The following is a 55902-nucleotide window of genomic DNA, read 5'->3' as shown; positions in this document are numbered from 1 at the left end:
CTGTACGACCCCGGCGGGGGCGGTGAGATACGGCCGCCAGGCTCATCGGGTGAACATCTTCAGCGGCGCGGGGATCGACCTGGATCTGACCAACGGCGGCACCGAGGTGTTCGCCGAGACCCTCATGCTCGCCGTGTCCGATCTCGCCGAGGCGCCATGGGACTTCCGGTTCGCCGCACTGCTCAACCGCCAGGACCAGAACGTCATGGGCCGCGGTGCGGTCGCCTTCTGCCTGGAGGACATCGACTGGGGCTCCACCGCCGAGTACCGGGCACGGGCCAAGGACTTCGTACTGCGCGCCATCCTGCTTGCCCTGCAGCGCCACCGGTGGGATGAACTCGGCTATGAACCGCCGTATGCCGAGCAGTACTTGCGGCAGTTCCACACCATGGTCGACGCGCATGAACCTGCTCCCGCGCCGCCGCTGAACAGCGAGTTCCCCGGCCCCGACGAGGCGGCGATCGCATGCTGCGCGCAGCATCGGCTCTTGAGCGCCCTGCCGATGTGGGACTGCTGCCTCTTCTGCCACCGCACCCTGTATGAGACGGGAGTCAGTTGAGGTTGCCGCCTCGGCGCGGTGCCGGGTGGGAGTGCGCCCGGGCAGAGCCGGTAGCCGGGCGCTCCCTGGTGGATCACTGCTGGGCGAGCGAGTCCAGGAGTTCACGGCCGTGCTGCCACGAGCCCAGTCCGCTGGCGGAGTTGAGGTGTCCGTACTCCCCCACCGGGTGCCATCGCGCCTCCCATCGCGCCGCGAAGTCGGCGGTTGCGTCGAGGGTGCTGTACGGGTCGTTGGCGCTGCCCACCACCAGGGCCGGGCATGGCAGCGGTTGTGCGGACACGTCGGTGAACGTCGCGGCCGCCTCCCGGGGGAACGCCCGCCCGCGCGGGTCGGGCGGCGCGACCAGAAATGCGCCGGCTATCGGGACGGAGGGGTTGTTGTCGAGCCAACTCGACGCGGCCCAGCAGCCCAGGCTGTGGGCCACCAGCACAACCCTCCTGTCCTGCCGGGAAGCTTCGTCGTAAGCCTCCTGGACGGCGCCGAGCCAGTCATCCAGATCGGGGGCGGACCACGAGGCCGGGGAGATCCGCACCGCCGAAGCGCCCCACTGCCGCTCCCACAGGGTCTGCCAGTGCTGCCCGTCCGAGCCGTCGATGCCCGGGATGATGACATACGCCGCCACTTGACCATCACCGTTTCTCTCGTTGCCCCCTGTGATCATGGGAGCATCTGGCGCAGATTCTGCCGGATGCATCGGGGCCGCGGCAGTGGCAGTGGCAGTGGCAGTGGCACAAATGATCTCGGTGAAGGCGGTGCGGACACCAAGCGCCAACCGCCAACCGCCTTTGCTGTCACGGCGTTGGCGGTTGGCGCGCTGACTCTCAGGCGGTGGTGGGCTGGGCGTCGGTCCCGGTGGGGGTCGTGGGCGCGTCGCCCATGGTGTCGTTGCGGCTGCCTCCGCGTACGAAGAGGACGCTCAATGCGGCCAGCAGGCCGACGACGGTCAGGCCGACCAGGCCGCCCTTGGTGGAGCCCGTCGTGGTCTCCAGGATGCCGAAGGCGGTCGGGGCGACGAACCCGCCCAGGTTTCCGATGGAGTTGATCAGCGCGATGCCCGGGGCGGCGGCGCGGGCGTCGAGGTAGTTCTGCGGGATGGTCCAGAAGATGGGGGACGCCGGTTTGAAGCCGACCGCGGCGATACAGAGGGCGCCGAGGCCGAGCCACGGCGATACGTACACGGCGAGCAGTGTGCCGATTCCGCCGATGAGGAGCAGGGTGACCAGCAGGGGGCGGCGCTTGCCCATGCGGTCGGAGATCCGGCCGGAGATCCAGACGGCGGCGATCGCGAACATCCAGGGCACGGAGGTGAGGAGCCCGACCTGGAACTCGGAGAGGCCACCGATGTCGGCGACGATCGAGGGGAGCCAGAACGTCACCGCGTACAGGGCGACGTTGATCGCGAAGTAGATCCAGAGGAAGAGCAGCATCTGGGGGTCGGCGAGGAGTTTCCAGCGGGAGACCTTCGCGCTGCCGCGTTTGCTCTCGCGTGCGGCCTGCTCGGCGTCGATGGTGGCGGCGAGCCCGCTCTTCTCCTCGTCGGTGAGCCAGTCGGCGCTCTCGATGCTGTTGTCCAGGAAGCGGTAGACGACGAAGCCGAGGACGACCGAGGCGATGCCCTCGATGAAGAACATCCACTGCCAGCCGGCGTGACCGAGCAGACCGTGCATCTCCATCAGGGCGCCGGAGACCGGGCCCACGATGACGGTCGCCGTTCCTGAGCCCATCAGGAAGATGGAAGTGGCGCGGCCGCGGTGGGAGTCGGGCAGCCAGCGGGAGAAGTAGTAGATGACCGCAGGGAAGAAGCCCGCCTCGGCGACTCCGAGGAGGAAGCGCAGGACGTAGAACATCTCGGCGCTGTTCACGAAGGCCATGGCGGTGGCCACGACACCCCAGCTGATCATGATCCGGGTGAGCCAGATCCTTGGGCCGAACCGTTCCATCAGGATGTTGGAGGGCACTTCGAAGAGTGCGTACGCGATGAAGAAGACGCCCGCGCCGATGCCGAACGCGGCGGCGGACAGGCCGGTGTCCGCGCTCAGTTCGTCCTTGGCGAAGCCGATGTTGACGCGGTCCATGTAGTTGGCGACGAACATGACGAAGAACAGCGGGATGACCCGTTTGAAGATCTTCTTGATGGCTGACTCGACCGCCGGCGGGTGGTGCACGGCTTCGTTGGCGGCGCTGGGTGGTACTGCGGACACGAGCGGCTCCGATCGTGAGAGCAGGGCAGGGCACGGGGGCGGAGTGGGCTGGAGTGGGCGGGAGTTGAGGGCCGGGTGGTGCGGGCACCCGGCCCTGGCGGCGCGGCAGGTGTCACCAGCGGGGGAAGGCCGGGGTCTCCCAGTCCGGGTCGGCGACGCGCATCGCCGCCGCGTCGTCGCGCTCACGCATCTGGCCGTCGTCGTCCAGCCAGCGCTGGTGCAGGGCGTCGAGCTTGTCGCGGTCGAGGGTGACGCCGAGGCCCGGAGCGTCGGAGACGGTGACCGCGCCGTCCCTGAAGGCGACCCGTTCGCTCAGCACGTCCTCGGACTGCCAGGGGTAGTGGGAGTCGCAGGCGTGGTGGAGGTTCGGGACCGTGGCGGCCACGTGGGTCATCGCTGCGAGCGAGATTCCCAGGTGGGTGTTGGAGTGCATGGACACTCCGACGCCGAAGGCGCGGCAGATGGCGGCCAGGTCACGGGTGTTGCGCAGGCCGCCCCAGTAGTGGTGGTCGGACAGGACGACCTGGACCGCGTCGCGCGTGAACGCCTCCTTGATCTCGTCGAAGGTCGTCACGCACATGTTGGTGGCGAGTGGTGTGTCGGTGCGGGCGGAGACGGCGGCCATGGCGGCGGTGCCGAGGGTGGGGTCCTCCATGTACTCAAGGACGTCCTTCAGCGCCTCGATGACCTGGAGCGATGTGTCGACGGACCAGGCTCCGTTGGGGTCGAGCCGCAGGGGGCTGCCGGGGAACGCCTCGGCGAGCGCGCGTATCGCGGCGATCTCCTGTCCGGGCTCGAAGACACCGCCCTTGAGCTTGAAGGAGCGGAAGCCGTAGCGTCGGCGGAACGTGCGGGCCTGCTCGACGATGCCGGACGGGTCGAGTGCCTCGCCCCAGTCGTCCTGCTCGGAGTCGATGCCCTTGGGGTGCTCGCCCCACTTGTAGAAGAGGTAGCCGCTGTACTCGACGGTGTCGCGCACCTTGCCGCCGAGCAGCGCGTGCACCGGCAGGCCCTGCGCCTTGCCGAGAGCGTCCAGACAGGCCACTTCGAAGCCGGAGACGACGGACAGCCGCAGTTTGTCGGCGGTCTGGACGCCGCGCAGGCCGCCCACGTCCACCTGGTCGTCCACCCGCTCCTTCGCCACCGCGACCTCGTCCGCGACCGTGAACAGCCCGTTGAGGTCGGCGACGGACCGGCCGATCAGCTTCTGGGCGTAAGGACGGGCCAGCTCAAGGTACTTGGTGTCGCCGTAGGTCTCCCCGAGGCCGGTGATCCCGTCCGTGGTGGTGATCTCGATGATCAGGCGCGGGGTGTACGGCTGGTGCACACCCTGGGCGTTCAGCAGGGGCGGGTCGGCGACGAGAATGGGCGTCAGGCGGACGTCGGTGATCGTCAGGTCGGCGCCGGTCGCCGGGGCAGTCACGGGGACGGACATGAAGTCGGACTTGGAGTCAGTCATGGAGTCGGTCATCGGGTGGCTCCTACGAGGTTCAGTCCGGCGGTGAGCAGCGCTTCGAGGTCCGCGAGGTCGACGGGGGCCGGGTCGGTCAGGGGCGCGCGGACCGGTCCGACCGGGCGGCCGCGCAGCCGGGCTGCCGCCTTGACCAGGGACACGGCATATCCGGGCTGTCGGTCGCGCAGCTCCACGAAGGGGATGTAGAACTCGGCGAGCAGCTGGTCGACGCGCTGGGCGTCGCCTGCCGTCACGGCCTGGAAGACGGCGGTGGCGATCTCCGGGGCGAAGGCGTGCACGGCTGAGGAGTAGGCCGGGACGCCGACCGTCGCATACGCGCGGGCCTGCAGCTCGGCGGTGGGTGCGCCGTTGAAGAACAGGAATCCCTCGGGGGCGGCGAGGGTGGCGCGCTGAAGCCGGTCCAGGTCGCTGTGGCCGTCCTTGAGGCCGATGACACCGGGAATGCCGGCGATCCGGCGGACGGTCGCCGCGTCGTAGCTCACCTGATCGCGCTGGTAGGCGATGAGGGGCAGCCGGGTGCCGTCGGCGATCCGGCGGAGCTGCTCGAACAGGCCCGCTTGGGATGCCTTGTTGAGGTAGTGCGGCAGGACGAGGAGTGCGTCGGCTCCGGCTTCTTCGGCGATACGGGCGAAGCGCAGCGCCTGGGCGTAGCCGTAGCCGGTGCCGGCGACGACCGGGACGCGGCCCGCTGTCACCTCCACGGCGGCGGTGACGACACGGCCGTACTCCTCCTCGTCGAGAGCCCCGAACTCCCCTGTTCCGCAGGCCGGGAAGACGGCCCCGGGGCAGGTCGCCAGTTGCCCCGCCAGATAGTCACGGAAGCCGTCGAGGTCGAGCGAGCCGTCGGTGCGGAAGCTGGTGAGGGGGAAGGACAGCACGCCGCGGGCCATGCCGTCGCGCAGCCGCTGTGCGGTGTCGACGGTGGAGGTCTGCATCACGAGGCTGTCTCCGTATGTAGATGATGTTCGCGCATGAGAATGGAGAGTAGGTTCGGGCACGGGCCTCGTCAATGGCTCGCGGCCGCCGGTTCCCGGGAGTTGGGGAGGTACGGACGCGCAGGTCGGGAGGGTACGTACGATCGACCCATGTCCGAATCGGTTGTGCCCACCCGGCCCCATGAGTCCGGCGTGCGCGAGGTGAAGTCGGCTGCCCGCACGGTCGAACTGCTCGAACTGCTCGCCGCCCGCGGCGACCGGCCCGCCCGCTTGCAGGAGCTCGCCGACGAGTTGGGCGTGCCGCGCAGCTCCATGTACGCGCTGCTGCAGACGTTGATCGCCCGCGGCTGGGTGCGCACCGACGCCACCGGCTCGCTGTACGGGATCGGCCTGCGCACCCTGCTCACCGGCACCAGCTATCTGGACACCGACCCGGTGGTCCGTGTCGTACGCCCCTATCTGGACGACGCCTCGGAACAGCTCGGCGAGACCATCCACCTGGGCCGTCTCGACGGCATGGACATCGCTTACCTCGCGACCCGCGAGTCCCACGAATATCTGCGCACGATCAGCCGCGTGGGCCGCAGGCTGCCCGCCCATGTGGGTGCGCTCGGCAAGGCCCTGCTGGCCGAGCGGCCGGACGCCGAACTGCCGGACGGGCCGTACGAGGCGCTGACCCCGCGCACCCTCACCACGCGCACCGCGCTCACCGCCGACCTGGAGCGGGCGCGGGCGCGTGGCTACTCGATCGACCGCGAGGAGGGCGTCACCGGGATCGTCGGCTTCGGCTTCGCGCTGCGGGCCGTGGGCGGGACACCGGCGCGGGATGCCATCAGCTGCTCGGTTCCGGTGGCCCGGCTCACCGCGGAGCGCGAGGAGCAGATCGTGGCCGTGATGGGAAAGGCGCGCGCCCGGGTCGAGGCGGAACTGGCGCACAGCGGTGGTGTCGGGGGCGTCGACTGGCGGTAGCGGCCGGGCGGGACGTGGCGTGTGACGTCGACTGGCACTGAGCAGGCACGTCGCGGCCGGGCGTGGCACGGTCCGGTCCGGTCCGGTGGACGGTCTTGCGTGACGCGGGTGCAACTGACCGATCCGGATGGGGAGTTCATCGAGCCGTACCTGCCGATCGGCAGGAGTTGAGTCAACGGTCAACCAGCCGTGGACGCGGGGCCTCACCCGTGGATTCCGCGTCGGTGTCGTCGGTGCCGGCCGGCCCGCGGGGAAGCATCGAGTCAAGCCACTTCGGCAGCCACCAGTTGGTCCGGCCGAGGAGTGCCATGGTCGCCGGTACCAGCACCATGCGTACGACCGTGGCGTCGATGAAGATCGCGGCGGCCAGGCCGAGCCCGAACATTTTGGTGGAGGGGTCATCGGCGACGGCGAAGGACAGGAAGACCGCCACCATGATGAGGGCGGCCGAGGTGATGATCCGGGCGGTGCGCGAGACGCCCTCGACGATCGCCGTGCCGTTGTCGCCGGTGCGCAGGTACTCCTCGCGTACGCGGGAGAGGAGGAACACCTCGTAGTCCATCGACAGGCCGAACAGGATGGCGAAGAGGAACATCGGGATGAACGACACGATCGGAACCGTCGCTTCCAGCCCGATGAGTGCGCCTCCCCAGCCCCACTGGAAGACCGCGACCATGATGCCGTAGGCCGCGCCGATGCTCAGCAGATTCAGCAGTACCGCCTTGAGCGGTACGAGTATCGAGCGGAAGACCAGCATCAGCAGCAGGAACGACATCGCCAGCACGGCGGCGACGAACACCGGCAGGCGTTGGCTGGTGCGTTGGCCCACATCGGACAGGCTTGCGACGGCGCCGCCGACGTGGGCCTTGGCCGGGCCGTGCCCGATCGCGGTGGGCAGCACGTCGGTGCGCAGCCGGGCGATGGTGTCGGCCGTGGCCTTGTCCTGAGGGCTGGTGGTCGGGAACACCACGAGGGTCGCGATGCCGGTGGCCCGATCGATGTGCGTCGGCGCGACGGACGCGATGCCCGGATCCGCCGCGACCGCCCCGACGAGTCGGTCAAGGACTCCCGGATCGCCGGTGGGGTCCGCGGCGATGACGAGGGGACCGTTGGTCCCCGGGCCGAACCCCTCGGCGACGAGGTCGTAGGCCCGGCGCTCGGTACGGCTGTGGGGCAGTGAGCCGTCGTCGGGCAGGCCGACGCGCAGGCCGAGCACGGGCAGCGTCGCGGTCAGCAGCAGCCCTGCCGCGCCGACCGCGTACGGCATCGGGTGCCGGCTGACGTGCCCGATCCAGCGACGCCACCCGGCGGCGTGGGCGGCGCCTGCCGCCGGGTCCCGCCGCCGTGCGAGTCGGACCGGCTTCCTGGTCTGCAGAGCCCGGCCGATCCGGCCGGCCCGGGCCAGGCGTGGGCCGGCGGCGCCGAGGAAGGCCGGCAGCAGCGTCACCGACGCGACCACCATGATCAGGACGACGATCGAGACGGCGAGCCCGCCCACCGTCATGAACGGTACGTCCGCGACGGCCAGACCGAGGATCGATACGACGACGGTGCCGCCGGCGAAGACCACGGGCCGCCCCGCCGTGGCCACCGCTCGTCCGGCCGCCGCCTGCGGATCGAGCCCGCGCGCGAGGTACTCCCGGTGCCTGGCGAGCACGAACAGCGCGTAGTCGATGCCCACTCCGAGCCCGACCATGCTGCCCAGGACAGGGGCGAAGGTCGGGACGTCCGTCACCCCCGCCAGTACCGTCATCGTGGCGACCCCGACGGTCAGCCCGAAGACTGCCATGCCGATCGGCAGCGCGGCGGCGACGAGCGAACCGAACGCCAGGAACAGGATCGTGGCCGCGGCGAGGAGGCCGATCAGCTCGCTTGCGCCGCCGTCGGGGTCGGAGAAGGCGTAGAAGAGGTTCCCGCCCATCTCGATGCGCAGGGGCAGTTCGGCGCGCAGCCGGTCGCCGAGACCGACGAGGGCGTCGAGGTCTTCGGCCGACAGCCGGCTCTGGTCGGGGTACTGCACCCGGACGACCGCGATCCGCCCGTCGGCCGAGACAAGGCCGCCGCGCACGGTGGTATCCCCGCCCGCGTCGAGTGCCCCCGCCGGGTCGCTCGTGCCGAGCACGTGCGGCAGCCGCTTCACCTCGGTCTGCAGCCGCGTGAGAGCGGTGCGCGCACCGTCGTCGAAGAACGTCGCACCGTCGTCGAGGGGGGTGACGACCACTTGGGCGGTCATCCCCTCCTGGCCGGTGCCTGCCCGCTCGATCAGTTCCGCGGCCCGTTGGGAGTCCAGTCCCGGAGCGGTCATCGAGTCCGCGGTCCGCCCGCCGATGGCGATCGCGGCGAGGACGGCGAGCGTGGCGGCGATCAGCCATGCCGCGATCACCCGCCAGGGATGGCGGGCGGCGCTTGTGCCCAGGCGTAACAGGGCTTTCGAGAGCATCGGGTCCTCCAACCACCTCGTCGGCCGCCCTTGTACGGCCGCCGATGCGTAAGGCTCGTCGCCGCGGCGCTCCGCGGCATCGGCCCGCGGGCCGCGGGTCCGTCGGCCCCAAGGTGGAGTGACGGCCCGTCCTTTCGGACGATGCGCGGCACGGCGCGGTCCCTAGGCTGAGAACCGTGCTGCGAGACGACCTGCGCACCCTGTGGACCGAACCCCGGCCGCCCGACGCGCCCTCCCGGGTGTGGCGGGACTGGGCGCTGCTCGCCGCGGGCCTTGCCGGTGTGGTGCTGGAGGCCGCCCTGCGCGAGAACGTCGTGTGGCGGCCGGTGGCGGTGGTGTTCGGCGTATGGCTGTGCCTGCTGCCCCTGTGGCGCCGGACCCGCCCGCTGGCGATGGTGACGCTGGCGTTCGGCTCGGTGATCCTGCTTCAGGTGCCCGCGCTCGTCGCCGCTCCGCGCGAGCCCGTCGGCCTGTACACCGGCGCGGTCGTGCTCGTGCTGGTGTACGCGCTGCCCCGGTGGGGATCGGGACGCGAGATCGTGCTGGGCGGCTCGGTGATCCTCGCGGCCGGCGTGCTGTGTGTCGTCATGGACGACACGCCGGTCGTCGAAAAGGCCGTGGGCCTCGTCTTCCTGCTGCTGCCCGGCGTGGTCGGGGCTGCCGTGCGGTTCCGGGTGACCGCTCGCGAGCGGCAGTTGGAGCAGGTGCGCTCCCGCGAACGCGAGCAGCTCGCCCGGGAACTGCACGACACGGTGGCCCACCATGTGTCGGCCATGGTGATCATCGCCCAGGCGGGCCGGGTGCTCGCGGGCGCCGACCCGTCCGCCGCCGTCGAGGCGCTGGAGGGGGTCGAGGAGGAAGGGGCGCGCACGCTGGAGGAGATGCGCGCCATGGTCGCCGCGCTGCGCGACCGCGGGGTCGGCGCCGAGCTGGCGCCCCCTGCCGGAGTCGCGGATCTGGAGCGCCTGGTGCGCACCCCGCGTGGTCGCCTCAGGGTCGACCTGGGGCTCGACGGCGAACTGGACGCGCTGCCCCCGGCCGTGGACGCGGCCGTCTACCGGATCGTGCAGGAGTCGGTGACCAACGCGCTGCGCCATGCGGTCGACGCGACCGAACTCGTCGTGCGGGTCACCGCGCAACGGCACTCGGTCCGGGTGAGCGTGCGCGACAACGGCCGGCGCACCGGCCGGGGTCGCGACGGATACGGACTTACCGGACTGCGCGAGCGCGCGACTCTGCTCGGCGGCACACTGCGAGCCGGCCCGGGTATCGACCGGGGCTGGCACGTCGAAGCCGAACTGCCGGGACCGAGGAGCGAGAGCGGTGTCCATTCGCGTCCTCGTCGCTGACGACCAGACAATCATCCGCACCGGGTTGCGCATCATGCTGAACGCCCAACCCGGCATCGAGGTGGTCGGCGAGGCCGCCGACGGGCAGGAAGCGGTACGTCTGGCCCGCGAACTACGCCCTGACGTCTGCCTGTTCGACATCCGCATGCCCGTGATCGACGGGCTCGAGGCCACCCGGCTGGTCGCAGGACCGGGCGTCGCCGACCCGCTGGCCGTGGTCGTCATCACCACATTCGACCTCGACGAGTACGTCTACGGCTCACTGCGTGCCGGCGCCCGCGGATTCCTCCTCAAGGACACAGGACCAGACCTTCTGGCCCAGGCCGTACGGTCGGCGTCCGATGGTGAGGCGCTCATCGCGCCCAGCGTCACCGTCCGTCTGCTCCAGGCATTCGCGGACCTGCCCGCCGGCCGGCCCGTGGCCCAGCCGGTCTCCCCCGTCACCGCCCGCGAGGAGCAGGTGCTCCTCGCCGTCGCTCGCGGGCTGACCAACACCGAGATCGCCGATGCACTGCACATCAGCCTCAGCACGGTGAAGACGCATCTGGCCAGTCTGATGGCCAAACTCGGCGCCCGAAACCGGGTCGAGATCGCGATGTGGGCCTACGAAACGCGCCGTATCCTCCCCGGAACCTGAGCCGAGTGCCGGGCCATGTCCCATGAGTCCCCGCCGGACATCAGTGCACCGGTCGGCTCACGTCGGCTCCACGTGCCTCACCCGTCCCAGAGCGTGACGTAGCAGAAGGCCCTCACCCATGCGAGACCACCCCGCTGTCACCAACGCCCCGGGACAACACACCTAGTGCGACGTCAAGTCGCAGAGCCGGACGGGCGATTCACCGTCTTCAGCGGTGGCGGATGCCAGAAGCGGCTGCCCTCTCCGGGTAGGGGCAAGGGGCGCTGCCCGAGAAAGTAACGCCCCATACGCCGCGGCGTGTATTGACTTCACAAGACCCTCGCGCAAACCTCACCGGACACTTGCTCATGTCCCGTGTGTCCCGGGCCGGTTGGCCGGCACGCGCACCGCTCGTTTCCCGAACTGCCGTGTCCCGCAGGAGCGATAAGCCATGCCCGAAAACACCTCAGCCGAGCCTGCCAGACCTTCCCGCCGCAGCGTCCTGGGCGCTTCGGCGGCCGTCTCCGTGGCCGTCGCCGCCGGACTGCCCGGAGTCGCGCATGCCGTGGCCCCGCCGGTGGCCGGGGAGTTCGACGTCGTCGTGGTCGGTGCCGGCGCGGCCGGCATGACGGCCGCGATGACCGCGGCCGCGCGCGGTCTGAGCAGTGTGGTCATCGAGAAGGCCGGTACGTATGGCGGGTCCGCGGCCCGTTCGGGTGCCGGGATCTGGATCCCGAACAACTCGGTGATCCGTGCCGCGGGCGTACCGGACACGCCGCAGAAAGCCGCCGACTATCTCGCGGCGGTCGTCGGCGGCGAGGTGCCGCTCGCGAGGCAGCGGGCGTTCCTCGACAACGGGCCCGCGATGCTCGACTTCGTGATCGCTCACAGCCCGCTCCGCTTCCGGTACATGGACGGCTACAGCGACTACTACCCGCACCTGCCGGGCGGGCTTCCGGGCGGCCGGTCGATCGAGCCCGATCTGCTCGACGGCCGGATCCTCGGCGCCGAACTGGACCGGCTGAACGCCGCGTACATGCCGGTCCCCGACGGCATGGTCGTCTTCAGCGCCGACTACAAGTGGCTCACCCTGTCCCTGGTGAACGCCAAGGGTTTCGCCGTGGCCAACGAGTGCCTGGTCCGCGCGGCCGACGCCGCTGTGCGCGGTGTGAAGCCGCTGACGATGGGCCAGGCGCTGGCGGGCGGGCTGCGAGCGGGGCTGCTGCGGGCGGACGTGCCGGTGTGGCACCACTGCCCGCTGGCCGACCTGCACATCGAAAACGGTGCCGTGCGAGGGGTACTGGTGACCAAGGACGGCGCTGCGGCCCTGGTCCGGGCCCGACGTGGCGTGATCATCGGCTCCGGCGGCTTCGAGCACAACGCGGCCATGCGCGCCCAGTACCAACAGCAGCCCATCGGCACCGCCTGGACGGTCGGCGCCAAGGAGAACACCGGCGACGGCATCCGCGCCGGAGCACGGGCGGGCGCCGCTCTCGGGCTGATGGACGACGCGTGGTGGGGGCCTGCGATCCCGCTGCCCGGAGAGCCGTACTTCTGTCTGGCCGAACGCACCCTGCCCGGCGGCCTGATGATCAATCAGGCCGGTGCGCGTTTCGTCAACGAGGCCGCGCCCTACAGCGACGTCGTCCACGTCATGTACGAGAGGAACGCGACCGCACCCGACATCCCGGCCTGGCTGATCGTCGACCAGAACTACCGCAACCGCTACCTGTTCAAGGACATCTCCCCCACCTTCGTCTTCCCCAACTCCTGGTACGAGTCGGGCGCGGTGCACAAGGCCTGGAGCCTGGACCAGCTGGCGCGTGCCATCGGCGTGCCGGGAGCGGCGCTCAAGTCCACGGTGAACCGCTTCAACTCCCTTGCCCGGGACGGCAAAGACCCCGACTTCCACCGCGGTGACAGCGCCTACGACCACTACTACACCGACCCCGGAGTCACCCCGAACTCCTGCCTCGCCCCGCTCCGGCTGGCCCCCTACTACGCCTTCAAGATCGTGCCCGGCGACCTGGGAACCAAGGGCGGTCTGCTCACCGATGCCCGTGCCCGCGTACTGCACCGGTACGGCTCGGTCATCCCGGGCCTGTATGCGGCGGGCAACTCTAGCTCCGCCGTCATGGGCCGCAGCTACGCAGGAGCCGGCTCGACGATCGGCCCGGCCATGACTTTCGGCTACATAGCCGCCAACGACCTCGCGGGGTGACATGCACGGGCCGGCTGGCATGCCGACGCACGGCCGGTGATCCGGAAGAAGCGCCCGAGCGAAGGCTGCGGCGGCTTGCGCTCACGCGAACAGCAGGAGAGGCAACAGGCCGTCATCCGCGTACAGTTCGGGTGCGGTGCGCAGGGCCAGGGCGTATTCGCCGGGCCGGTAGCCGTACAGCGCTGTCAGTTCCCAGGGCCAGTGCGGCAGATCGTCGTACGTGAGGCGATCGAGGGCGGCGTCGAGGTTCTCGTCGACGTAGACATGCCTGATCTGGTCGATCAAGCGCGGCTGCGCGGGACCGGGGAGCGGGCCCGCTGCGGTGTAGAGGTGGTCCGGGCAGCGGCGGGCCAGGGCACAGAGGTCTCCGAGTCCCGGGGGCCCGCCCTGTCGCTCGGCGAGCAGCCGCAGGCAGGAGGGGCGGTCGTGTGCGGTGTGCAGGGCGGTCGGGGCGCGGCGCCTCACCGGGCCGCACCTCCCGCTACGGGCTGCTTGTTCCTTCGCAGGCTGGTGAACGTATCCGTGAGATAGGCCGGGTCGAGGGGAGAGGGGCGCAGGAGTTCCGCGCCGACGGCCTCGTCGAAGGAGCTGCGGTCGTAGCGGCGGTGCAGGTCGAAGTAGGCCGAGTAGCCCTCGAGTCCGGCGTGCACCTGGGTCTCGAGGGCGGTCTTCGCGGGCAGCGTGGAGACGGGGTGCAGGCGCAGCCGTGGCGTGGCAGCGGAGAGGGCGTCGAGGATGTCGGTGACGAGGGTGTCGGCGGGGTGCACGACGTGGTGCACTTGGAGCCTCTCGCCGGGTTCGCGCAGGGCGAGGCGCACCATGGCGTCCACCGCGAACTCCACCGGCACCAGGTTCAGTACCGCGCCGGGCCGGCACGCCACTCGTACATGCCGCACGCTGGCGGTGCGGCGCAGATCGGGCAGCCGGTCGAGGAGCGCGGCCTTGGCTTCGATGACGGCGTGCGGATGGCGGGGGGCGGCGGCCGGTGTGGGCCGGTCGCCGACGACGATGCTGGGGCGCAGCACGGTCACCGGCACGTCGTGGGTCAACGCCCAGGCGCGTACGAGGCGTTCGGCGTCGAATTTGGTGCGCTCGTAGGCGTTGAGGAAGCCCCAGCTGCTGTCGAGGTCGCGTTCGTGGACGGTGCCGTGCAGCCGTCCCCCGGCGACGAAGGCGGTGCCGGTGTGTACGACATGGCGGCAGTGCCGGGAGGCTCCGGCGAGGTCGAGGAGGCTGCGGGTTCCCTCCACGTTGGTGCGCTGCAGCATGTCGGGGGCGCCGGTGAGGGTGGTGCAGCCGGCCAGGTGCCAAAGGGTGTCCATACGGTCGGCGAGACGCTTGAACTGCTTGCCGTCGAGGCCGAGGCGGGGTTGGTCGAGGTCGGCGCGGATCGTGGTGCAGTGGGCGAGCGGCTGGGCGGGCAGGGGCTCTCCGGTGGCCCGCAGGGCCTGCAGCAGCCGTGTGTGGGCGCGGTGTTCGGGGCCGCGGACGAGGGCGATGACCTCGTGTCCGGCGGCGAGCAGACGGGCGAGCGCATGGGAGCCGAGGTATCCGGTCGCTCCGGTGAGCACTACGGTCATGAGTAATCACGCTCCTGTTGGCGGGGGTTGGGCTCGGGAGGGCGGGGCTGCGGCGGCATCGACGGGTCCGAGTCCGAGTCCGGACCCAAGTCCGAGTCCGAGTCCGGACCCGGATCCTGGGTCCCTGCGGGGGTTTCGCGCAGGCCGAAGCGGCGGTGGAGGCGGCGCAGCGGGCCGGGTGCCCACCAGTTGGCGCGGCCCGCGAGCACCATCACGGCGGGTACGAGCAGTCCGCGGACGATGGTGGCGTCCAGGGCGATCGCCAGGGCCAGGCCGATGCCGAACAGCTTGACCAGGGAGACCTGGGAGGTGGCGAAGGCGACGAAGACGACGATGAGGATGGCGGCGGCGGAGGTGATGAGGCGTCCGCATACTTGCAGTCCGTCGGCGACGGCGGCCGTGTTGTCGCGGTGGCGCAGGTACTGTTCGCGCACTCGTGACAGCAGGAACACCTCGTAGTCCATGGACAGGCCGAACCCGATGCAGAACACGAGCACCGGGATGGCGGTGTCGAGGTATCCGGTGACGGTGAAGTCGCCGACGAGCCCGCGCAGATGGCCGTCCTGGAAGATGTGCACCATGGCGCCGAAGCTGGCGGTCAGGCTGAGCAGGTTGACGGCGAGGCCCTTCAGGGGCAGCAGGAGCGAGCCGGTGAACAGGAAGAGCACGACCAGCGTGGCCGCGGCGATCACGGCGAGCGCCCATGGGGCGCGGGCGGCGAGGTCGTCGCGGGTGTCGACCAGTTGGGCCGCCGGGCCGCCGACGAGGCGTTCGCCGGGCGCGGGCACCGCGCGCACCTGCCGTACGAGGTCGGAGCCCGCCCCTGAGTAGGGTTCGACGGCTGACCGCACGGCCAGCCAGGCACCGCCGTCGGCTCTGTGCACGTCGACGGCTCGTACGTGAGGCAGGGCCTCGATCCGGTCGGCGTAGGTGCTCAACGACCCCGAGGTGGCGTCCGGTTGCAGCCGGGGCAGGACGGCGACCACCGGAGCCTGAGGGGCGAACTGCGTACGCAGCTGGTCGGCGGCCCGGTGCGCGGCGGCACTGGGGGGCAGCACCCGGTCGTCGAGCAGGCCGAACTGTGCGCGGGCGAACGGTGCGGCGAGCAGCAGGAGGAGCGCGGTGACCGCGACGGCGATGCCGGCGGGCCTGCGGGCGACGGCCCGTGCGAGCCGCGGCCAGAACGCCGTCTGTTTCGCGGACGACGGGGCTCGCTTCCCGGACGAGGGGGCTCGCTTGCGCCGCTGCGGTATCCGGACCGGCCATGCCTCCACTCGCTCGCCGAGTACGGCGAGCATCGCGGGCAGGACGAGGGTCGCGCCTGCCGCCGAGACGACGGTGACGCAGATCCCGGCGTAGGCGAAGGAGCGCAGGAAGTACTGCGGGAACAGCAGCAGCGCGGACAGTGACACGGACAGCGCGACGGCCGAGTACAGGACGGTGCGGCCCGCCGTTGCGGTGGCGGTCCGGAGGGCGGCGGCCCGGTCCAGGCCCGTGCGCACCTCTTCGCGGTAGCGGCTGAGGACAAAGAGGCTGTAGTCGACGGAGAGGGCGAGGGTCAGGGCGGTCGCCATGTTCACGGCGTAGACCGAGACGGGGGTGAGCAGGGACAGCACGCGCAGGCCGGCGAAGGTCGCGAGGACCGAGAGCGCCGCGAGTGCGAGCGGCAGCAGCCCGGCGACGACCGTGCGCAGGACGGCGAGCAGGACGAGCAGCATCGGCAGGGCGGCGAGCAGTTCGGCACGCAGCAGGTCGTCCTCACTGTGCCGGTCGATCTCGACGCCGATCTGGGCAGGTCCGGTGGCGGTGACGGTCAACGCGCCCTGTGGGCCGTCGAGTCGGGGCACGATACGGGCGGCCGCGTGCCGCCAGTCGCTCTCTTCGCCGGTGAGTTTGGCGACGACGAGGGCGGCGCGGCCGTCGCGCGAGCGCAGGGTCGGTTCGCCGGGTGTGGGAGCGCGGCCCCAGTAGGAGCGGACGGAGACCACTTCGGGGGCGGCGGCGAGCCGGGCGGTGAGGCGCTGCCCGGCGGCGCGGACCGCCGGGGTGTCGACCGCGTGGCCCGGGGCTCCGCCGGGGGTGTTCCGCGCCCGGGCGAGCAGGACGAGGTTGGGGACACCGGCGCCGAAGCGCGCCGTCAGTTCCGCGTCGGCGTGGGCCGCCTCGACGCCCGGCGCGCTCGTGCCGCCGTGGCGCATGTCCCGCTCCACCTGATGGGCGAGGGGAAAGCAGATTGCGGCGCACAGTGCCGCGAGGGAGAGAACCAGTCGCGGTGTGCGCGAAATTCCGCGCACGGGGGGTCGAGCACCTTTGCCGGGGCGCCGGCACCGAACCATCCCCGAAACCATTCCCGAAGAGAACATTCACACGTCACCCATCATTTGGAAATGTCAGCGCGCAGCAGCGCGGCAGGATTCGACCCGACTAATCGGAGAGTGACTTCAACGACACACTGCGCAACCACATGCAGTCAATACCCTTTTGACCAGCCAACTCTTACGAGTGATAGCGCATCCGTTATTCCATGTTTTGCCGGACATAAACATCTCTGAGGGTCGCATGCACGCACCGTATTCCTCTTGCCCGGCAGCCCTTTTCACCCCGGCGCCACCGGCGCAAGCGGTGGCGCACTCAGCGCACGCAACCCAGTACACCGAAAGGACGGCACTCCGAGGAATCTTTTCCGGGTTCCGGGACATTCAGTAAGGTCAGACGTTGAACGCGGAATGACCCGTGACGCCGTTTCGAAAGGAAGAGAGGCCATGACCGAAATTCAGCCGCCCGGGATCTCACTCAAAGAGAGCCCGGCCACGGAAATCCTCAAAGAAGCCGCTGAAATCCTTGAAGGACTCGAATCCGCCCTGGAGAGACTTTTCGCATGCCACCCGGGCATCCCACGCGACTGGCTCCCGGCGCCGTGCGAGCCGTGGCGCTCGGCGTCCGGCCGCGCAAGCTCCTACCCGCACATCCCCTGGCGCCCCGAACAGTCCCGCTCGCCACACGCCCTCGACCGTGCGGAGGTGACCTCGTGCTGAACCCCGCCGAGGACAGCCCGCTGCCCGCCCGGCTCGTCTCGGTCGGCGCCTACCGTCCGCGTACCTGCCTCGACAACGACGAACTCGCCCGCGCACACGCCCTGGACACCTCCGACGCCTGGATCCGGCAACGCACCGGTATCGCCACACGGCATATCGCAAGCCCCGGCGAGTCCCTCGAATTCATGGGCGCCAGGGCAGCCGAACGCGCCCTCGCCAGAGCCGGGTTCACCGACCAGGGAGCACAGGCCGCCGACTGTATCCTCGCCGCGTCCATGAGCCATCTGGACAGCAGCCAGTCCCTGGCCCGCGGCATCAGCAAGGAACTGGGCGGCCGGCACGCCACGTTCGACGTGTCCGCCGCCTGCGCCGGATTCTGCGTGGGACTGGAGCTGGCCCGCTGCCTGATCGCCACCCGCACCTTCCGCCGCATCCTCGTCGTCGGCGCGGAGCGCATGTCGGACATCGTCGACCCACACGACCGCACAACCAGCGTCATCTTCGCCGACGGCGCGGGAGCGGGCCTGGTCTGCGCAGCGCCGGAACCCGAGATCGGCCCCGCCGCCTGGGGCACCGAAGGCGCCGCCGGCCGCCTACTGCACCGCTCCCCGCTGGCCCCGATCGCCGCCGCCCCCGAAGGGCCGCCCGCCTACCTGACGATGCGCGGGCCAGAGCTGTACCGCTGGGTCATGGGGACAGTGCCGCGCGCGGCGCGCGAAGCCCTGGACAAGGCGGGCGTGCACACGGACGACCTCTCGGCAGTCGTCCTGCACCAGGCCAACGACCGCATGACCACCGCCCTGGTGGCAGCCCTCGGCCTGCCGCCGCACGTGGTCGTCTCCCATGACGTGGTCTCGTCCGGCAACACCTCCGCGGCCTCCGTCCCCCTGGCCGTCGACGCGCTGCTCGCCGACCACCCTGATCTTTCAGGGAAGTTGGCGCTCCTGACCGGGTTCGGCGCGGGTCTCACCTTCGCGGCCCAGGTCGTACGACTGCCCTGAGGCCTGAACCCTGGCCGCCTGCCACCGACACCTTCGACGCGTGCGCTCCCCACCCCCGGCCCGGCCACCGCGCCGCCCTGGGCACCCAGCAACCAGCGGCCGCCCCCATCACCCCTCACTACTCCCCACAAGGTGAAACGTCATGAGCCCCATCGACGCACTCCCCCACGCCCTGCTGGCCGACCACTCCAAAGCCGAACTCCTGCTCAGCATCAGCGAACACCTCGCCACCCGGCTGCGCACCGTCTCCCCCACACGGGCCGACCACGCGCCGCCCGCGCCCGCCGGTCGCGCCCACTCCCCCGCCCCCGACAGCCCCACGGAGCCGGCCCGATGAACAGCCCCCGTATCGCCGTCACCGGACTCGGCCTGCTCACCAGCGCCGGATACGGCACGAAGGCCTCCTGGGTGGGCATCTGTTCCGGTCGGCCCACCGCCGCCCCGGATCCCGAACTCACGGGCCTGCCCGTGGACTTCAGCTGCCGGGTACCGGACCTGGACGCCGACCGCAGGCTCGGACGGCGGCTCAGCAGGCGGCTCGACCGGTTCGGGGCCATGGCGGTACTCGCCGCCCGCGAGGCCGTCGAGGACGCCGGCTTCGCGGCGCGCGAGGACCGGCCGCGCGACTGGGACCCCGCTCGGGTCGCGGTCGTCCTCGGGGTCGGCAGCAACAGCCTGGCCACCTACCCGACCGAATTCGGCCGTCTCAACGACCAGCGCGCCGACCGGGTCTCGGCCCACGCCCTGCCCCGCAGCATCCCCAATCTGGTGGCGGGCGAGGTCAGCCTGGACCTGGGCGCGACCGGCCCCGGCTTCACCGTGAACACCGCCTGCGCGTCCGGCTCCACGGCCATCGGCCTGGCCCGGCAACTGCTCCTGGCGGGCCTCGCCGACATCGCGGTCTGCGGCGGCAGCGACAGCGTGTGCACCGGCATGCCCGCCGCGTGCTTCGCACAGATGCGGGCGCTGTCCCGGCGCACCGGCCAACCGGCCCGCGCGTCCCGGCCGTTCGACGTCGACCGCGACGGCTTCGTGCTCGGCGAGGGAGCAGGCGTACTGGTCCTGGAACGCGGCGAGCACGCCGCGGCCCGCCGCGCCCGTATCCACGCCCACTTGGACGGCTTCGGCGGCTCCTGCGACGCATACGACGCGGTGGCGCCCCATCCCAAGGGCGAGGGCCTGGCCGCCGCGATCAAAGCGGCACTCGCCGAAGCGGATCTGGCACCCACCGACATCGACCTGATCAGCGCGCACGCGACCGGCACACAGCCCGGCGACCTGGCCGAGGCCCGCGCGCTGCGGAGCCTGTTCCTCGATCCGCCACCGGTCACCGCGCTCAAGGGAACGCTCGGGCACGCCATCGGGGCAGCCGGCGCCATCGCGGCGGTATCCGCGGTGCTCTCCCTGGAGCAGGGCCTCGTACCTCCGACCGCGAACCTCGACCGGCAGGACCCGGCGATCGGTCTCAACGTCGTATCCGGCGTGCCACGGCTGCTGCCGCTGCGCACCACCCTCGTCAATGCGTCCGGCTTCGGCGGCCAGAACGCCGCCCTCGCCTTCAGTGCGGCTTGAGGAGTGTCACTGCGCCGAGGAGATGCGAGCCGCGTCCTCGTTCACGACGGCCGCCCGCCGAACTGCCAGTTGTGCACCTCGATGTCGGCGTAGCGGTCCGGTGTCAGGACGGCACGCGCCGTGGCCGCGTCCTTCGCCAGGACCAGCGCCGCCGTGCCCAGCCAGGTGGCGCTGTCGTCGGAGAGCAGCGGCCCATAGGCGATCAGCCCGTCCCGGTCGGATGGCAACGCGAGATCCGCGGCCTGCCCTGTACCGAGACCGAGCACCAGATACCGGTCGCCTCCGGTCCGGCCACCGGGGAAGTCCCACATGGTGCGCCCCAGCGTGTTCCGCCACCGTCGCAGCAGCACGTCCCGGTAGGCGCCGGCCTGGTAGTTCGGCTCATCGAAGACGAACGCGCGGGCAGCAGCGGGATCGGGCAGGTCGACGATATGGACGCTGCCGGTGAGTGTGTCGCCGTCGTCGGCGAAGGTCGGCCCCCGGGCGATCATCCTGTCCGCATACCGGTCCATATAGGCCCAGTGCCCTTCGCTCAGTTCCTCGCGCAGCGGCAGGGAACCGACCCGGTCACGGTGGTAGCACAGGAACTCCATGGCCACAGTGTCTGTTCGAGGAGGACACCGGGTCGAGCGGCTTTCACAGCGATCAGCGCACGACCGCCTCATCCGAGGCCGACCGGGCCCGAGGCGAACTCCATGGCAACGCGGGGAAGCTCAGGGGCGGTCAGCCGGGCAGGCGCGCGAAGTCCCCGTGCCCGCCCGGCCGCACTCACCCCAGGCGCTGCGCGTTCACGCCTCCTTCAGGGACAGCGGGTTCACGCCTCCTTCAGGTACACCTGAACCTGCGCGGGCACGTAGCCGGGGTAACTCCAGTGGAAGTAGGTCTCCGTGCCCTTGGGACAGGCCTTCGCCTGGTTCCTGATGGGGCCGGATCCGTTGAGAGTCGTGTAGGCGTACGCGCACTGGCCGTCGGCGTCCATGTCACGCACGAAGCCGTCCACGGTGGTGCCCGAACCCGTGTTGCACTCGTTGTAACGGACGTACCCACCGCTCGTGCTGATGTTGTACGCCTGGCAACTCGCCTGTGGCGCCGCGCTCGCCGGCGCCACGGTTGCCAGCCCCAGTCCACCGAGCGTCAGTCCGACCGACGCTACGGCTGTCACCATTCGTGCAGGCATGTTTCCCCCTGTCTGTTCCGTGCCCTGTGCACAGAACTGATGCCACCGAACCTACGAATGGCACGGGCCGTCTGGCGTCAAACTCGGGATGGAGATCTTCGTAAACCACTGCGGTAGTCAGTGGTCGAGATACCGGCGGCGCCCGGTCCGATCTCCAGCGCGTCCGCCCCCTCCGCTTCCCGTTTGCCCCCTTTTTTACCCCCTGCGCCCCAGTGCGCCCCCGCGAACCCCTTGGGCCTGCGCTGTCATGAGCCGGACACTGAGGGGTGAGCGTCGTAGGAACGTCTTGCCGGACTGACCGTCGTAGGAACGCTCTGTCGGGAATGGCCTCTCGGCGATGCGCAGGACCCGTCCCTGTCTTTGCGCAGCTCCCCCCTTCCCCCCCGACTGTGACACGCGATCCCTGTGCATCAGCCGGCTTTCCCGCCCTCGGGGCCGGCAGATACGGGCGCTGTGCGAACCCAGTCCTCCTGATCTGCTGGCCCCCTCTCCTTCTTCTCGTCCTTCCTCTCACGTCATTCCTTCGACCTCACGCACCTCCCTGACCTCACGCATTCCCGAACACAGGAGCAGGACTCGGCCCCCTTGGAGGCGTCGTGCAGGAACAGACGGCGTGGGGGCGGCGGCTGGCCTCCGCGACCACCGAACAGGCCGTCGTGTACCGGGATGTGCTCGTCCCGGCGGTGTTCGGCCCGTGCGCGACCCAGTTGGTCAGCACGGCGGTACAGGGAGACGAACTGCGCGTCCTGGATGCGGGCAGCGGCACGGGCGCCGTGGCACGCGCGGCGGCGATGAGGCTTCGTCCCGGCGCGCACGTGACCGCGGTGGACCTCAACGGCGCCTTCCTGGGGGCAGCCCGCGGCTTACAGGCGAGAGCCGGCGCATCGAACGCCGAAGTGACCTACCAGCAAGGTGATGTGCTGGAACTGCCCTTTGCCGACGGCACCTTCGACCTCCTACTGACCCAGCATGTGTTGCAGTACCTGCCCGAATTGCCGCGCGCCGTGGAAGAGCTGGCCCGGGTGACGAATGCCGACGGCAGGCTCTGGGCCGTGGTGTGGCAGGGGCTGGCGGCGAATCCGATGTTCCGCGCGCTGACGGAACTGGTCCGCCGCCAGTGGAACGAGGAGCTGGCCGAACGGTTCTCGGCGCCGTGGTCCCTCGCCCCCGAGCGTCTGCGGCAGGTGATGGAGGGCGCCGGGCTTGTGGACGTCGAGAGTGTCGGTCTCGACGTCATGGCTCACTTCCGGTCCGTCGAGGAGGTGTTGTGGGTGGTCGCGTTCTCGCCGGTGGGGGCCGCGCTACGGCAATTGGAGCCGAGCGAGGCGGCCGCGTTCACCGCAAGAATGCGGCAGGCGGTCACACCGTGGCATGAGGGGACCGGAGTGCGGGCCCCGATGGCCGCAGGGTGTGTGGGCGGACGCCGTGCGCCCGCCCTCTGAGGCACATGACGGGTCCGGGCATGAACTCTTCGGACACGATGGGCTCGGACATGACGGGCTCGGACATGACGGGTTCGCACACGTCGACCGGTCGCCCTCGCCGACCATGCTGGTCGACTGCCTCGACGCCTTCGCCGCCATGCCGGGCGTCACAGCCGCCAAACGCGCCTCGTTCGCGATGGCGGGAACAGGGCCGGGCTCCTCGACGCTCCAGGACTCCTGCGTGCTCGACGTGGGCTGCGGCACCGGCACGGACCTGGCCCCTTGGGGCCGTGTATCGGGAGCGGAAGTTGTCGGCGCGGACCTCAGCGCCCGCATGCTGTCACAGGCCCGCAGCCGGGCGCCGGGCCACCCTCTGGTCCAAGCTCATTCCCATCAGCTGCCGTTCAAGGACGCGGCGTTCGCGGCGGTGCGCAGCGAACGGCTGCTCCTGCGCGATCCGGACCACGGCAGGTCCGTGGCGGAGATGGCCCGCGTCCTGCGGCCCGGTGGTCAACTGGTGCTGGTCGAGCCGGACTTGGAGGAGGCCGTCGGCACCCTCCGGTCCGCAGCACGAGCGGATACGCGGGCGCTGTTGCCCTGGCTGCGTCTCTGCTTCGCGCAACCCCCCATCGGCGGCGTACTCGACCGGCTCCTGGCCGCCCAGGGCCTCGGACCCTGCCGTATCGAGATCCATCGGGAAGCCTGCGACTTCCCCACCGCCGATGCCGTGCTCCAACTGCACGCCTGCGCCCTGTGGGCACGGTCGTCCGGAGTGGACCCACCGGGCCGCCTACGGCGCCTGCTGCGTGAACTCGACGACCAGGGTGGCGCGTCGGGGCCGGTGCGCACGGTGCCGATCCACGTCGTCGCCGGTACGAAACCCGTCGCCTGAAGGGACCACGGAAGGGATCACGGAAGGGACCACCGGTCATGGCCCGACGCTCCGTCACCGAGTTTCCGTACGACTCAAGTCACTTCACCTCCCTGCAGCTGCATCCGTCGGCTGCGACACGTCTGGCCTTCGCCGGCTGGGCACGCTGGACCGCGGAACACGCGGTGGCCTTCCCCACCATGATTCGCGAGTACGGGGCCGGGTTCGCCGTGATGGGCGTCCGGCTCGACTACCACGAGCCCTTCACGTTCCTGGACGGTGAACGCCTCACGCTGACGACCACCAGCCGGCTCCTCAGACACCGAAGCCTGATGGAGACCGTCACCCGTATCACCGCCCACGGCAGGCATCCTGCCGACACCACCCTCTTGTGCCGGGCGCTCAGCGTCGACGTGGGCCGTGCGATGGCGGCACAGCCCGGCACGATCCCGCCGGAGATCGCCGAGCGGTATCGCCCCGAGGAGCTGTGCGACGACGACACCTTCACCGACCGACTCGGCCCTCTGCTCGGCAGACTGTCCGTCTCGTCGCCCGGCCTGGCCCGCGCCGACTGCACCCGCCTGATCGACCGGCAAGTCTGCGAAGCCGCCGACCAGTGGTGCTTCACCGAGGTGACCGGTCTCCTCGCCACCAGCCGTCAACACCTCATCGACACCCGGGCGGAAGAGCACCCGATCCTGCGCCAAGGGCTGAGCCGCCCCCTCGACCACGTCGAGTTCAGACTCACGCGCCTCCTCTTGCTGCACGACCGCGCCACCATCGAGACCACCTGTCATCAGGACGGCAACCGGCTCGTCTTCGCCCACCGCATCGTCGGCGAGAACGGCTACGTCCACGGGGAAGCGGCCGAGCTGCTGGAGCCGGCGCCATGAGACAGGACCTGATCGTCGAAGTGGCCGCCGACGCCTACGCGGCATCGGATCCGCTCTGGTCCCCGCTTTCCTGGAGCGCCAAACACACCATCGGGGAACAGGCCCTTGCCGTGCGGCCATGGCCCAACGCGTCACCGGAACCGAGGGGTTCCTCGACCGCGGCCCCATCGCCCGCCATGCGCGTGACGTCGCCGGCCTGCTGGCCGGCGGCAACCCCCAGGAAAAGGTGGAGATCGACCTGGGCAACCACCTCATCCGCACTTCCACGCCCCGCACATCCACGCCCCACTCCTCACGGCCGACTGGAGGGTGACACCGTGCAGATCCGAGTCAGCGGGGTCCTCCGCAAGTACGTCGACTACCACCGGCACCTCACCTACGACGCGCCCACCGCCCGCTCCGCGCTGGAGCAACTGTGTGCGGATCACCCGCCGCTCACCACGGTCCTCTTCGAAAGCGGCGGCGGCATCAGCGCCCTGCACCGCATCTTCGTCGACGGCGACCAGCTCGCCCCTGATGCCCTCGACGACCCCCTCACCCCCGACGCCACGGTCGAGATCGTCACCGCTATCGCCGGCGGGTGACGGGGCAACGGGGCAACGGGGCAACGGGGCAACGGGGCAACGGGGCAACGGGGCAACAATGGCGGCTCCGGCAGCAGTCTGCCCCGCGCCACCAGCGAGCCGGTCTGCGTCGACAACGGCAACGATGCTGTCCGGGCGAGTGCGGCCTATCGATCAGGACGGGCCCCCGGGGTCGGGGACCCCGGGTACGCCACCGTCCTTGTCCGGTGCGTTCCAGGCCGCCTTCCAGGTGCGCGGCCCGACCACGCCGTCGACGGGCAGGTGCTTCTCCCGCTGGAAGGCGATGCAGACGCGCCGAGACTGTGCGCCGTAGGAGCCGTCCACGGAGATGTTCCAGCCGCGGTCGCGCATCCGTTGCTGCCAGATCCGGACACTCCAGTGAACGGTCACCGGTGGATAGTGCAGCAGCACGCCCGGGAATTCGGGCGCCTCGTCATCGGGTGATTTCCTGCGGTCGCCGTCGGGGCGCTCCGGTGACTTCCTGCTGTCGTCGGGCGGGGTGACGTCGGTGCCCGGCTCGAGTCGACCGTTCTTGACGTACTCATAAAGGCGGCTGGGGCAGGTGGTCGAGGTGAGCTGCCGATGGCCGACGATCTGGGCGCCGGCCCCACCGATGCTGCGCAGCTGGGCTATCGCCATCGAGATCCCGCTGAGCAGCTCGTCGGTGATCTTGTCGTAGAGCCTGAGTGCGAGCCGCCACTGCCCACCGACCAGCGCGCACACCGCGTAGTAGTTGTCGTTGCCTGCGTCGGTGCCGTTGGCCGCGGTGCGGACGCCGGGACCCCGCCCCTCGAAGACGTAGCCATGCGGGCAGACGAGGTAGGTGTACGCGATGTCGTCCCACCCGTTCCCGTCCATGTGGTCCTTCTGGGTACTGCGCACCGCCTCATGGCACTCGGAGTGCTTGTCGATCAGCAGTGGCTTGCCGCCATGGTGGTGGACTGCCACGCCGCCGCGTCCCGGCCAGATCCTCCGCGACACCTCCTTCGGCGGACGAGCGCCCCATGCCGCGCGCTTGACCAGGTAGGACTGGCGGACAGTGGTCGCGGAGACCGCCTCACCGACCGGCTCCGGCTCCCGCTCCCTTCCGGACTCGGGCGCCCCGGGAACCTCCGCCGTCTCCGGGGCCGTCGCGGACCCCGTCACCGGTTCGGTCGCCGCGTGGCATTCGTGCTCCGCCTCGCCCTCGCCCGGTTGGACTGCCAACGCAACGTTCTCCGCCGGGTCGGCGAGCGGCAGGAAGCCGTCCACGTCCGCCTGGAACTCGGTCATCTGCATCCCCCGTGTCGTCAAGCCTCATTGACCAGCCCCGGTAGCCGTCAAGGCGCCGGGGCGTACGTCGGAGTACGTCACTGTAGGAGCCGATCGACCCGGATTACTCGTCGGCTGCAAAGCTCCCCCGAGCCATCCCCATTCGGAACCGACCCATCCCTGCGAACGGCAACGCACAGCACCGACGGCGGGCTCCACATCCCAACAGGCCCATCGGAAGCGGCTGTTGCCGGCCACCGCCACCGGCTTCTGCACCTACGTGCAGCCGGCATCAGCGAAGTGCGGCGAGCACCGACTCGGGGGCCAGGGTGCGGCGCACCAGGGCCTGGGCACTGTCGGCGAGGCAGCAGCCCTTGCTCTCGCTGTAGGCGCGCAGCAATTGCAGCGCTTCGGCGGGGTCCAGCTGTGCGTACTCGGCGAGCATGCCCTTGGCCATCTCCACGGCGGCCTTGGCCGCGAGCGCTGCCTGGACGCGGGTGAGGACATCGGCGGGCCTGGCCGGCTCGGGGCTCCAGTGGAGCAACGCGAGGGCGGCGACATCCGCGAGGGCCTGGGCCACGCGCAGATCGCCCGCGGGCCGTGCGCCGGGCACGGCGAACAGGAGATTGACGGCACCGACGGTCTCCGGTTGACCCGCAGCGGCAGAGCGTGGGCGGCCCGGTAGCCGAACTGCAGGGCCAGCGGGGCGAATTCGGGCGTCCGCCGGTCTCGGCCAGGTCGTCGGCGTCGACCGGAACATGGCTGCGGTAGCAGTCCACGCAGGGGCCCTCCCCCACCTGGACCTGGAACAGTTCGAGCAGGGCGGCCTGGTCGTCGGTGACCGCAATGGTGCGCAGTTGTCCGCGGGCGGTGGCCACCATGATGCCGACCGCGTCGGCGCCGATCAGGCCGAGGCAGTGGGCGGCGAGACGGTCGAGCAGAACGACCGGGTCGAAGTCGTCGGCGAAGGTGTCGGCGAGCCCGACGAAGGCCTCGGCGACCTGCTGTTCACGGGTCCATCACCGTTCACCGTCTCCCTCACCGGCGCCGCGGCGGCCGGGGTCTCGTCTTCGTGCTGGCGCTGGTCTGCGTCTGGCGGCGGGCCCTCGCCCGTTCTCGCTCTCCCGGCCGTTCCCGATCCCGGGTGTGAGTAGTTGCGGTACAGAAAGTGCCGTTGAGACTGATTGTGGTCCGGCTGGCGCCGGGGTGAGGGGGTCGTCCGGCCGTCGGATGCGGACTCGGCGGGGGCGGGGGCGGGGGATGTCGTCGGCGTCCTGGAGGTCGGCGAAGTCGGCGTGCGCTTGGGCGACGGCTTCGGGGAACGCCTCCTGCTTCTCGTGCTCGGCGAGCGCCCGGTAGATGCTCGCGACGCTGAGGGCCTGCCCCTTGCGCTTGCCGGTGGGGATGATCAGGTCGGGCTGGACCTGCTCGACCGACTCTCCGTTCCTACGGCGGCGGAGCACGGTGTGCAGCATGTCCTCGGTGATGACCGGCGGTCGGCCGCCGTGCTTGCCCTTGCGGGCCGCCGCGTCGAGTTCTTCGAGGGTCGACTCCCTGATGTTCTCCCGCTCGGTCTCCGCCATCGCCGCGAAGAACGCGAACAGCAGTCGGCCGGGCCCGCTCGGGTCGTACATCCCGGGCAGGGGTCCGGCGAGCATCTCCAGGACCAGGCCGTGGGCGGTGAGGTGGTCGGCGAGCGCGGTGAGTTCCGCGGCGTCGCGGCCCAGCCGTTTCATCTCGTACACGGTGAAGATGACACGGCAGTGCGGGGCGTGGGCCTTGGTCTGGCGAGCCAGCGAGAGCGCGGCCTCGAACTGCGGCCGGACGCGGACGCGGGTGCTGATCTTCTCGGAGAACACCTTGTCGCGTGGGATGCCGTGCTTGGCCAGCGCGTCGAGCTGTGACTGGAGTTCCCGGGTGAGCGTCGAGCAGCGCGCGTACCCGATGCGGATGTCGGCACTCGGGGTGTCCGGCGCGAGGGCGAGCGGGACCGGGGTGCCGGGCCTCCACAGCTGACCGGGCCCGCGATCGGCCGGGGTGGGCACGCGCAGGAGCTTGGCGAGTCGGGGCACCTTGGTGAAGCGGCCGGTGTGGTACGTGCCGGCGACCGCGCCGGAGCGCGAGCGGCACGGCGAACCGGGGTCGGCCTCGCAGCGCGGGCAGGGTGGCGCTCGATGTCGTCGGCGTCACTCGCGGAAGCCGCTTGAGGGACCGTCATGACGGTCGGACCGGCCGGGGCGGGGCCACTATCTGATGTGCGCCTGGGCTCCGGGGTGTCGTATCGTGGTGGGGTTCCTGTGCCGAGGTCTCGGTGGCAGTGATCGGATTTCCTGTTCCTTCTGTGTGTCGATCTTGAGGTGACTTCCTATTAACCAGGCCATGTAGTCGTCCGTGTTCCCCGCGTGCTGTGTTGTCGCACGTGTCCGGGGGCGGACGTCGCGCTGGCCTGAGTTGCGTCACCGTTCCCCGCAGTTTTCTGTCCCGGGTGCAGCTCTGCCGTCTGCCCCGGGCTTTGGTGTTTTCCGGTCCCGGTGCGGCTGTCGGCTGGGCTCCCCGATTCCTTTGGATCAGGAGTTCCTGTTTTGTCTTCCTCCGCGCTCGACAACGAGCCAGAGCACATCACCACCCAGACCCCGACCCACCCCTCACCTGGCCACCCCTCACCTGGCCCCTCGAAGATGGCCATGGGGGCCTGGATCGCCCTCCTGGTGCTGCTGACCGCCGAGCTGATGAACATGCTCGACCAGTCGGTCGTCCTGACCGCCCTGCCCGCGATCCAGGAGTCGACCGGCGCCGGACCGGTCGCGGTGCAGTGGCTGACCACCGCCTACTCCCTCCCCGTCGCTGTCGGGTTGATCACCGGCGGACGGCTCGGTGACATCTACGGCCGGCGCAGGATCCTGCTGATCGGCACCGTCGTGTTCACCGCCGCCTCACTGCTGTGCGGTCTGGCCACCGGCCCGGGCGTGCTGATCGGCGCCCGCCTGCTCCAGGGCGTCGGCGTGGCGGTGATGATCCCGCAGGTCCTGGCGACCATGCACGTCACCTTCGAAGGCGACAACCGCAGCAAGGCGTTCGGCCTGTACGGGGCTGTCCTGGCCATCGCCAACGTCCTGGGTCCGGTCCTGGGCGGCGTGCTCACCGAGGCCGACCTGTTCGGGCTGTCCTGGCGGCCGATCTTCCTGGTCAACGTGCCCGTCGGGCTGGCCGTACTGATCCTGGGGCGCGCATTCATCCCCGAGTCGACCGTCCGCAAGGCCGACCGGCTCGACCTGGTCGGCATGCTGCTGTCCGGCCTGGCCATCGTCCTGATCCTCTTCCCGCTCACCGAGGGCCACGCCCACGGCTGGCCGCTGTGGTGCTTCGCCATGCTCGCCGCCGGCGTCCTCTTCCTCGGTGTCTTCCTGCGCCACCAGCGGCGCAGGCAGGGCAACGCCCCGCTGGTGCCCCTGTCCCTCTTCCGGGTCAGGCAGTTCTCCGGGGGCATGGCCGCGGACCTGATGCACGGCCTGCTGTGCGGCCTGTTCTTCATGACCTGGACGCTGTACCTGCAGCGCGGACTGGGCATGAGCCCGCTTGAGGCGGCCGTGGCCTTCGTGCTGCTTTCCGTGGGAGAACTGGGCGGTGCGACCATCGCGGCGAAGACCGCCGGACGTTTCGCCCGCCGCCTGCCGCAGGCCGGAGCCCTCATCGCGACCGCTGCCATGGTCGCCTACGGGCTCCAGATCGGCGGCCACCAGGCCGACCTGACCCTGCTGGCGATGACTGCTCCGGTGGTACTGATCGGTTTCGGCCTGGGCATGGTGTCCGGCCCGCTCGCCGATCTGTCGCTGGCCAGGGTCCCGTACGAGGACGCAGGCTCGGCCTCGGGCCTGTTCAACACCGCCATTCACCTGGGCATCGCGCTGGGCACCGCGCTCACCGCCGTGGTGTTCTTCGCCATCACCGGCGGCTCCCACGACGGCGCGGTCAACCGCGACGCGTTCGTCACTGTGCTGTGGTGGGTCGGCAGCCTCCTCGCCCTGATGTGGGCCCTGATGTTCTGCCTGCCCAAGCAGGCCGACAACCAGGCCGACTGAGCCACCCCCAGGTCCCGGCCGGCACGTCGGCCGGGACCTGCGCCCTCAGCCCTCCTCGCCCTCCCGGTCCTCGGCGGCATCGGGGTCCCGGAAGGGGCGCTGGCCCCGGCCCGGTCCGCTGGCGGTGATGTTGAACAAGTAGCGGCCCAGGAAATTGATGTGCCGATCCTTGAGCGGGGAGAGGCGGGCGACGTCCTCGTCTTTGATGTCGTTGCCCTCCGCGCGGAGCCGGGCCACGGCGGCGTCCAGGTAGCGGGTGTTCCACAGCACCACCGCGTTGAGGACCAGACCCAGGGCGGCCAGCTGGTCCTCCTCGCCCTCGCGGTACGCCTGGCGGATCTGGCCCCAGCCGCCGTGGCAGATCGCCCGGGCAAGCCGGTGGCGGGACTCCTGCACGATGAGCTGCCTGTTCATCAGGCGCCGGCAGGTGTCATCGACCGGGTCGACCAGGGCGAGCAGGTGCATGGTCTTGTCGATGCGCCCGTACTCGGCGAACGCCGCCCCCAGCGGGGTCGGGTGCCCTTCGCGGCCGAACATCCGCAACAGGTCCTAGGCCCTCACCTGGTTGGTGATGAGCGATCCGGCCACGCGGAGCATGTCCGGCCAGTGCGTGGTGATCTTCTTCAGGTTGACCTTGTTGCAGGCCACGTCCTCCAGCGACCCGTACCCGTCGGCCGGCGCCCCGTTGCCGTCGGGCAGATCGGCCCGCCAGAAGCGCTGATCGGCCAGGTCGCGGAAGCGCGGGGCGAAGCGGAAGCCGAGCATCTTGTACAGGCCGAAGGCCATGTCTGAGTACGAGGCGTTGTCGGTCGCCACAATCTCCGGCTTCACCCCGCCGTCGAGGTTCAGCAGGGTGTCCAGGGTGTAGAGGCTGTCGCGCGGGGTGCCGCGTACGACCATCGCGCCGATCCCGGCGACCTGATCGTAGACGGCGTTGAGCCAGGTCACGCCGCGTTTGTACCCGTAGTACTTGGGCGAGGGCCCGGTGTTGATACTTCGGACGGGGACGACGAAGCGCAGGCCGTCATGCTGGCCAGTACGGCCCCCACCACCCCGGCCCCGTGTCCGCTCAGCACCAGCCCGGCGGTCAGCGCCACCGGGGCCATCGTGTCGCCGAGCCGGGCGATACCCCGGGCGGCGAAGAAGAGCGTGAAGTTACGGGACCACAGGCCCCCTGACGCGACGGATATGTCCCCGGGAGCTTGTCATGATGGGCCGTAGTGTCGCGGCCATCAGGTGCGCCCGGCAACCGAATTGGGCCGGCGCAGGCAGTACGCAGATCATGGGACGCCCGCCGTGCCCCAGCGCCCGCAAGGCCTGTACACGAAGCCACTTGGGCAGGGAAAACGCAACTTCGACAGGTCCCGCGGAGGCAGCTACCTTCACCTGGTCTTCGGCGATCGCAAACGCTCGCGCAGGGGTTTCAGGCCCTCGTCCCATGCGTAAAGCCGCCGAATCGGGCCCCCACCAGGCACCCCCGACCAGGGAGAGACGCATGCCCCATCTTGCTCTGTACACATTCGGCGTCCTGAAATCACCTCTCGCTGATTCCGCGCCTCTCACGCGTGAACTCCAGGACAGCGGCAGGGCCATCTACCAGAAGATCAGCCGGCATCCCGGGTACCTCACTCGTGCTGAAGCGGTGGACGGCGGCCGCGGCACGCACTTCGACCTGGACTGGGGCGCGTGGGGCGAGTTCGCCGTACCGGCCTGGTACGACAAGGGCCGTACGGCGGAAACCGCCGCCCTGGACTCGACCCTTTCACTCTGGACCGATCTGCGCTCCGCCTTCGACGCCATCTACACGGGTCTGCACCGTGAGGCTCTGAACAGGCGTTACGACTGGTTCGAGAGGACAGGACACCCGAGTCACGTGTGCTGGTGGGTCTCCGACGACGTGATACCCACCTGGCAGGACGGGGTTTCCAGGCTGGAGTACCTCCACGACCACGGCCCCGCGCCGCACGCCTTCACCTTCCAGCACTGCTTCACCTCGGATCGGGAACGGCGGTCTCCCCTTCGCGCGAGGCCTGTGCTGGACTGTCCCGACATAAGCCGTACACGACAATGGGGTGAATGCGGTGCCTCTTGAGGGCGAGTACGAGCCGAGTCCGGCGCAGTGGGTGCGTGAGCAGGTCGAGCTGTATGAGCGTTCGGGCGGCACCCAGGGCACCACGCTCTGGGACACGGGCCTGCCGGTCGTCATTGTCACGATGCGCGGCGCGAAGAGCGGCAGGATCCGCAAGATTCCGCTGATGCGCGTGGAGCACGAGGGGCGGTATGCAGCGGTGGCCTCGAAGGGCGGCTACCCGCACCATCCGGTCTGGTACTTCAACCTCAAGGCCGACCCGCGGGTGGATCTCCAGGACGGCCCCGAACGCCAGGCCATGACGGCCCGTGAGCTCACCGGGGACGAGAAGGCCCAGTGGTGGCAGCGCGCGGTCGCCGCGTATCCGCCGTACGCCGAATACCAGGAGAACACCGACCGCGTGATCCCCGTCTTCCTCCTCGAACCCGAGCACCCGGCCGGGCCGGCGTAAGCCCGGCGTCGGCACAGCAGCTCCGCGCAGCAGCTCCGCGCAGCAGCAACGTGACGCCTCACGCCAAGGCGTGCGTACGGGCGTGCGGATGTTCGGCCTGCCGTTTCCCCGGCCGGAGCGCGGGAGTTCACGCCGTCGTGCCTCAAGTCCCCTGCAAGGGCTGGTTCGTTCGGGACGTACCTGCTAGATTCCCCATCCCCGAATCATACATTCACTCAGCATGTGTATGAATGGAGTAACCATGCGAGGCAAGACGGCCGTGGTGCTCGGCGGCAGCGTGGCGGGGCTGTGCGCCGCAGGAGTGCTCGCGCGGCATTTCGACGAGGTGATCGTCCTGGAACGGGACCGGCTCCCGCCGGACGCGCAGCACCGCCGGGGCGTGCCGCAGAGCAAGCACCCGCACTTCCTGCTCAACTCCGGGCGCCGCGCGATCGGCGAGATCTTCCCCGGGTTCGAAGAGGCCCTGATCGCCGCGGGCGGGATGCACCTGATGCCGTCGTTGGACGCGGCGTACTGCGAGAACGACGGCTGGGCCGCGCGCAAGTCCGGGTCGATGACGATGATCTACAGCTCCCGCGTGCTCATCGAGCGGGTCCTGCGCGACAAGGTCCGTGAGCTCCCGGCCATCGAGATCCGCGAGGGCGTGACCGTCACCGGGCTCCGCTGCACCGGGGCCGGCACCGCGCGCGGGCGCGTCGAGGGAGTCGAGTACCGCACCGGCGACGAGCCGGGGCGGCTGTCCGCCGATCTGGTCGTCGACGCGCTGGGGCGCGGCTCTTCCGTCGCCGACTGGCTGAGCGCGGCGGGATGGCCGACGCCGCCGGAGAAGACCCTCGACGCCAAGGTCACCTACACCTCGCGGTGGTACGACCTGCCGCCCGCCGACCGGCGCCCCGAGTCGTGGTGGTGGAAGCACCTGGTCATCACCCCGACCCAGGACACCGGCGACCACCCCGAGGAGCACGAGTTCCTCAGCAACTTCTTCCCGATCGAGGGCGACCGGGCCATCGTGTGCATGGGAGCGTGGGGCCTGCGGATGCCGCGCGAGGTCGACACCTTCGAGGCCGCGGCGGACCGTGTGCGGGCCACGGCTTTCGGTCAGGCGATGCGCGCCTGCACGCCGACCTCCGAGGTGCACCTCACGCGTTCGACCGGCAACAAATGGCGCCGCTTCGATCTGCTCGACCGGCCCCCGCTCGGCCTGGTCTGTATCGGTGACTCGATCTGCGCGTTCAACCCGTTCTACGCCCAGGGGATGAGTTCGGCGGCCCGCTCCGCGCTCATCCTCGCGGAGATGCTGCACGGCCGCGATGTCCTCGACCTCGCCTTCTTCCGCGAGTTCCTCGCCCGGCAGAAGAAGTCACTCGACGTGCCCTGGATGCTCGCCATGGCCCGTGACCAGGCCTATGACTTCGCCACCGGCAGCGAGGTCGTCGCCGCCTGGCGGCGCAGGCTGTCTGCGCGCTTCAGCTGGCCGGTCTTCAACGCCATCACCGCCGCGAGCCGCGAAGACGACTACGTCGAGCGGACGTTCGCCCAGGTCTTCAACCTCGACAAGTCGCTCAGGGACATGGCCACCGATCCGCGGTTCTGGTTCGGCATCGCACGCTACAAGCTGCGTCAACGGCTCGGACGTACGGTCGTGCCCGGCGGCTTCGACGACCAACAGGACCCGCCCGCCACCGACTTCACCGGCTACACCGGCACCGACAGGTCCACGTCCGCCGAGACCGCTCTCGTCAACGACTGACCCGAGGAGCAAGGTATGAGCTATTCATGCGACTCCGCGGCCGAACGCCTCGCGGACAAGCTCGGCTTCTCCTGTCATGACGCCCACCCCGTCGTGGACTTCCGCAACCCGTTGGGTCTCGAGAACGCCACCATGGTGTTCCTCGAACTGCTCATCATCGGCGGCGCGGCGTTCGCCCTCGTCCATGCGTGGCGGCGATGGCGGCGCGACGGCGACCCGGTCAGCATCTCGTTGTGGTTCGCCTCGGTCGTCTACCTGGCGGTGATCGAGCCGCCGCTCTACTTCCCCGCCTGGTTCGGCCTGGAGGAACACGTCGGGCTCATCTTCTCCCACAACGTGTTCACCGTGCAGTTCATGTACGACCGGCTGCCGCTGTACATCGTGGCCTTCTACCCGGCGCTGTCCCAGCTCGCCTACGAACTGGTCCGCGCCCTCGGCGTCTTCACCCGCCGCGGGGCCCTGTCCGGTTCGCTGGCGGTCGCGTTCGTCTGCCAGGTCTTCTACGAGATCTTCGATCAGCTCGGACCCCAGCTGAAGTGGTGGGCCTGGAACCCGGGCAACGAAATGATCAACGAACCGGCGCTCGCCTCGGTCCCGATGAACAGCATGTACCTGTTCGCCTCGGTCTCCTTCGGCGCGATGACCTACTTCACCGTCCGGTTCGTCGGCCCGAAGGACGGCCGGGGCCCGCTCACCGGCCGTCAGATCGGTCTGCGCACCGTCGCCGCCGGTGCCCTGGCACCGGTGGCGATGGCGGTCGCGGGCGTGCCGAGCAACGTCTTCCGCGGTGGGGACCAGCTCGGTGTCCAGCGGGCCGTCCTCGGCGCCGAGCTCGCCCTGGTCTGGATCGTCGGCCTGTACCTTCTCGTCGACGCCTGGCGCGCGCGGCGCACGGATCAGGGCCCGGTGGCGTCACCGCTGTTCGCGCGGACGTATCCGGCGCTGTACCTCGGCGTTCACGTCGTCCTCTGGCTGACCGCCCTGCCGGCGCACTTCGCGGCGGTCGACGGCGTCACCGAGCAGGGCACCCCGGTCGGCAGCCTGTGGTACACCGCGCTGTGCACCGTCGCCGCGACCGGGCTCATCGTGGCCGCACTGCGCGCGACCAGGTTCCAACGGGCCGAGGAGCCTGTGCGATCCTGAGGCCATGGGGCACCACGGCTGGGGAGGCCGGCCTCCCGCTTCGGACGCGGAGGCCCGGCAGCGCATCATCGACGCGACCGCCCGCTGCATCGACAGGCACGGCGTCACGAAGACGACCCTGTCCGACGTCGCGGGCGAGCTCGGCGTCACCCGCCAGACCGTCTACCGCCACTTCGGCCGCATCAGCGACATCGTCGCAGAAGTGGCGGCCCAGGGGGCCGAGTCATTCGTCGAGCTGATGATCGCGCATCTGCAAGGGATCACCGATCCGGCCGAAGCCGTGGTCGAAGGCATGGTCTTCTGCGTACGGACCATTCCCGCCGAGCCACGGGTGAGCCTGCTGCTTCAACTCGGCGACACCACCGCCTTCGGCCGCGGCGCCACCACCAAGGACGCCATCGCCTACGGCGCCAAGATGCTGGAGCGCTTCCCCGTCGACTGGGCCGCCGCCGGCATCGGCGAAGACGACCTCAACGGCCTCGCCGAGATCATCCTGCGACTCCTGACGTCGCTGCTCCAGCACCCGAACGACGCACCGCAGGACGAAGCCCGACTCCGCGCCCTCCTCAACCGCTGGCTGGCCCCCTCGCTGATTACGCAAACCGGGGCGTGAGCAGGGGAGTTGCGTGGAAGGGTCCTGGACATGACAGAAACGATCACGTCCACCGCCCCGCCCGGACGGCCGACCCGGCAGCTGCTCGCCGCCTCTGTCGGCAATGCCGTGGAATGGTACGACTGGTACGCGTACACCTTTCTGGCCACGTACATCGCCGCGCAGATCTTCCCCGAGAATTCCGAGAGTTCACTGGTCCCGCTGCTGTCGACGTTCGCCGTCTTCGCGGTGGGATTCTTCATGCGGCCCGTCGGCGGCCTGGTGATGGGGGTCGTGGCCGACCGGCACGGACGGCGGGCGGCGCTGACCGTGACCATTCTGCTGATGGGCGGGAGCAGCCTGCTGGTGGGGCTCACACCGACGTATGCCGCCGCCGGGATTCTGGCCCCGGTGATCCTGGTCTTCGCGCGACTGCTGCAAGGGCTGTCCGTGGGCGGGGAGTTCGCGGCGTCGACGACTTTCCTCGTGGAGTCGGCCAGCCCCGGGCGGCGCGGCCTCTTCTCCAGCTTCCAGTACGTGTCGACCACCGTCGGACAGCTCGCGGCTTCCGGTGTCGCGGCGCTGCTTGTCGCCAATCTCGCGTCCGGCGCCATGGACAGCTGGGGCTGGCGTGTGCCGTTCCTGCTGGGCGCGGTGCTGAGCCTGGTCGGGTTCTGGATCCGGCGCGGAGCACACGAGACGCGCAGTGAGGAACAGGCGAACGCGCCCCGTCCCGGGCTGTTCGAGGCCCTGCGCCGCCATCCCCGTGCCTCACTGCTGATCTGCGGAATCACCGCCGGCGGAACGATCGCGTACTACACGTGGACCTCGTACCTGCCGACGTACGCCGAACTCAACACGGGTGTGGCCAAAGCCGACGCGCTGCTGGCGGGCACGATCTCGCTGACGTTCTTCGCTGTGCTCCAGCCGCTGGCGGGCATGGCGTCCGACCGCTTCGGACGCAAGCCGCTGCTGCTGATGTTCGGCCTTGGCTTCGCCCTGCTGAGCGTGCCGCTGCTGCGTGCCCTCGACGGCTCGTTCCTCACGTTGCTGCTCGTGCAGTGCGCGGGCATGGTGCTCCTCAGCGGATTCACGGCGGTCTCCGCGGCCGTGAACGCCGAGATCTTCCCCGCGCGGGTGCGCGCCGCGGGAATCGGGTTTCCGTACTCTCTGACCGTCGCCCTCTTCGGGGGTACGGCGCCGTATATCGGGACGCTGTTCAAGGACGTCGGGCAGGCAGGGCTGTTCCCGGTGTACATGGCCGTGCTGTGCCTCGTGTCCGCAACGGTGTACGCACGCCTGCCGGAGACCGCGCACAAGCCCCTGGAGCGGTGAGCAGGCCACCGCAGCACCTTCAAGTGCACCCCTCCGCCGTGCTCCACCTCGCAGACGAGACGGAGCACGGCGGTGGCCGCTGTCGGTCAACGCCCCCTGCGTCAGGGCTTCTTCGCCGGTGGCTTGATCAGGTAGAGCCGACGGGCCAGATCAAGGGCGCTGAGGAACACCCAGGCCCCGTTCCAGCGGACTTCACGGCGCTGCTGCCACACCTCGCCGTTGCCGCTCGGGTCGGCGGCGCGCGCCCGGAGGACGGCCTGGGACCCCTGGTCCCAGCTTGTGATCTCGTCCGAATGGTTGCCCACGGTCCATTGCCTGCCGCCACGAATCGCCTGGGCGATCTGCGCGGGGATCGCCTGGAACCTCGCCCCTTCGGCCAGGGACACGGCCAGGACGTTGACCGCGTTCTCCAGCGTGTGGGTGCTCGTGTCCGGGTCGTGACGGTGGATGTCGCGCACCGCGTCCCGCAGTCGGCTTCTGCTGACGGTGACGCGGGGCAGACCGCGGTAGTTGACGCCCCAGCCGAAGTGCTCCCGGCGCACGCCCTGGTACACGTTGCGCGGGACCATGTCGACCGTGCGGCCGTCCCGCTGCTCGGTGAACGTGTAGAAGACGCGGCTGGTCGCGTCCCTGTTCTCCACGTAGATTCCCAGCAGATAGCTGTCGGACCTGCGGAAGACGCCTCGGACCATACGGCCCTGGGTGAACTCGTCCTCGCTGAACCGTCCGAGGTAGATCGACTGCATGGCGGTGGGGTCGGGGTTCTCGATCAGGTGGCCGGCACCGGGCCGATGGGTGCTCTCCTCCCCCAGCATCGCGTTGCGCAGGGCCCCGACCGTGCGGGTATACAGTTCCGCGAACTCCTCGTCGTTTGTCACCGCCCTCGGCCGCGCCTGCTCCTGGGGCTGCGCCTCGGCCCGGGCGCTGTGGTCCGCCGTGGTCCTGGCCGGGGCGCCGTGAGTGTCCGTACCTGCCGCGCCCAGCGTGCCCGCGAGGACCGCGACCACCACGGCGGTGCTGACCAACCGCCGCCGCACCGGGCCCCGTTCGGCCCTTTCAGCCTGACGCATCATCTCTTCCGAGCCCCCCATGTCAGGCCCAGAACTCGAACTCGGCACGCAGCTGGCCCTTGGTGACCCGGCCCCCGTCGCTGTAGTAGAGGGCCTTGTACTCCGCGCCCTTCTCCAGCTTCGCATCGATCAGGGTCGAGCCGTACGCGCCACAGTTGGCGTTGCCACAGGCCCAGTCCCAGGTGACGCGCTTGCCGTTGCTGTCCAGGATCTCGATCCAGTCCCAGCCGTCGTACGGATCCCGCCCCGAGGGCGCCACCCACGTGACGCTGACTCCATTGATGTGGGACTGGTACCAGTAACCCCTGAACTGCGCCGGCGACACCTCATTGATCAGGTAGTCGGTGTTCAGCTTCCCCGGCTCCGCTCCGGGGTCCCCCGGGCCATCGCGCCTGTCCTGCGGCGGCTGCCGGCGCTCACGCTCCGAGTCGGGCGACGCGGCCGCCGGTGCGGCGGCCTTCGTCGACTCCCCCGCTCCCTGTGACGCCGCCGAAGCCGTACCCAGCGCCACCACGGACGCGGTCACGAGCCCTGCGGCCAGGACCGCGGACCGCCGCCGGGGCGTACCGGCCCCGGCGTATAAGGAAGAAGCCTTTCCCCTGCCTCGCGTACGGAACAACACGCCTACTCCATCTCGCCGTTGATCGGTGATCGATGCGCCAGGAACGCTACGAAGCAGTGATCAATGTTCCCTTGACGGCCGGTCAACGCGCGTTCACCAGCCTTTCAACATCGCGCGGAGGGCGATCGCCGGTGGGCGGCCAGCACGGCCGCGAGGCCTTCTCGCAGGTCCTTGACGAAGTACTCGGGGACCTCGAGGGACGGGAAGTGTCCCCCTGTTCCGGGCTCGCTCCAGCGGACGATCTGCCGGTAGCGCTCCTGTGCCCAGGGGCGCGGGCACTTCTCGACGTCGCGGGGGTAGGCAGTGATCGCCGACGGGACGTCGACCCGGAGTTCGGGGTCGAGCGAGTTGTGGCTCTCGTAGTAGATGCGGGCCGCCGACGCACCGGTCCGCGTCAGCCAGTACAAGGTGACGTCGTCGAGGACGCGGTCGCGGGAAATCGTCTCGAACGGGCTGTCCTCGGTGTCCGACCACTCGGCGAACTTGTCGAGGATCCAGGCGAGCAGCCCGACCGGTGAGTCGACGAGCGAGTAGCCGATGGTCTGCGGCCGGGTCGCCTGCTGCTTCGCGTACGCCGCACGGCGGCGCCAGAAGTCGCGGGTGTCCTCGGCCCATTCGCGCTCGACCGCAGTCAGCCCGTCCGTCGCAAGCCCGGGCGGCCCCTCCGCGAACGTGGTGTGGATGCCGAGAACGTGCGCCGGGAACCTGCCGCCGAGAACCGTGGTGATATTGCCTCCCCAGTCGCCGCCGTGGGCCGCGAACTGGTCGTAGCCGAGCCTTCCCATCAGTTCCACCCATGCGGCCGCGATCTTCTCGGTGCCCCACCCGGTGGTGGCCGGCTTGTCGCTGTAACCGAAGCCGGGCAGCGACGGGACCACGACATGGAACGCCGGCGCGTCCGCGTCCTTCGGATCCGCCAACTCGTCCACCACATCGATGAACCGGGCCACGCTGTCAGGCCAGCCATGCGTCAAGATCAGCGGAGTGGCGTCCGCGCGCGCGGACCGGCGGTGCAGGAAGTGGATTCCCAGACCGTCAATGGCCGTACGGAACTGGCCGATCCGGTTGAGGCGTTCTTCGAACGGACGCCAGTCGTACCCGGTGCGCCAGTAGTTCACGACATCGACGAGGTCGGCGAGCGGAACACCCTGTTCCCACCGGCGCGGGCCGGGCGCCGCGCGAGGGGCCGTCGTCTCGGCCTCCGGCAGCCGCGCCGCGGCCAGTCGCGCGCGCAGATCGTCGAGGTCGGCGTCGCTTGCGTGGGCTTCAAATGCTTGCACGTCGGCGGTTGGACGGGGCATGAGACCTCCTGGCCATCGCGGAACCGGCCACGACCGTAGCGAACCGGCTAAGACGGTTCTAGCGTGTTTTCATGCCGAAGCGCAACCAGCTATGGTGGTTCCATGCGCTCCGGCTTCCCTGACTTCCGCCTCGGTTCCGTGCTGGCGACCAGCTTCACCGGGACACTGTCGGAGCGTCATGGCGACGCCGTGGAGCGCATTCCCGTGCCGCAGCGACTCATCGACTGGCTGGCGGTCAACGGCCTCGACGTGGACTCCTGCACCACCGCCCAGCTGGACCGCGCCCGGGAACTGAGGGAGTCGATTCACGCCGCCGCGACAGCCGCCGCGACCCAGGACGCTCTCCCCGCATCTGCGGTCCACGTCATCAATGACTGCAGCGCTCAAGGCCGGGCCGCGGCTGTCCTGACACCCGAGGGCCAGCGGCGATGGCGGCTCGACCCGGCTTCCTGCGTGGAAGATGCCCTCGGCGTGATCGCCGCCGACGCGATCAGCATCATCGCGGGCGAACGAGACGGAAGACTGGCCCTGTGCGCCTCACCGACCTGCCGAGCCGCCTTCTTCGACACCAGCCGGAGCCGCACCCGCAGATGGTGCGACATGAACACCTGCGGGAACCGGCAGAAGAAGGCGCGCTTCCAGGCGAACCAGCGCAAGAACCCCTGATCGGCAAAGTGATCGTCACCTCCTCGCGCCTGTTCTTCCCGGCCTGCCCCCCCCGTGAGGACCGGAACGGCGCGAGCGCCCGCGTGCCCGAATCGTCCGGGCACGCGGGCTGGTGTGTGCGCAAGCAGCCGACCGTACTCAGCCCTGCCGCACCGGAATGGTCCTCGTACCGGTCTTCGTCTCCGGCACCGGGACCGTGATGGTCAGCACGCCATCCTTGTAGTCCGCCGTCGCGTCGTCGCCGCGCGCCCCGGCCGGCAGCGGGACCGAGCGGGCGAAGGTGCCGTAACGGAACTCGGTGTGGCGCCTGTCGGTGGTCTGCGTGCTGCGCTCGGCGCGCAGCGTCAGCACGCCCTCGCTGATGGTCAGTTCGACGTCCTTGGCCGGGTCGATCCCCGGGAGTTCGGCCCGCAGGATGTACATCCCGTCCGTCAGGACTTCCTCAATGCGGATGCCGTGCAGTCCCGGCACCGTGTGCAGCCCGGGTACGCCCGCCTCCATCCAGCCGAACAGGTCGGACAGCGCGGGCGGCCAGCCCGGCAGCCGCTCGATCATGCCACTCATCTCGTCCTCCCTCACGTGCAGTTGTACGCCGGTCCTTCCTGAGTGCAGACGCGAGGCACGGGAGTGCCGCACTCGTGCGCCACGACGACGATCGAGCACGGCACGTGGCGGAGCACCGAGTGCGTGACCCTGCCCACGTGGCTCCCGACCGCCGAGCGGCGGACGCGCCGGCCGACGATCACCAGGCCGGCCTCCCCGGCCGCACGTACCAGCGCGTGCGCCGGGCGGCCCTGCTGTGCGACGGCCCGTACCTCCACCGTCGGGCACTTCTCCCCTCAGGGGCCTGTCATCGCGGCCAGCGCCCACTCGGCGTCCTGCCGGGCCAGCTCCATCCGGGCCGGATGCGTGCCGACCTGGCCGTGTGCGAGGTGCCAGGCATACAGGATCGACAGCGGCGCTCCTCGGCGGTGAGCCGCGTCGAAGGCGAAACCGAGCAACTCCTCGCGGCCCTGGTGCGGATCGAGGGCGAGCAGCACGTCCTTGTGCGGCGCCTGGCCCCCAACGTCCTTGTGCGGCGCCCGGTCCGGAGGCTGCTCTTCGGCGCGGGGCGGCTGTTCGTGCGCGATGTTCCAGCCGGCGCGCACCAGCACGACCGGCCGCCGTACCTGGGCCATCACTGTCATTGCCATGGAACCAGCGAAGGCGGCGGTGAGTCCGCCGGGCCCCAGGTGTCCGAGGACCAGGAGTTCCGCGTCCTCCGCGGCGGTCACCAGCGCCGGGACCGGTGGTCCTGGTATCTGCTCGGCGCTGATGTGCACTTGCGGATACCGCTCGGAGAGACGGTCGACCGCGCCGCGCAGGATCCGCCCCGCCCAGAATTTCCGCCTCGGCTTCCAGCCGGCCCTGCGCCCCCACCCCGACCCCCGCCTGCCCGGCCTCCTGGCCCAGGTGAGCTGGGGAGCGCACGCCAGGCCCACGCCCGGCGAAGAGCTGATGCACCACGCGATGCGCCAACGCCGCACCCACCGGGGCCCGTTCCAGCCCACGCCGCTCCCGGCGACACTGATCGACGACCTGCGCCGGCACGCACGGGCCGAAGGCGCCGAGCTCTTCCCTCTCACCGGCCAGCCGGAACTGACGCAGCTGGCCGCCGTGGCCCACGAGGCCGAGACATACCAGCACTCAAGCGCCGCCCACAGGGTTGAACTGGCCCGCTGGACCGGGTCCAGCCCCGAGGACCGCCTGGACGGGGTGCCCGCCGAGGCCAGCCCGTGCCACCCCGACTCCACACTGCTCGCGGAGCGCGACTTCGCCGCCTGGGCCCGTGGCCGCACCAGTGGCCGAGCCGTGGACCTGGCCTTCGCGCACGGGCCTTGTGGCCGTACTCAACACCCCGCACGACACTGTGCAGGACTGGCTCCGGGCGGGGCAGGCACTACAGCGCGTCCTGTTGTACGCGCCGGGCACCAAGTAGCGGCCGGATTCCACACCCAGGCCCTGAAGATCCCGCAGTTCCGCACCCGGGTACGCGGCATGATCCCGTCCGGACAGTTGCCGCAGATGATCCTGCGGCTCGGCCACACCAACTGGACGACGCACACGCCCCGCCGTCCGGCGAAGGCTGTCCTGACCTTCCTCGACACGGCCGCGGCCTGACCCTTGAAGCCGCTGCGGTGTCCGTGCCGAAGCAGCTCGCCCCTGCGGCCGTACCGTGCACCTCACTCGCCGTGACCGCGCCTCCTGCGAGCAGGTCGAGGACCTGGCCCCGGACATCATCACGGGACAGAACCGGCCCCGTGGCCGCACCTGGGACGCGGGTGGTCAGGTGAGGGAGGCCAGTGCGGCGTCCAGACGGCGGGTGGCTTCGGCGGCGACGGGCTCCAGGGCGGGAAGGCCGGTGAGGGTGACCATGGCGGCCGGGTCGAGGGCCTGCACGACGGTCGTGTCGCCGTCGGCGCGTACGACGACGTTGCACGGCAGGAGCAGGCCGACTGTGCGGTCGGCCTCAAGGGCCTGGTGGGCGAGCGGAGGGTTGCAGGCACCGAGGATCAGGTAGTCCTCCATGTCGTGGCCGAGTTTCGTCTTCAGCGTGGCAGTGACGTCGATCTCGGTGAGGACGCCGAAGCCCTGCTCGGCCAGGGCCTCACGGACGGCCTTCACCGTGGCGGTGAAATCACTCTCCAGCCGGATGGTGCGGTCGTAGCCCATGGCGACTTTCCCCTTCTCCTCTGATGTGCGGCTGCCCGCGTGCACGTGTCACAGACAGGGCTCGCCCCAGCGCGGGTCAGGCGAGGGCGCCGGCCCACCACCGCTCGAAGCCGGGTTCAAGCACTGCCCGCGGTCCCCGTGCTTCCTGGGCGGGACGGCTGTACGGGCCCGGTCAGCTGGACGATGTCATCGGAGGCGACGTCGTGCAGCCGTATGGCGAGATCCTCCAATGCGCGGCTCACGGCGAGTTCATCGCCGATCTCCGGTACCGGCCGGTCGATCGGGTTGCGCCGCGCTTCTCCCCTTCCGCTGATGCTGGTCATGTCCCCGGCTGTCAGGACGGCGCGTGCGTGCGTGTCGTCCCCCTCTTCGGAGATATAGATCTGGACCGTCCACTGCTTGGCTTCCATCGTGATCACTCCTGCGTCGTCGTAGAAGCCGTGGAAGCAGAGCAGACACCCGCCGTGCAAGCGCCGCCGCACGGACACAGGCGCATGCTCCGCGCTGTCAGCGTGCGCAGTCCCGTACACCACCCGCAAGAGCCGAACGGGCCTCCCTGCAGGGCGAATTGCGGGCGATGGGCATCCGGTCACTCGGCTCCGTACGGGAGCATCCCGCGTCCCGTTCCGCACGGCCCGCCCCCAGCCGGGCAGAACGGCTGCCGGGGCGGCCTCACCTCACGGTGAGCAGGCGCGCCTTGCTCGGCACCCCCTGGGCGTCCAGGGCGAACAGCATGTAGCTGCCGGGCAGAGCCGTTCCGGGGTCGGAGGGGATGGTCAACTCGTAGGCCCTGTCCGCGGTCTGGCGGGACTGCAGCGGTACGCGGCGCTGGTCGTTGTCGGTGGAGTGCGTGGCCACGCCGGAGCGGACGAGGACGAAGGACGTCACTGTCTTGTCGGTCGTGACCGGGATCTTCGCTCCGTGGGCGACGCGCGTCGGTGTGGTGCCGGTCAGGGCGGGCCGGGCCTTCTCCGTACCGTCGGCGTTGAGGAGATAGGGCGGGGTGAAGATCGCGCCGTCGGGGTGGTTCGTGGCGCAGTCGCCGCACAGCCCGCCGCCTCCGGTGAAGATCCGCCCGTCGGGCAGGAGGTTGGCGACGCTGTGGTAGTTGCGCGGTACGGCCATGGTCGCCATGCGCGTGAAGGTGCCGGTGGCCGGGTCCCAGATCTCGGGTGTCATCGCGGATGTGGCGTCGCTGAAGGGCACCGGGTAGGACTGGCCGCCGAACACGGCGACCTTCCCGTCGGGCATGACGACGCTGTTGGCGAAGGCCCGTGCGTGGGCCATGTCACCGGTGCGTGCGCTCACCGGGGTGCCGTCGCCCACGTCGACCGTATAGGCGCGGCGGGTGGCCGTGGTGTTCTCGTAGGCGGTGGCGCCGCCGAGGGTGAGCAGTTTGCCGATGTCGTACGCGACGGCGTTGCCGTTCATCGCGTCGTCGCTGTCGGAACGGTTGCCGACGGCGGTGATGCTGCCGTCGCCGGAGGTGGAGATCAGGTTCATCTGCTTGCTCGGCCCCAGGTGCAGGACGCGTCCGCCCGAAGTCGCGTACAGCCACTGGTGGTTGTCGGCGCGGTAGGGCCCTGCGGGATCGCCGGTCATGGTGCCGGTGACGGGCACGCCGGGGAGTTTGCGCCAGGCGCCGGTGCCCGGTGACCAGACCTCGCCGTCCTTGCCGCCGTTGCCGCCGCTCCAGGAACCGCCCAGGACGAAGGCGTCGCCGGTGGAGAGCAGTGTCATGGCCTGGTAGCCGCGGGCGATGGTCATGTCGGTGGTGGACGTCCAGGCGTCGGTGGCCGGGTCGTAGATGCTGGCTCGTTCGGCGTTGCTGCCGCCGGTGACCAGGACGCGGCCGTCGGCGAGGACGGCGGTGCCGGGGCAGAACATGTCGTGCTCGGTGTTCTCCACGCGGCGCTGGGTGACCTGACCGGTCGTCAGGTCGAGGAGCGCGGTCTGGGTGTAGCCGTTGCTGCCGCCGAAGCGGTCGACTCCGTACGCGGACCACGCCAGGAGTTTGTTGTTGGGCAGCACGGCGGTGGCCACGGGTACGAGCGGGAAACCGGTCGCCTTGCCCCAACTGCCGTGCACGGCGGGGGCGGCGGGGCCGGCCAGGCGCAGCTCGGCCGCGGACGACCAGGGCCCGCGGCCTCCTGCTTCGCTGGTCGCGGTGAGCCGGACGTAGCGGGCAGTGACGGTACGGGTGAAGGTCGCTCCCTTGACGGTGTCGTCGTCCCGCCATGTGCCCGAGGCCACCGGGGCGCCGAACGTGGTGCCGTCGGTGCTGGTGGTGACGGTGTACGCGCCGATGCGGCCGTTGACTCCCGTGCGGCGCGGCTGGTAGCTGAGGGCGGAGACGGGCCGGGCGGTCTTCATGTCGATGGTCAGGGTGTGCGGCAACGGCGCGGGAGTGCCCGACCACTTGCTGTGCCACATGGTGGCGGGGTCGCCGTCCAGGACGTTGACGGCGCGGCCGTTCTCGGAGGCGGTCTCCTCGTCGCTCGCGGTGGCGGTCCACCCGTCGCGCGCGAGGTCCACGGTCTGGGCCGGAGTGCCGGGATCGCCCAGGAGGTTGAGTTCGGCGGCAGAGGTCCACGGGCCGCGGTTTCCCGCCTCGGTACGGGCCGTCAGACGGATGTAGCGGGCGCCCTGGGGCGCGAAGCTGATCGTCTTGACCGTGGCGTCGTCGGCGAGGGTCCCGGTGGCCACCGCGGCGCCCCAGGTGGTGCCGTCGGCGCTGAGGTGGATGACGTACTCTCCCACGCGGCCGTTCGCACTGCCGCTGCGCGGCTGGTAGACGAGCGCGGAGACGACCGCGGTGCGATGCATGTCAAGCGTGATCGAATGCGGCAGGGGCGCGGCCGTGCCCGACCACTTGCTGTGCCAGATGGTGCTGACGTTGCCGTCCAGGACGTTGACGGCGCGGCCGTTCTCGGCGGCGGTCTCCTCATCACTGGCCGTCACGGTCCAGCCGTCACGCGGCAGTGTGGGCGCGGCCGCCACCTTCGCGGAGGCGGGCGCGTCGGCGTGATGCGGCGCCGGAGGCGGTGCGGTGGGGCCGGGTCGCGGCAGGGCGCCGCCGTCCGCGGTCGCGTCCGTCTCCAGGCTGCTCAACAGCGGGAGCAGGGCCGCTACCACCGCGGTCAGAGCCACCAGGATCAGTGCGCGCGATCCAAGTGGACGGCGCCGCCTGCTTCGTGACCGGGACCAGAACCGTAATGACCTTGGTGCTGATGTCCGTGACAACGCCCCCACCCCCGACGGCATCGGCGCCCAAGCCCCCACCTGGCGCCATGCAGGGCATGACCATGCCACTACTGTGGAGCTTATGTAAAGCACCCGTGAAGAAATCGACCTCCCATCAAGTCCCTGAGCCCGTCGGCAACAAGGGGGACAGGGGGCAACGGTCCAGGTGACGGCGCCAACGACCCAGTGACGGCACTGACGGCCCAGGTGCAGGTGACGGCGCCAACGCCCCCAGGGCGGGTGACGGTGCCAACGGTCCAGTTCTCGATGTCACTTGGTGAAGACGAGGCTGACGTTGTGTCCGCCGAACCCGAACGAGTTGGCCAGCGCGGCGGACCACTGACCGGTGCGCCGCTCACCGCACACCACGTCCAGTTCCACGCGCGGGTCGAGCTCGTCGAGGTTGCGCGTGGCCGGCACCGTGCCGTCCTTGAGCGCGAACAGAGCGGCCATGGCACCGACCGTTCCGGAGGCGCCCATCATGTGACCCGTCATCGACTTCGTCGCCGTCACCGCGGCATGGCTGCCGACCGCCCGGCCGATCGCCGCTGCCTCGGCCAGGTCACCGGACTCCGTCGAGGTGGCGTGGGCGTGCACGATCCCGATGTCCGCCGGGGCCAAACCGGCGTCGCGCAGCGCCAGTTCCATGGCGAAGGCCTGGCCTTCGGCGTCGGAGGCGGTGATGTGGTCCGCGCTCGAACTCACGGCACTGCCGGCCAGCGTGCCGTGGGCACGCGCTCCGCGGGCGCGGGCGAACTCTGCGCGTTCGAGCACCATCACCCCCGCACCCTCGCCCATGACGAACCCGGAGCGCTTGACGTCGAACGGCCGGGACACGGACTCCGGGTCCACGGACTGCGTCGACAGGGCCTTCATCTGGGCGAACGCCGCGATGGTGAAGGGGTGCAGACACGCCTCCACGCCACCAGCGACGACCACGTCCACCCGCCCGCTGCGGATCAGATCCTGCCCCAGGGAGAGAGCCTCCGCCCCGGACGCACAGGCACTCACCGGAGTCCTGGCACCGCCCTTCGCACCCAGATCCATGCTCACCCAGGCAGCAGGTCCGTTGGGCATCAGCATGGGGACCGCGAACGGCGACAGGCGGCGGACCCCGGCGCGTTCGAAGATGTCGTCCTGCCCCAGCGTGGTGAGGACACCGCCGGTCCCCGTACCGATGACGACGGCCAGGCGTTCCGGCTCGACCTGCGGAGCACCGGCGTCCTGCCAGGCTTCGCGGGCACTGAGGACGGCGACCTGCTCACCACGGTCCAGCTTCCTGGCCTCGGCCCTCGGAAGCAGGGAGGCGGGGTCCACCGTGAGCCCGGCCGCGACGTGCACGGGCAGGTCCGCGGCCCACTCCTCCGCCAGGAAACGCACCCCCGACTTGCCGTCCAGCAGCCCCGACCACGATGCCGGCACATCGGCCCCCAGGGGCGTCATCGCGCCGACGCCCGTCACCAGCACTCGACCGTTGCGGGTCACACGAGCCTCCTCGGATTGTGTGGATGCTACATAGCACCTTGCTTGCTCTCCCAGAGAGCCTCCCAGCGCTGGGAAGGGAAATCAGGAAAGGAGTCAACCGATTCGGAAGCAGGGGATTGTGCGATCTCCACAATGGAGCGTCGCAGGAAGGGCAGGCGTGCGGAGCGGGCCCGGCTTCCTGCCACCCTCGCGGGGCGTGCCGCGCGCATGCAGAGGCGCACCGACTGAGAGATCAGTTCAGTCGGTGCGCCACAGCAGCAGGGGCAGTCGTTACGGGCGCGGACGTCAGGTGTCCACCCGCCCCTCCAGACGGACGGTCACGGTGTCCCCTTCTTCCTTGCCGATCGCTCTGCGCACGTCCGCCTTGACAGGCAGCTTGTGTCTGCCGTCCCCCAAGGCCATGAACGAACTCCGGAACGGATGACCGTCGATCGTGCCCCGGACCTTCACCAAGCCCCGGGTGCCGAAGAACTCAGCCGCCTCGGGCCACACGACGTAGGTCCAGCCGCCCTTGTTCGGGCTCTTCTGCAGGGTCGCAGTGAACTGCTTGTCCATCACGGATACCGCCTTCAGGAGCTTTCGATGAGGATGAGGTTGTTGCCGTCCGGGTCACGCACGCCGAACATGGGCGGCACCGCGGGCCCCATCCTCATGATCTGCGCATCCACGTCGACGTCGCGTGCGCGCAACTCCGCGTGGTCGGTGTCGGCGTCCCGGGTCGGGAGGCGAATGCCGGCCGGCGCCCCTTCGGGGACGAGCGCGACCGTCGTCGTCGCCCCGGGCGGTGCCACCTCGATCCAGCGCCCGTCACCGAAGGGCACGTCCCGGCGCACTTCGAAGCCGAGCTCACCGGCGTAGAACTCGAGTGCCTTCTGCTGATCGGTGACGTGTATCCCGACCGTGGCCACTTGTGTGATGCGTGTGGTCCTGCTCATCCCATGCCTCCTGTTCCTCAGTGGTCGCCAGGTAGGACGGAGGCGGACGGAGAAACTCATCGGCGGCGGCGCAACCGGTCGGCCTGCTCCGGCCGGGGCACGAACGGGGGGGGACCCTTCCGCGCCCCGGCCGGTCACAAGGTCACAAGGTCAAAGGTCACAAGGGGAGGATCAGCGCAGTCCTGCGAAGAGATCGTTCTCGGGTACGGCAGCGCCGGTGGCGTCCTTGACCCGTACGAAGGTCTCCATGCCCATCAGCTCGCCGAACCGCTCCTTGCCCATCTTGAGGAAGAAGATGTTCTCGCCCTGGCTGGCGTGCGCGGCCAGCGCATCGAACTTCTGGTCGCTGAAGGCGGTGGTGTCCACCCACGTGGTGATCTCATCGTCGGGGAGGCCGATCTCCGCCATCGCGGCGGCCTCGGCGGGATCCGGCTCCGGCATGTCCGGGTGGAACTCACGCATGATCTCCCCGAACCGCCGCATCCCCGAGCGGGGCATCGTCGTCCAGTACACCTTCGGGGTCAGCTCGGTCAGCTCCAGCGCCGCCATCGTGATGCGGTGGGCCTGGATGTGGTCGGGGTGGCCGTAGAAGCCGTTCTCGTCGTAGGTGACGACCACATCGGGCCGGTAGTGCCGCATCAGTTCCGCGAGCCGGGCGGCACCTTCCTCCACGGGGGTCTGCCAGAAGGACCCGGGGGCGTCGTTGCTCGGCCAGCCCGTCATCCCGGAGTCGGCGTAGTCCAGCGTCACCAGGTCGCTGACCTTCAAGACGTCACAGCTCGCCTGAAGCTCCTGACTGCGCATCGAGGCGACAGCCGCCGGATCGTGCCCCGGATCGCCCGGCTTGACACCCCCCGGCCCGTCACCGCAACCGCCGTCGGTACAGGTCACGAGAACCGTGCGGATGCCTTCCGCCGCGTACCGCGCGAGGACCCCTCCGGTCCCGGTGGCCTCGTCGTCGGGGTGAGCGTGCACTGCCATCAGCGTCAAGGGCCGGTCGGTCATGAAAGTCCTCCTGCAGAAATTACGTCGTGATCATGGGTACGACGGGCGTGGCGCGGTACCGGGGCCCGGTCCCTCGGCCGATGCAACAGTGTCGGCCCGACCGCCTGTTCCCGGCACGGCCGCTTGATCTTCCAGCATCTGCGTTTCAACGCGCCGACCGTGCCGGTTCCGTGACGTGACAATCATCGGCTGCGGCCCGTGCGCCACTAATCTCGACGCCATGATTGTTTGGCTCAACGGCACGCACGGAGCAGGCAAGACGACGACCAGTGCACTCGTGCAGCAACTGCTTCCGGATTCCCGGGTGTTCGACGCCGAGAAGGTCGGCGAGACGCTCATGGACATCACGCCGGGGCTGCCCGCGACGGACAACTTCCAGCACTGGCCCCCGTGGCGGCCGCTCGTGGTCGAGACCGCCCGCCGCGTACTCGACTACACCGGCGGCACTCTGGTGGTGCCCATGACTGTCCTGGTCGAGGAGTACTGGCGCGAGATCAGCGCGGGCCTCGCCCACCATTCCATTCCGGTACGGCACTTCGTCCTCCACGCCGACCAGGCCACCCTCCGCGGGCGCATCGCGGGCGACACCGTGCTCGGCCCCGACTCCCCGTTCCGTCTCAGATACCTCGAGCCCTACGCCGAGGCGGCCCGCACCTGGCTGCACGATGAGGCCGAGGTGATCGACACCACTCACCTCACACCTGCCCAGGCCGCCCTCCAAGTCGTGGAAGCCGTCAAAGGGTGAGGATTGATCCGCCGGAGGCAATCGCCGCTCGCGGGATCCCCTGGTTCCTGTCCGTCGGTCTCGGCCGCCCGTCACATTCGGGCTCGTGGACGAGGTCGAGTCGGCGGTGGTGCCGCATGCGTTGTGGTCGTGATGCCGACAAGCGACGCAGTACGTTCCCGCTCTTCGCCCCGTCACCAGGGCGGCCTCGATATGCCGGCCGGATGGGACCCGGCCCAGTTCGAGCTCGAGGTGAGCTTCGACCTGATGCAGTCGCCGATCAGGACCGCGGCCTTCGATGCGACCGACTACAGCTCTCCGACCTCCATGGCCATTTGCCGAGGTTGAAAGATTGAACGGGGACCGGGCCACAGGCCACCAAGGGCACCCTCGCGGCCGCCGGCAGAGCGAAGAACGCCTGTGGTGTCGGGTACTTCGTGCATCCACGCCACCGTGCCCCCGGTCGAGGAGGGCCGGGGACACGGTGGCGTGGGCGGGCTGTGTCAGCAGCCATTCACCCAGCGGTGGGAGGAGATCCTGTCGTTGAACTTCTTCAGCGTGCTGATCTGGTCACCGCGATTGAGGCAGAACCTGTCGCCCCGGTACTTCGTCTTCGTGTAGAACTTCACGGTGTCGTTCTGGTGCTTCCAGCCGGAGTTGACGACTGAGGTGGCTTTGTCGTCGATGCTCGAGCTGTAGTTACTGTCGTTGCCCCTCTTACGTCCGTGGTAGCCCTGGCACTTGGGCTTCGTCCAGGCGTGCACGTAACCGGTGTTCCGGTTCACGCTGTTGCAGTTCCTGACCTGGGCGTCCACGTTTGAGTCGACCACTGCGGCGCGGGCCGGAGCGGCGGTGGGAGTGGCTTGGGCGGCGACTGCTCCCGAGCCGGTGAGGGCGGCGACGCCCAGGCCGACGAGAGCGAGTTGTGCCTTGCGCATGCTCTTCTCCTTTTGGATTGCTTTCCGTGTTCCGTGTTGCCTGGTTTGCTGTGCCCTTCAGTGCGGAGCACGCGAGAAGGGCACCGATATCCACAGCGGTGGGCTGCGGAAACTCGTGGGCGCCGGCGGCTGTTCGGTCAGCGGCGGGCGGCGCTGATGGCGCGAGCCTTTGAAAGTGCTTGGAGGCGCAGTCGGTTGCGGGTGCCGATCTCTTCGCCGTAGCGCTTCCGCGCGGGGGCGCCGAGGGTGCGGTCCAGTTCCTTCACCGTCTTTGCCAGCCGGGTGCTGTGGGCGCAGTGCGCCTCGGCTACGGCTGTACGGTTCTCTGCGGCGCTTCGCTTCTTGGTGAGCGCCTGTTCCCGGGCCTGGCCGGGAGAGGAGTGACGGAATCCTCGTTCTCGCATGCAGGTGGACCACGCGCGTTCGGCGCTTCGGTAGCGAGGGTGCGTCAGCACCTTCTCCCGGTAGAGGGATGCGAGGTTGTCAGCGATGACACGTGCGTGGAACCAGACGGCGCGATCGCCGTACAGCTTCTGTTCGGCCGTGGCCGAGCAGCCATCGGCCGAACTCTCCACAGTCTGGCCGGTGGGCAGCGTGTCACGCAGAGAGCGTCGGCCGGTGCCGTCCAGAGCTCTCTCGTAGCGCTTCCGCTCGGCGAGGGGAAGGCCGGCCCGGTAGGTCTCGTTGGCGCCGCCGCCCTTGGGTGCCTCCGGGCCATACCCGTGCTTACGGGCCCAGGAGGCATCGTCGACGACGTACTCGAAATCGCGCAGCGCCTCGGGGTCGGGCACGGAAACGGGCCAGTACCGGAATCCCTTCGCGGCCATGCAACGCCGTACCAGTTCTTCTTCCGCCTGCCGCACCAGCGCGCGTTCGGTGACCGTCAGTTCCCTTGTCTCCCGGGGCCCCGGGGCATGCTCCGTGGTTGTGCATGCGGTGAGTACGAGTGCCGATGACAGCAGTCCGGGCACGAGCAGCAGGCCCAGTATCCGGCTCGCTCTGCTTTCTGCCGTACGCATCCCGTGCACTCCCCCTGTCGGTCGTGTGCGAGGGCGTGCCATGCGCGTCGCCCTACAACCCAGAGCGTGTTCCGGGGGGTCTCGCGGGCGCGCCTGGTTTCGGGCGGGGCCGAAACGATGCGCGTACGTTCCGCTCTACGCCGCGACTTGAGACCTGCCCGCACAGGACGCGCTCCCGCCCCGCCCAACCGCCCTTCCAGCGAATTCGTCCGGCCGAATCCGTCCGGGAAAAGTGGGAACCCCGGCCGGCCGAGCGGTGTACCAGAAGAGACAGCGCCTGCGGACGGCCGCAGGCGAACGGCTTGGGGGGTCCCATGCGTGGTTTACGTGAACTGGTCGCCATCGTCGGCGTGTTGGCCCTGGCATTCGCCTTCACTTGGGCCGAGCCCCGGCCGGCGATGGCCAAGGGACAGGGCGTCGTCCTGCTGAACTCCCCTACCACGTGGCAGACCGCGGCGCTCTACGACGACGATGCCAGGTACCAGCGCCTCAAGAGCCTGCTCGGTCACGATCGCGGCCGCGCGGGTCATACGCGGCAGCAGCGGCCGCCGAAGCTCGGCACTTCCATAGGCCGCCAGGTCACGGTCACTTGGATGGCGCACAACGCCTGGCGGGTCGACCGTGTCTACCCAGGAGTGCCCGGCACCCGCCACGTCTGGATCCTGACGGAGTTCGACCTGACCAGGCCCACCAACGACCACACCTGGCGCAAGGCGGAGCACCCGGCTGAACTGCGGGCCCTCCTCACCAAGGCCGGAAGGCTCATGGGCAAGCAGCCCGACGGGTCCTATCCCGACCTGGGAGCCACGCAGCATCCGATCGGGTCGGCAGCCCCCTCGCCCGGTGTGGAACGGTCGGCGTTGGCCAACGCGAGCGCGGGTGCGCCTTCTTGAGACCGACGTGTCGGCGCCGGAAGCACAGCGACGCCGCACGCACCGATCCAACGTCTGCCCCGCTCGCACCGCCCCCAGCCCCCTCCCCGGAAAGGAACTGCCGCTTCCCTTTCACTTGCTCCACCAGGTATCTTGCATCGCATGGAACCAGGTGATTCGACCAAGCAGGCCCGGGCAGCCGCCCAGCTGCGCAAGGGCGTCCTGGAGTACTGCGTACTCGCCCTGATGCGGGACCGCCCCCGCTACGGCGTGGAACTCCTCCAGGCCCTGGAGGACTCCGGCGCCCTGGCCACCAGCCAGGGCACGGTCTACCCGCTGCTCTCCCGGCTCCGCCGCGACGACCTGGTGACCACCACCTGGCAGGAATCAGCCTCCGGACCACCCCGTCGCTACTACGCGCTCACCGACAGCGGCCGGGCCGCGCTCGATGAGTTCACCCGCGTCTGGCCCGGCTTCCGCAACGCCGTCGACGCCTTCCTGGCCACCCCACACGACTCCACCGGAGACCCCGCATGAAGACTTCTGCCGACCCCGTACGCGACTATCTCTCCGCCGTCGAGCGCGAGGGCTCCGCACTCCCCGCCGACCGTCGCCAGGAACTCCTCGCCGACCTCGCCGAACACATCGAGGTGACGCGCACCGAGCGCCCCGACGCCGCGATAGGCGAGATCCTCTCGGAACTGGGAGACCCCCGCACGATCGCGGCGACGGCGCTGGCCGAGGCGGGCCACGAGGCCACCGGAGCCTCGGTCCACGGCGGTATGGGCGCACCTGTCCGGCGCGGCAAGGTGCACCCCCTGGTCCCGCTGCTGATGCTCACCCTCTCGCTGCCCTTCGTGATGGTCTTCCCCGACCTTCCCGGACCGCTGTTCGGCGTCCTGTTCCGCATCACCGGCGCGGTCCTTCTCTGCACCTCGGTGTACTGGGCCGCCGTTCAGAAGACCACCGGCGTACTGCTGACCGCCATCCTGCCGAGCGCCGTGATCATCACCGTGAACCTGTCAGGTGTCATCCCGGCAGGCGCCCCCGCCTTCCTGGCCAACCTGGCAGCGCTCGCCCTGGTCGCCGGCACGGCTGCCTGGCTCTGGCGGGTCCGCCGCGCCTGAGCACGGCCGCCGACGTCCCGGTCCGCCGGGACGCCGGGACGCCGGGACGCCGCCCAGCGGTACGACGGATGGCCACACCACGCCACCCTCCCGCGCCATGCGCCCCGCGCCCCGCGCCCCGCGCCCCGCGCCGGGGCATTGTCGCTCACCCCGGTGTCCACGAGGGTCAACCAATCGGTTGACCCCGCTGTCGGCCGTTCCGCCTGTCGCATGCACCCGGTACGTCGACGGGTGGGGTCCTTGTCCAGGACGAGGATTGAGGGCAGAGCGGGACGGCAGGTACCGGGAACGACCGGAGCTCCGCCTCCCGAACCAGAGGGGCATCGACCGCCCCGTACATAAGGGAGTTGACCCTCATGCAGCACGACAACAAGACCTCGCACCGCAGCCGCCTCATCGGTGGCGGCGCGCTCGTGGCCGGCGGCGCCCTCGTCGCCGCCGTCGCCTTCGGCGCCCTCGGCACGGTCTCGGCCAGCGCCACCCCCGCCGCCCAGGCCGCCGCGCCCGCCGCCGCGGTGTCGGACCAGAACACCACCCAGTCCACGCACCTGACGGTCGCCGCCGCCACCAAGGCCGCGCAGGCCACCCTCGA

The 55902-nt window shown here is 70.0% G+C and carries 54 protein-coding genes and 2 pseudogenes; 27 read left to right on the top strand and 29 right to left on the bottom strand.

Features of this window, described 5'->3' with window-relative positions; translation table 11 throughout:
• The first annotated feature begins 49 nt into the window (after nt 1-49).
• Nucleotides 50-559 (top strand): hypothetical protein, encoded by a 510-nt coding sequence (locus ACFQVC_RS32330; protein WP_381837304.1) that lies wholly within the window; start codon nt 50-52, stop codon nt 557-559.
• Nucleotides 560-632: 73 nt separating this feature from the next.
• Here ACFQVC_RS32330 and ACFQVC_RS32325 read toward each other — a convergent pair whose 3' ends face one another.
• The 4 genes from ACFQVC_RS32325 to ACFQVC_RS32310 all read right to left on the bottom strand — a co-directional run bounded on the left by ACFQVC_RS32325 (nt 633) and on the right by ACFQVC_RS32310 (nt 5169).
• Nucleotides 633-1181 carry an RBBP9/YdeN family alpha/beta hydrolase gene (locus ACFQVC_RS32325; protein WP_381837302.1) on the bottom strand — a complete coding sequence of 183 codons (549 nt, stop codon included), beginning with the start codon at nt 1179-1181 and terminating at the stop codon, nt 633-635.
• Between the two features lie 199 nt (nt 1182-1380).
• A complete protein-coding gene (locus ACFQVC_RS32320) occupies nt 1381-2760 on the bottom strand; it encodes an MFS transporter (RefSeq protein WP_381837300.1) in 1380 nt (459 codons plus the stop codon).
• Between the two features lie 112 nt (nt 2761-2872).
• On the bottom strand, nt 2873-4195 hold the full coding sequence (locus tag ACFQVC_RS32315; protein ID WP_381837564.1) for a glucarate dehydratase family protein: 1323 nt from the start codon (nt 4193-4195) through the stop codon (nt 2873-2875).
• A gap of 32 nt (nt 4196-4227) precedes the next feature.
• The gene (locus ACFQVC_RS32310) at nt 4228-5169 is read right to left on the bottom strand and encodes a 5-dehydro-4-deoxyglucarate dehydratase (protein ID WP_381837562.1); all 942 of its coding nucleotides are present in this window, start codon (nt 5167-5169) and stop codon (nt 4228-4230) included.
• Between the two features lie 150 nt (nt 5170-5319).
• Between ACFQVC_RS32310 and ACFQVC_RS32305 the strand changes: the two genes are divergently transcribed.
• Nucleotides 5320-6138, top strand: a complete 819-nt coding sequence (locus tag ACFQVC_RS32305) for an IclR family transcriptional regulator (protein WP_381837298.1) — start codon at nt 5320-5322, stop codon at nt 6136-6138.
• Between the two features lie 172 nt (nt 6139-6310).
• On the opposite strand, the gene ACFQVC_RS32300 is transcribed toward ACFQVC_RS32305, so the two are convergent.
• Nucleotides 6311-8578: an MMPL family transporter gene (locus tag ACFQVC_RS32300; RefSeq protein ID WP_381837296.1), complete on the bottom strand. Its 2268-nt coding sequence runs from the start codon at nt 8576-8578 to the stop codon at nt 6311-6313.
• 176 nt (nt 8579-8754) lie between these two features.
• Between ACFQVC_RS32300 and ACFQVC_RS32295 the strand changes: the two genes are divergently transcribed.
• The 3 genes from ACFQVC_RS32295 (at nt 8755) to kstD (ending at nt 12764) form a co-directional block, all read left to right on the top strand.
• The gene (locus ACFQVC_RS32295) at nt 8755-9927 is read left to right on the top strand and encodes a sensor histidine kinase (protein ID WP_381837294.1); all 1173 of its coding nucleotides are present in this window, start codon (nt 8755-8757) and stop codon (nt 9925-9927) included.
• Nucleotides 9902-10564, top strand: a complete 663-nt coding sequence (locus ACFQVC_RS32290) for a response regulator transcription factor (protein ID WP_352378081.1) — start codon at nt 9902-9904, stop codon at nt 10562-10564. The genes ACFQVC_RS32295 and ACFQVC_RS32290 overlap by 26 nt, the downstream gene beginning before the upstream one ends.
• Before the next feature lie 430 nt (nt 10565-10994).
• Nucleotides 10995-12764, top strand: coding sequence for a 3-oxosteroid 1-dehydrogenase (gene kstD / locus ACFQVC_RS32285; RefSeq protein WP_381837291.1), 1770 nt, complete (start codon nt 10995-10997; stop codon nt 12762-12764).
• Nucleotides 12765-12845: 81 nt separating this feature from the next.
• On the opposite strand, the gene ACFQVC_RS32280 is transcribed toward kstD, so the two are convergent.
• The 3 genes from ACFQVC_RS32280 to ACFQVC_RS32270 are packed head-to-tail and all read right to left on the bottom strand — an operon-like array spanning nt 12846 to nt 16542.
• The gene (locus ACFQVC_RS32280) at nt 12846-13229 is read right to left on the bottom strand and encodes a hypothetical protein (RefSeq protein WP_381837289.1); all 384 of its coding nucleotides are present in this window, start codon (nt 13227-13229) and stop codon (nt 12846-12848) included.
• On the bottom strand, nt 13226-14344 hold the full coding sequence (locus ACFQVC_RS32275; RefSeq protein ID WP_381837288.1) for an SDR family oxidoreductase: 1119 nt from the start codon (nt 14342-14344) through the stop codon (nt 13226-13228). The genes ACFQVC_RS32280 and ACFQVC_RS32275 overlap by 4 nt, the downstream gene beginning before the upstream one ends.
• Nucleotides 14341-16542 carry an MMPL family transporter gene (locus ACFQVC_RS32270; RefSeq protein ID WP_381837286.1) on the bottom strand — a complete coding sequence of 734 codons (2202 nt, stop codon included), beginning with the start codon at nt 16540-16542 and terminating at the stop codon, nt 14341-14343. Before ACFQVC_RS32270 ends, ACFQVC_RS32275 begins: the two co-directional genes overlap by 4 nt.
• Nucleotides 16543-17372: 830 nt before the next feature.
• Between ACFQVC_RS32270 and ACFQVC_RS32265 the strand changes: the two genes are divergently transcribed.
• The 3 genes from ACFQVC_RS32265 (at nt 17373) to ACFQVC_RS32255 (ending at nt 19952) form a co-directional block, all read left to right on the top strand.
• Nucleotides 17373-18380 (top strand): beta-ketoacyl-ACP synthase 3, encoded by a 1008-nt coding sequence (locus ACFQVC_RS32265; protein ID WP_381837284.1) that lies wholly within the window; start codon nt 17373-17375, stop codon nt 18378-18380.
• 142 nt (nt 18381-18522) lie between these two features.
• Entirely contained in the window at nt 18523-18717 is a 195-nt protein-coding gene (locus ACFQVC_RS32260; RefSeq protein ID WP_381837282.1) for a hypothetical protein, read from the top strand.
• Nucleotides 18714-19952, top strand: coding sequence for a beta-ketoacyl-[acyl-carrier-protein] synthase family protein (locus ACFQVC_RS32255; protein WP_381837280.1), 1239 nt, complete (start codon nt 18714-18716; stop codon nt 19950-19952). The genes ACFQVC_RS32260 and ACFQVC_RS32255 overlap by 4 nt, the downstream gene beginning before the upstream one ends.
• A 41-nt stretch (nt 19953-19993) precedes the next feature.
• Here the strand turns inward: ACFQVC_RS32255 and ACFQVC_RS32250 are convergent, their stop codons facing one another.
• Nucleotides 19994-20545: a YciI family protein gene (locus ACFQVC_RS32250; protein WP_381837278.1), complete on the bottom strand. Its 552-nt coding sequence runs from the start codon at nt 20543-20545 to the stop codon at nt 19994-19996.
• A gap of 221 nt (nt 20546-20766) precedes the next feature.
• Complete coding sequence (locus ACFQVC_RS32245) at nt 20767-21117, bottom strand: hypothetical protein (protein ID WP_381837276.1); 351 nt, start codon at nt 21115-21117, stop codon at nt 20767-20769.
• Nucleotides 21118-21725: 608 nt separating this feature from the next.
• Between ACFQVC_RS32245 and ACFQVC_RS32240 the strand changes: the two genes are divergently transcribed.
• The 5 genes from ACFQVC_RS32240 to ACFQVC_RS32220 all read left to right on the top strand — a co-directional run bounded on the left by ACFQVC_RS32240 (nt 21726) and on the right by ACFQVC_RS32220 (nt 24901).
• Nucleotides 21726-22571: a class I SAM-dependent methyltransferase gene (locus tag ACFQVC_RS32240; protein WP_381837274.1), complete on the top strand. Its 846-nt coding sequence runs from the start codon at nt 21726-21728 to the stop codon at nt 22569-22571.
• A 106-nt stretch (nt 22572-22677) separates the two neighbouring features.
• Nucleotides 22678-23445: a methyltransferase domain-containing protein gene (locus ACFQVC_RS32235; RefSeq protein WP_381837272.1), complete on the top strand. Its 768-nt coding sequence runs from the start codon at nt 22678-22680 to the stop codon at nt 23443-23445.
• Nucleotides 23446-23483: 38 nt separating this feature from the next.
• Complete coding sequence (locus ACFQVC_RS32230; protein WP_381837270.1) at nt 23484-24317, top strand: hypothetical protein; 834 nt, start codon at nt 23484-23486, stop codon at nt 24315-24317.
• Nucleotides 24318-24435: 118 nt separating this feature from the next.
• Nucleotides 24436-24630 carry a hypothetical protein gene (locus ACFQVC_RS32225; RefSeq protein ID WP_381837268.1) on the top strand — a complete coding sequence of 65 codons (195 nt, stop codon included), beginning with the start codon at nt 24436-24438 and terminating at the stop codon, nt 24628-24630.
• 4 nt (nt 24631-24634) lie between these two features.
• Nucleotides 24635-24901 (top strand): MoaD/ThiS family protein, encoded by a 267-nt coding sequence (locus ACFQVC_RS32220; RefSeq protein WP_381837266.1) that lies wholly within the window; start codon nt 24635-24637, stop codon nt 24899-24901.
• 153 nt (nt 24902-25054) lie between these two features.
• On the opposite strand, the gene ACFQVC_RS32215 is transcribed toward ACFQVC_RS32220, so the two are convergent.
• From ACFQVC_RS32215 to ACFQVC_RS32205, 3 genes are all read right to left on the bottom strand, one after another.
• Entirely contained in the window at nt 25055-26173 is a 1119-nt protein-coding gene (locus ACFQVC_RS32215; RefSeq protein WP_381837264.1) for a peptidoglycan recognition protein family protein, read from the bottom strand.
• A 271-nt stretch (nt 26174-26444) separates the two neighbouring features.
• Entirely contained in the window at nt 26445-26765 is a 321-nt protein-coding gene (locus ACFQVC_RS32210; RefSeq protein ID WP_381837262.1) for an ANTAR domain-containing protein, read from the bottom strand.
• A gap of 406 nt (nt 26766-27171) precedes the next feature.
• Nucleotides 27172-28197 carry a recombinase family protein gene (locus ACFQVC_RS32205; protein ID WP_381837260.1) on the bottom strand — a complete coding sequence of 342 codons (1026 nt, stop codon included), beginning with the start codon at nt 28195-28197 and terminating at the stop codon, nt 27172-27174.
• 537 nt (nt 28198-28734) lie between these two features.
• Here ACFQVC_RS32205 and ACFQVC_RS32200 point away from each other — a divergent pair.
• Nucleotides 28735-30231, top strand: coding sequence for an MFS transporter (locus ACFQVC_RS32200; protein WP_381837258.1), 1497 nt, complete (start codon nt 28735-28737; stop codon nt 30229-30231).
• Between the two features lie 45 nt (nt 30232-30276).
• On the opposite strand, the pseudogene ACFQVC_RS32195 reads toward ACFQVC_RS32200, so the two are convergent.
• A pseudogene (locus ACFQVC_RS32195) lies at nt 30277-31281 on the bottom strand (Tn3 family transposase); the annotation flags it as partial.
• A gap of 445 nt (nt 31282-31726) precedes the next feature.
• Here ACFQVC_RS32195 and ACFQVC_RS32190 point away from each other — a divergent pair.
• The 6 genes from ACFQVC_RS32190 (at nt 31727) to ACFQVC_RS32165 (ending at nt 37591) form a co-directional block, all read left to right on the top strand.
• Complete coding sequence (locus ACFQVC_RS32190; RefSeq protein WP_381837256.1) at nt 31727-32323, top strand: DUF3291 domain-containing protein; 597 nt, start codon at nt 31727-31729, stop codon at nt 32321-32323.
• On the top strand, nt 32313-32771 hold the full coding sequence (locus tag ACFQVC_RS32185; protein WP_381837254.1) for a nitroreductase family deazaflavin-dependent oxidoreductase: 459 nt from the start codon (nt 32313-32315) through the stop codon (nt 32769-32771). The genes ACFQVC_RS32190 and ACFQVC_RS32185 overlap by 11 nt, the downstream gene beginning before the upstream one ends.
• A 241-nt stretch (nt 32772-33012) precedes the next feature.
• The gene (locus ACFQVC_RS32180) at nt 33013-34521 is read left to right on the top strand and encodes an FAD-dependent oxidoreductase (protein ID WP_381837252.1); all 1509 of its coding nucleotides are present in this window, start codon (nt 33013-33015) and stop codon (nt 34519-34521) included.
• 15 nt (nt 34522-34536) lie between these two features.
• Nucleotides 34537-35664, top strand: a complete 1128-nt coding sequence (locus ACFQVC_RS32175) for a hypothetical protein (RefSeq protein WP_381837250.1) — start codon at nt 34537-34539, stop codon at nt 35662-35664.
• A 4-nt stretch (nt 35665-35668) separates the two neighbouring features.
• Nucleotides 35669-36277 (top strand): TetR/AcrR family transcriptional regulator, encoded by a 609-nt coding sequence (locus ACFQVC_RS32170; RefSeq protein ID WP_381837248.1) that lies wholly within the window; start codon nt 35669-35671, stop codon nt 36275-36277.
• Between the two features lie 30 nt (nt 36278-36307).
• A complete protein-coding gene (locus tag ACFQVC_RS32165; RefSeq protein ID WP_381837246.1) occupies nt 36308-37591 on the top strand; it encodes an MFS transporter in 1284 nt (427 codons plus the stop codon).
• A gap of 101 nt (nt 37592-37692) precedes the next feature.
• On the opposite strand, the gene ACFQVC_RS32160 is transcribed toward ACFQVC_RS32165, so the two are convergent.
• The 3 genes from ACFQVC_RS32160 to ACFQVC_RS32150 form a co-directional block, all read right to left on the bottom strand.
• On the bottom strand, nt 37693-38661 hold the full coding sequence (locus ACFQVC_RS32160) for a ribosome-inactivating family protein (RefSeq protein ID WP_381837245.1): 969 nt from the start codon (nt 38659-38661) through the stop codon (nt 37693-37695).
• Between the two features lie 22 nt (nt 38662-38683).
• Nucleotides 38684-39187, bottom strand: coding sequence for a hypothetical protein (locus tag ACFQVC_RS32155; protein WP_381837243.1), 504 nt, complete (start codon nt 39185-39187; stop codon nt 38684-38686).
• 200 nt (nt 39188-39387) lie between these two features.
• Nucleotides 39388-40584 carry an epoxide hydrolase family protein gene (locus ACFQVC_RS32150; RefSeq protein ID WP_381837241.1) on the bottom strand — a complete coding sequence of 399 codons (1197 nt, stop codon included), beginning with the start codon at nt 40582-40584 and terminating at the stop codon, nt 39388-39390.
• A 102-nt stretch (nt 40585-40686) separates the two neighbouring features.
• Here ACFQVC_RS32150 and ACFQVC_RS32145 point away from each other — a divergent pair, with 102 nt between their 5' ends.
• Nucleotides 40687-41250, top strand: a complete 564-nt coding sequence (locus ACFQVC_RS32145) for a CGNR zinc finger domain-containing protein (protein WP_381837239.1) — start codon at nt 40687-40689, stop codon at nt 41248-41250.
• 138 nt (nt 41251-41388) lie between these two features.
• On the opposite strand, the gene ACFQVC_RS32140 is transcribed toward ACFQVC_RS32145, so the two are convergent.
• The 3 genes from ACFQVC_RS32140 to ACFQVC_RS32130 are packed head-to-tail and all read right to left on the bottom strand — an operon-like array spanning nt 41389 to nt 42572.
• The gene (locus ACFQVC_RS32140; RefSeq protein ID WP_381837237.1) at nt 41389-41814 is read right to left on the bottom strand and encodes an Hsp20/alpha crystallin family protein; all 426 of its coding nucleotides are present in this window, start codon (nt 41812-41814) and stop codon (nt 41389-41391) included.
• A gap of 11 nt (nt 41815-41825) precedes the next feature.
• A complete protein-coding gene (locus ACFQVC_RS32135; protein WP_381837235.1) occupies nt 41826-42071 on the bottom strand; it encodes a universal stress protein in 246 nt (81 codons plus the stop codon).
• 18 nt (nt 42072-42089) lie between these two features.
• The gene (locus ACFQVC_RS32130) at nt 42090-42572 is read right to left on the bottom strand and encodes a universal stress protein (RefSeq protein WP_381837233.1); all 483 of its coding nucleotides are present in this window, start codon (nt 42570-42572) and stop codon (nt 42090-42092) included.
• On the opposite strand from ACFQVC_RS32130, the gene ACFQVC_RS32125 reads away from it, so the two are divergent.
• On the top strand, nt 42565-43410 hold the full coding sequence (locus ACFQVC_RS32125; RefSeq protein WP_381837231.1) for a hypothetical protein: 846 nt from the start codon (nt 42565-42567) through the stop codon (nt 43408-43410). The genes ACFQVC_RS32130 and ACFQVC_RS32125 overlap by 8 nt on opposite strands.
• A 165-nt stretch (nt 43411-43575) precedes the next feature.
• Here the strand turns inward: ACFQVC_RS32125 and ACFQVC_RS32120 are convergent, their stop codons facing one another.
• The 7 genes from ACFQVC_RS32120 to ACFQVC_RS32090 form a co-directional block, all read right to left on the bottom strand.
• Complete coding sequence (locus ACFQVC_RS32120) at nt 43576-43962, bottom strand: DUF302 domain-containing protein (protein ID WP_381837229.1); 387 nt, start codon at nt 43960-43962, stop codon at nt 43576-43578.
• 116 nt (nt 43963-44078) lie between these two features.
• Nucleotides 44079-44450 (bottom strand): DUF1876 domain-containing protein, encoded by a 372-nt coding sequence (locus ACFQVC_RS32115; RefSeq protein ID WP_381837227.1) that lies wholly within the window; start codon nt 44448-44450, stop codon nt 44079-44081.
• 184 nt (nt 44451-44634) lie between these two features.
• Nucleotides 44635-47112: a discoidin domain-containing protein gene (locus tag ACFQVC_RS32110; RefSeq protein ID WP_381837225.1), complete on the bottom strand. Its 2478-nt coding sequence runs from the start codon at nt 47110-47112 to the stop codon at nt 44635-44637.
• A 363-nt stretch (nt 47113-47475) separates the two neighbouring features.
• Nucleotides 47476-48690, bottom strand: coding sequence for a beta-ketoacyl-[acyl-carrier-protein] synthase family protein (locus ACFQVC_RS32105; RefSeq protein WP_381837223.1), 1215 nt, complete (start codon nt 48688-48690; stop codon nt 47476-47478).
• 285 nt (nt 48691-48975) lie between these two features.
• Nucleotides 48976-49245 (bottom strand): DUF1905 domain-containing protein, encoded by a 270-nt coding sequence (locus ACFQVC_RS32100; protein WP_381837560.1) that lies wholly within the window; start codon nt 49243-49245, stop codon nt 48976-48978.
• 14 nt (nt 49246-49259) lie between these two features.
• Nucleotides 49260-49625 carry a VOC family protein gene (locus ACFQVC_RS32095; RefSeq protein ID WP_381837221.1) on the bottom strand — a complete coding sequence of 122 codons (366 nt, stop codon included), beginning with the start codon at nt 49623-49625 and terminating at the stop codon, nt 49260-49262.
• A gap of 171 nt (nt 49626-49796) precedes the next feature.
• Nucleotides 49797-50630, bottom strand: a complete 834-nt coding sequence (locus tag ACFQVC_RS32090; protein WP_381837219.1) for a PIG-L family deacetylase — start codon at nt 50628-50630, stop codon at nt 49797-49799.
• Between the two features lie 220 nt (nt 50631-50850).
• On the opposite strand from ACFQVC_RS32090, the gene ACFQVC_RS32085 reads away from it, so the two are divergent.
• A complete protein-coding gene (locus tag ACFQVC_RS32085; RefSeq protein ID WP_381837217.1) occupies nt 50851-51375 on the top strand; it encodes an AAA family ATPase in 525 nt (174 codons plus the stop codon).
• Nucleotides 51376-51857: 482 nt separating this feature from the next.
• Here the strand turns inward: ACFQVC_RS32085 and ACFQVC_RS32080 are convergent, their stop codons facing one another.
• Both ACFQVC_RS32080 and ACFQVC_RS32075 read right to left on the bottom strand, forming a co-directional pair.
• On the bottom strand, nt 51858-52292 hold the full coding sequence (locus ACFQVC_RS32080; RefSeq protein WP_381837215.1) for a peptidase inhibitor family I36 protein: 435 nt from the start codon (nt 52290-52292) through the stop codon (nt 51858-51860).
• A 137-nt stretch (nt 52293-52429) separates the two neighbouring features.
• Nucleotides 52430-53263 carry a hypothetical protein gene (locus ACFQVC_RS32075; RefSeq protein ID WP_381837213.1) on the bottom strand — a complete coding sequence of 278 codons (834 nt, stop codon included), beginning with the start codon at nt 53261-53263 and terminating at the stop codon, nt 52430-52432.
• A gap of 362 nt (nt 53264-53625) precedes the next feature.
• On the opposite strand from ACFQVC_RS32075, the gene ACFQVC_RS32070 reads away from it, so the two are divergent.
• The 4 genes and pseudogenes from ACFQVC_RS32070 to ACFQVC_RS32055 form a co-directional block, all read left to right on the top strand.
• A complete protein-coding gene (locus ACFQVC_RS32070) occupies nt 53626-54204 on the top strand; it encodes a hypothetical protein (protein WP_381837211.1) in 579 nt (192 codons plus the stop codon).
• 141 nt (nt 54205-54345) lie between these two features.
• Entirely contained in the window at nt 54346-54720 is a 375-nt protein-coding gene (locus ACFQVC_RS32065; protein WP_381837209.1) for a PadR family transcriptional regulator, read from the top strand.
• Nucleotides 54717-55310 carry an HAAS signaling domain-containing protein gene (locus ACFQVC_RS32060; RefSeq protein WP_381837207.1) on the top strand — a complete coding sequence of 198 codons (594 nt, stop codon included), beginning with the start codon at nt 54717-54719 and terminating at the stop codon, nt 55308-55310. The genes ACFQVC_RS32065 and ACFQVC_RS32060 overlap by 4 nt, the downstream gene beginning before the upstream one ends.
• 356 nt (nt 55311-55666) lie before the next feature.
• A pseudogene (locus ACFQVC_RS32055) lies at nt 55667-55902 on the top strand (heme-binding protein); the annotation flags it as partial.

This window comes from Streptomyces monticola (assembly GCF_042665355.1).
In the GTDB taxonomy this organism is placed as follows: Bacteria; Actinomycetota; Actinomycetes; order Streptomycetales; family Streptomycetaceae; genus Streptomyces; species Streptomyces monticola.
This window is presented reverse-complemented; position numbering and strand designations above follow the sequence as displayed.

Coding starts and splice junctions, on each gene's coding strand:
- ACFQVC_RS32315 (WP_381837564.1), bottom strand. CDS start 4,195: ATGTCCGTCCCCGTGACTGCCCCGGCGACCGGCGCCGACCTGACGATC.
- ACFQVC_RS32310 (WP_381837562.1), bottom strand. CDS start 5,169: ATGCAGACCTCCACCGTCGACACCGCACAGCGGCTGCGCGACGGCATG.
- ACFQVC_RS32305 (WP_381837298.1), top strand. CDS start 5,320: ATGTCCGAATCGGTTGTGCCCACCCGGCCCCATGAGTCCGGCGTGCGC.
- ACFQVC_RS32300 (WP_381837296.1), bottom strand. CDS start 8,578: ATGCTCTCGAAAGCCCTGTTACGCCTGGGCACAAGCGCCGCCCGCCAT.
- kstD (WP_381837291.1), top strand. CDS start 10,995: ATGCCCGAAAACACCTCAGCCGAGCCTGCCAGACCTTCCCGCCGCAGC.
- ACFQVC_RS32275 (WP_381837288.1), bottom strand. CDS start 14,344: ATGACCGTAGTGCTCACCGGAGCGACCGGATACCTCGGCTCCCATGCG.
- ACFQVC_RS32270 (WP_381837286.1), bottom strand. CDS start 16,542: ATGCGCCACGGCGGCACGAGCGCGCCGGGCGTCGAGGCGGCCCACGCC.
- ACFQVC_RS32260 (WP_381837282.1), top strand. CDS start 18,523: ATGAGCCCCATCGACGCACTCCCCCACGCCCTGCTGGCCGACCACTCC.
- ACFQVC_RS32255 (WP_381837280.1), top strand. CDS start 18,714: ATGAACAGCCCCCGTATCGCCGTCACCGGACTCGGCCTGCTCACCAGC.
- ACFQVC_RS32250 (WP_381837278.1), bottom strand. CDS start 20,545: ATGGAGTTCCTGTGCTACCACCGTGACCGGGTCGGTTCCCTGCCGCTG.
- ACFQVC_RS32245 (WP_381837276.1), bottom strand. CDS start 21,117: ATGGTGACAGCCGTAGCGTCGGTCGGACTGACGCTCGGTGGACTGGGG.
- ACFQVC_RS32235 (WP_381837272.1), top strand. CDS start 22,678: ATGCTGGTCGACTGCCTCGACGCCTTCGCCGCCATGCCGGGCGTCACA.
- ACFQVC_RS32230 (WP_381837270.1), top strand. CDS start 23,484: ATGGCCCGACGCTCCGTCACCGAGTTTCCGTACGACTCAAGTCACTTC.
- ACFQVC_RS32225 (WP_381837268.1), top strand. CDS start 24,436: ATGGCCCAACGCGTCACCGGAACCGAGGGGTTCCTCGACCGCGGCCCC.
- ACFQVC_RS32215 (WP_381837264.1), bottom strand. CDS start 26,173: ATGACCGAGTTCCAGGCGGACGTGGACGGCTTCCTGCCGCTCGCCGAC.
- ACFQVC_RS32190 (WP_381837256.1), top strand. CDS start 31,727: ATGCCCCATCTTGCTCTGTACACATTCGGCGTCCTGAAATCACCTCTC.
- ACFQVC_RS32180 (WP_381837252.1), top strand. CDS start 33,013: ATGCGAGGCAAGACGGCCGTGGTGCTCGGCGGCAGCGTGGCGGGGCTG.
- ACFQVC_RS32175 (WP_381837250.1), top strand. CDS start 34,537: ATGAGCTATTCATGCGACTCCGCGGCCGAACGCCTCGCGGACAAGCTC.
- ACFQVC_RS32170 (WP_381837248.1), top strand. CDS start 35,669: ATGGGGCACCACGGCTGGGGAGGCCGGCCTCCCGCTTCGGACGCGGAG.
- ACFQVC_RS32165 (WP_381837246.1), top strand. CDS start 36,308: ATGACAGAAACGATCACGTCCACCGCCCCGCCCGGACGGCCGACCCGG.
- ACFQVC_RS32160 (WP_381837245.1), bottom strand. CDS start 38,661: ATGCGTCAGGCTGAAAGGGCCGAACGGGGCCCGGTGCGGCGGCGGTTG.
- ACFQVC_RS32150 (WP_381837241.1), bottom strand. CDS start 40,584: ATGCCCCGTCCAACCGCCGACGTGCAAGCATTTGAAGCCCACGCAAGC.
- ACFQVC_RS32145 (WP_381837239.1), top strand. CDS start 40,687: ATGCGCTCCGGCTTCCCTGACTTCCGCCTCGGTTCCGTGCTGGCGACC.
- ACFQVC_RS32140 (WP_381837237.1), bottom strand. CDS start 41,814: ATGAGTGGCATGATCGAGCGGCTGCCGGGCTGGCCGCCCGCGCTGTCC.
- ACFQVC_RS32125 (WP_381837231.1), top strand. CDS start 42,565: ATGTGCACTTGCGGATACCGCTCGGAGAGACGGTCGACCGCGCCGCGC.
- ACFQVC_RS32120 (WP_381837229.1), bottom strand. CDS start 43,962: ATGGGCTACGACCGCACCATCCGGCTGGAGAGTGATTTCACCGCCACG.
- ACFQVC_RS32100 (WP_381837560.1), bottom strand. CDS start 49,245: ATGGACAAGCAGTTCACTGCGACCCTGCAGAAGAGCCCGAACAAGGGC.
- ACFQVC_RS32095 (WP_381837221.1), bottom strand. CDS start 49,625: ATGAGCAGGACCACACGCATCACACAAGTGGCCACGGTCGGGATACAC.
- ACFQVC_RS32090 (WP_381837219.1), bottom strand. CDS start 50,630: ATGACCGACCGGCCCTTGACGCTGATGGCAGTGCACGCTCACCCCGAC.
- ACFQVC_RS32085 (WP_381837217.1), top strand. CDS start 50,851: ATGATTGTTTGGCTCAACGGCACGCACGGAGCAGGCAAGACGACGACC.
- ACFQVC_RS32080 (WP_381837215.1), bottom strand. CDS start 52,292: ATGCGCAAGGCACAACTCGCTCTCGTCGGCCTGGGCGTCGCCGCCCTC.
- ACFQVC_RS32070 (WP_381837211.1), top strand. CDS start 53,626: ATGCGTGGTTTACGTGAACTGGTCGCCATCGTCGGCGTGTTGGCCCTG.
- ACFQVC_RS32065 (WP_381837209.1), top strand. CDS start 54,346: ATGGAACCAGGTGATTCGACCAAGCAGGCCCGGGCAGCCGCCCAGCTG.
- ACFQVC_RS32060 (WP_381837207.1), top strand. CDS start 54,717: ATGAAGACTTCTGCCGACCCCGTACGCGACTATCTCTCCGCCGTCGAG.